We start from the raw sequence: 41,676 nt of genomic DNA, 5'->3' as shown, positions 1-41,676 counted from the left end.
CTCACCACCTGCCCTTGCCCGTACCGGGTTCCGGCCTGCGACGCGACTCACGTCCGGACCCCCACCACCCGCACACCCCTAGGAGACCTCATGCCCAGCAAGGAATCCGCCCTGGAAACCGCCTACGCCGCCGCCTCCGACCTCTACGACCAGAAGCAGGCCGCCGACCAGAACGGCGGGGACCCCGACCTCGACACCCGCTTCAAGGCCGCCGTCGGGCTCTACGTCCTCGTCGAGAACACCCCCGACCACAACCGCTGACCCCTCCCGCCCTGGTCGGCGCCCACCGCGCCGGCCATCACCCCGAGAACCAGGAGTACCCCGTGGCACTGCCGACCTGGATGACCCGCCACGCGCAGCCCGAGCCCGTACCCGCCGCGCCCACCCGCCGGACCCGCCGCACGGACACCTGGCAGGGCCAGCCCCTCCCGGACCGCACCCCCACCTCGCCCGACAACCTCCACTACCGCATCTACAACGCCGCCACCCGCGAGCTCCTGTCCTTCGGCACCAACGGCGGGCCCGGCTCCCTGAACTCCGTCGTCCAGGACGCCCTCAACGTCCTGGCCGAGCACCCCGGAATCCGCCTCTACGTCGAGCAGTTCGACGGCCCCGCTTACACCTGACCGAAAGGACCGCACCCCATGACCTACACCGAGAAGCTCCTCGCCATCCGCTACGCCGCCGACGTCGTCGCTATCACCCACGACGGCCGCGTTGCCCTCATCGAACGCGGCTGGGACCCCTTCGCGGGCCACCACGCCCTCCCCGGGGGGCACGTCGACGACGGCGAGACCAGCCGACAGGCCGCGGCCCGCGAACTTTTCGAGGAGATCGGCGTCCAGATCGACCCCGACGGGCTCCAGCAGATCGGCGTCTTCGACGACCCGAACCGTGACCCCCGCGGCCGCTACGTCGCCGTCGCCTACCTCGCCCACGTCTCCAACAACACCGTGCTCACCGCCGGCGACGACGCCCGGACCGCCGACTGGTGGCCGCTCGACAGCCTGCCGCCGCTCGCCTTCGACCACGCTGACATCATCCGCGCCGCCACCCGCCTCACCTCCTGACCCACACCCGACCGGAGGCACCCGCCATGACCAGCCCCGCCACCGCCTACACCCCCACCTCCGAAGCCGACGCCCTCTCCGCCGCCCTCCAGATCACCGGCGACTACGGCCACCACGTCCTCGACGGCGACTGGCACCAGGCACTCACCGACTTCTCCCACAACGCCACCACCCCCACGCCCACCACCCGCACCGCCGTCTCGACCGGCCGCGGACTCGAGTACCTCGAGCGCGCCCGCACCGCCATCGCCACCCTCACCCACTGAACCGCGCACCAGAAAGACCACGCACATGGAAGACCCCACCGCCCGCATCGCCGAGTACGCCGCCCTCGCCACCGAACGTCTCGACCACACCACCCCCACCACCAACGAGATCACCACCGCCGCCGTCTACGCCCAGCTCGCCACCGCAACCGCCCTCGGCGCCCACGCCGAAGCCATCGCCGAACTCGCCTACCAGCTCGGCGCGGGCAGCCTCCCCACCGGCATCACCCTCACCCCGCCCACCCGCAACAGCACCTGACCCGGAAGGACCGACCGCCATGAACAGCCTGATCGACCGCATCTTCCGGCACACCGCGCACCACCTGGAGACCCCCATGAGCACCGAGACCACAACGGCAGACACCGCACCCGCCCCCACCGCCCTCATGCGGTTCCTCACCCACGGCGGCGCCGTCGTCCAGGTCACCGAGGAGCAGCGCACCACGTTCTGGGACACGACGAACCCCACCGGCACGTGGACGGTCTATCCCGTCCACTGCCTCGGATGCCACTACGACCACGACAGCTACACCTCTCCGGAGGGCGCCCGCGACAACGCCAACGAACACGCCTCCACCTGCCGAGCCATGCCCAAGCCCACCGCCTGACCACCCCCGCACCGAAAGGACCCCGGCGACCATGACCACCATCCCGGCGCCCGGCGACCGGCCCGCCCGCCCCACTGTCATCACCGGCTGGCAGCCCCTTACGCCGGGGACCACCCCCCACGCCGTACAGGAACCCCTCACCCGCACCCAGAAGATCCTCATCAGCGTCGTCGTCTCCGCCGTCCTCGTCATCGCGACGCTCGGCTTCATCGGCTCCTACGCCGCCGTCACCCAGCTCGCCAAGGAAAAGCAGTTCGGCGCCTTCGCCCACGCATTCCCCATCGCCGTCGACGCCGGCATCATCGCCTTCCTCGCCCTCGACCTCCTCCTCACCTGGCGGCGCATCGGCTTCCCCCTCCTGCGCTACAGCGCCTGGGGACTCACCCTCGCCACCATCGCCTTCAACGCCGCCACCGCCTGGCCCGACCCCCTCGGCGTCGGCATGCACTCCGTCATCCCCGTCCTCTTCGTCATCGCCGTCGAAGCCGCCCGCCACGCCATCGGCCGCATCGCCGACATCACCGCCGACAAACACATCGAGTCCCCGCCCGTCTCCCGCTGGTTCCTCAACCCGCTCGGCACCTTCACCCTCTGGCGCCGTCAGCGCATGTGGGCTATCCGCTCCTGGGAGACCGTCCTCAAGCTCGAGCAGGAGACCCGTATCTACCGGGCCACCCTCCGCAAGACGTACGGCCGCGGCTGGAGGCGGAAGGCGTCAGCCGACCAGCTCCTCGTGCTGCGCCTCGCCAAGGACGGCATGTCCATCCAGGAAGCCATCGACCTCCCCCACGCCGAAGCCCGCAAGCTCGCCGAAGACGAAGCGAACCGCCAGGCCGAAGCACAGGCGAAGCAGGAAGCCGAAGCCGAAGCACGCCACCAGGCCGAAATCCGCGCAGCCGAAGCCGAACGCATCCGCCGAACCGAAGCCACCCGCGCCGCCCAGGCCGAAGCCGAAGCACACCTCGAACTCGAAGCAAAGCGGACCGCCGAAGCCGAAGCCGCCCGCATCCTCGCCGCGGAAACCGAAGCAAAGCTCGCCGAGATCGCCCGCCGGGAGCAGCAGGCCGAAGCCGAAGCCGAACGGAACCGGCAGGCACGCCTCGCGGAAGCCGAACGCCTCAAGTACGAAACCGCCCGGCAGGCCCGCGAAGCAGCCGCACTCGAAGCCCAGAACCGCCGGGAAGAGCAGGCCCGCACCCGCGCCCAGCGCATCACCGCCCAGGCCGCTTCGGCTTCCACTTCGGACACCGGCACCCCTGAAGCGGCCAGCACTTCGGCTTCCGGTTCCGGTTCGGCCCGCCCGATTGGCCAGCAGCGCGGCAAGCGCCAGGCCGAAGTCGAAGCCGTCCTCGCCCGCCTCGTCGAAGCAGACGACCCCAAGGCCGTCTCCCTTGCCGAAGTGATGGACGACTTCGACCTCACCCAGACCACCGCCTACGACCGACTCAAGACCGCCCAGGACCTCTACCACGACTGGAAGTCGAAGTCGGACTCCCGAACCGCCTGACCCGAACCCAAAGGAGACCCGCCATGACCCGCTCCACCACCTGGACCGCTTCCACCGCCGCCGAAGCCAAGGACGTCCTCGAAGCAGCGCTCGACCGCCTCGAGTCCTCCATGAAGGCCGCCTACCCCGGCATCAACGCGTACGACCGGACGCAGGCCTCCCGCAGCACTCACGTCCACCTCGACATCAACTTCCTCTTCACCGAACTCGAGACGACCGCCGACGACCGTTCCACGCACACCCGCCTCACCCGCGACTGACCCCCCAATAGCCCACTGACCAGCGGAAACAGAAGGAGGAAGCCATGGGCACCGACACCCGCGACCACACCGCACCTGCCCCCCGCACCACCACCCCGCCCCGCACCCGGCCGCGCGCGCCGATGCCCCGCCCCACCCCCACCGCCCCGGCGCCCGTGCTCGGGGCGCCGGCCTACCCCTCTCTGGCGCACCGGCTGCTCCCCACGCCGGTGCGCCGCACCCTCGTCCACCTCGGCATGTGGCAGGACCCCACCCCCCTCAAGCCGTCCGCCCACCTCCTCCAGGTCCACCAGGTCCTCTGCCACTACGGGTGGACCCAGTCCCTCGACTTCAGCCCGACGGGCCGCATGTGCATCCGCGGCGCCCAGTCCTTCCTCCAGACCACCGGCCACGTCACCCCCACCGACCGGGACCGGGCCATCGACTACATGCAGCAGACCCTCCACGAACACGGCGTCCACCTGCCCTTCTTCGCCTGGAACGACCTCCCCGGCCGCCCCTTCCAGGCCGTCGAACGCCTCCTCCACGACTCCGCCACCGCCGCCCGGAAGAACGGTGAATGACATGACCCCCTACGACGCCGAATTCGACAAAATCACGCAAGGAATCACCATGGAAACCCCCGACTCCAGCCCCTACAGCCCCTACGGAACCCCCACCGCACCCCCCAAAGCAGGGCTGACCGGGCGCGGGAAAATCGCCATCGGAATGAGTGCCGCAGTCCTCGCCAGCGGTGTTGTCATCGGATTCCAGGCGCACTCGGCAAACGAAGCCGCCAGCGAGGCAAAAGCGCAGGAAATCGCCCTCCAGACCCAGGCGTTGGAGCTCGCGAAACTCAAGGAAATGAACCGGGCCGCAGAAGCCAACCGCAAGGTCGCCCTCACCGCGGACCAGTCCCGGCAGGCCGCCATCGACACCTGCGTGAAGAACGGCGACGACCTGGTCCGCAAGAGCGACGGGTTCGCCCTGCAGACCGTGGTCCGCAGCTGCCAGGACCAGTACTCCAGCACCCCCTCCGTGGCCAGCGACTCCATGGCCAACGCCGCCTCCAGCAACCCGCTCAAGGGCTCCGACGAGGGCGTCAACACCGGTGCATTCGTCGGGATCGGGGTCCTCCTGCTGGGTCTCGCGGCCGCCGGAAGCCGTTTCAAGCGGAGCGACGCCACCTAGTTCCTCCTTACTGATCTCCCGGCCAGAGAACGCCCCCAACCCCCTCCCCGGGGGCCTCTGGCCGGGGGTTTCAGGGCGAAGGAGGAAGTAAGTAGGAGCTACCGAAGTGGAGAATGAGATGGCGGCCGACACCGCACCCGCAGCTGTTCCCGACCCGACCACCCCGCCCCAGGCGGCCGCCCCCACGGGGCCCGCACCGCAGGGCTGGCTGGCCTCGGTGCTCGCCCCGGTGGCCCCCGCCCGCCCCCTCACGGACCCCGCTTCCCCCCACGCTGCCGACACCGCCCCGGAGACCGGGCACACAGCCGTTCCGGGGGCCTCCAGCGCCTCCTTCCACGGCGACGACCAGACGGCCACGGAAGGCAAGACCGCCACGGCGACACGGCAGGAGCGCAGCGTGCTCCGGGCATGGCTCCTGGCCGGTGCGCAGCGCTGGGCAAAAGGTGGGGGCACCGCGAACAAGCGCCTCGATACGCAGAAAGCAAAGGCGCAGGCACGTCAGGTGAAAACGACCCGTACGGAAACCGTGAACCGGTCCGTGGGTGGACCGGCTGCCGGGAATTCAGGCGGGCGGAATGCGGGCGGCGGGGGAGTGGATAGGAAATCGGAAAAGGACAAAGGTGTTGGTGGGGGGAAAGGTCAGCAGCTTTCGAAGGGGGCGGCGGACAACCGGTCCAACGGTTCCGCGCACGGCCCTTCCGGCCGCAAGGGCGGTGCGCAGAACGGCAGCTCGGGAGGCCCCGGAGCCCGCGGAGGGGGAGGCGGGCCGGCGCCGAAGGACCGCAAGCCGTCCGCCCGGGAGACCAGTACGGGCAAGGACCGTACGGACCGCCGGCCCGCCCCGGACAAGACCGGAGGAAGGACCCCCGCCCCGGCCCCTGCAGCTGACTCGGGCAAACACGGCCGCCCGGGCGCGAAGGACAAGACGCCCAATCCCGCCCCCGCCAACCGCAAGGGCGACGCGGAGAGCGATGGGAAGAAGCCTGCTCCGACGCCGAAGCCGGAGAAGCCCGCCCCCGATCAGGCGCAGAAGCCCGCCCGCGACCAGGTGAAGAAGGACGCCCGGGACGACGTGAAGGCCAAGGCCCCCGCGCCCAAGCCCGACGCGGCCCCGAAACCGGCCGCCACCCCCAAGCCCGCCCGGGACAACCCCCCAACCGGCACCTCCGGCACCAAGACCAAGGGTGACAAGGGCCCGCGCCCCAGCACGAACACCAAGAAGCCGGACCCGGCCAAGCGCGACACCCCCAAGCCCGGCAAAGACGACAGCAGCGCACCACCCAAGCCCGCCACACCCCCCGCCAAGACCCCGCCCGCCGCGGAGAACACCCCCGCAGCACCCCCACCCGCCCGCCGTCCGCCCACCCAGAGCTCCCGCGAGGCCGGATACCGCGACGGCACCCGCGCCGCCAAGGTGATCGGCCACGTCGGCGCCTACCAAGCCGGTGTGAAGGACGGCTGGAGCGACCAGCGCCACACCGACAAGCAGCACCAGGAACACCTCGACGCCGCCCACGCCAAGCACCACCCGGCACGACAGGACAGGACACAGCAGATGGCCGGTAAGAGCAGCGCCGACTACCACGAGCCGCAGCCCTTCCCGGTGAAGTCGGTGACCGCCACCCACGTCCACCTGGGCGACGAGGCCGGCACCACCTTCACCCGTGGCGAAGTCCGCTCACTGAAGACGTACGAGCGGCGCCTCACCGAGCGGGCCACCGAGATGACGAAGCGAGCTGAACGCACCAAAGGCCTGCACGAGCACGCCAAGCAGCAGGCGGCGAGCGTCACCCGGGTGCTGGAGAAGTCCAAGTCCGTGGAGGGCGGCGACAGGCTCATTGGCTCCCTCACCAGGACGGAGGAGAAGGCCAAGGCGCAGGCCGCCAAGGCGCAGGAGAAGCACGCCCGCGCTCTGCGCGCCGCAGAGGCGTGCCGCGTGGTTCTGCACAACGTGTCCGTCCGGTACAGCGGCGTCTACAAGGCCGTCGTCGACTCCGACGTAACCGCCCCCGCCGAACTTGCCTTCTACGAAGGGAACTGACCATGGCCGCCATCACCTTCTCCGAGCTCAAGCGGGAAGTCACCCAGCTCGCGAAGAACGCCACGAAGGGCGCCGACGCGATCCGCGCCGAAGCCCAAGCGATCGACGCCGCCGCCCAGGACACCCGCCGGGTGGCGGAGCAGATCGCCAGCATGGGCGTCGACCAGGAGACCCGGTCCGAGACCCATCACCTCGCGAAGCTGATGGCTGGCGTCTCCGAGGCGGCCATCGACTACGCCAGCGCCGGAGATACCACCGCGAAGGCGGCCCAGGCCTCCCACGACCAGGCGCAGACCACGCACGGCGGCATCCAGGCGGCCTACCAGCGGTCCCCCGTCGACCTGTCAAACGTCAACCGCGAGTGGTTCCGACAGAGCTGACTCCACCCCCACATAGCCCAGACCGTCCTACGCCCCACAACAGGAGACACCGTCCATGAGCACGCCCCTCACCGTCCGGGCCGCGTCCACCGAACGCGCCATCGCGCTCGCCACCGCCGCCGCACCCGTCGCCACCGGCGTGCTCGCCCCCCTCCTCGACGGCGGCGCCGCCTTCACCGCCACCCTCGCCTACGGGGCCGGTGCCGGATTCATGGCCGCGAACTACCTCGGCCGCCTCCCCGACAGCGTCCTCGCCCACATGCCTGGCGGCGACATCGTCACCGCCCACCGCACCCCACTGTTCATCAGCGCCCTCACCACCGGCATGTCCCTCGGCGTCGGCACCCTCATGGGCCCCCAGGGCGCCGACGCCCTCCTCGCGGGCGTCCTCACCCTGCCCTCCATCCCCGGCATCGTCTCCCTCGGCTGGTGGGTCGCCGTCGGTCTGGTTCCGTTCAAGCTCCGCACCGTCCTGGGCCGCAAGCGCGCCTACCGCCCGACTGCACACGACCCTGTACCCGCCCTCACGGCCCTGCCGACCGACGCGGAGGACATCCTGCGGACGTGGGCGCAGCACATCTCCCACCCCACCCACGGCACCCATCGCGGCCAGGAGCTCACCGTCCACACGTTCAGTCCCACTCGCTGGACCGGCACCGTCACCGCCCCCCTCGGGGCCTCCGTCACCGTCACCAAGGCCAACGTGTCCTCCGTCTATCAGCGCCCCGCCTCCTGGATCTCCCTCACGCCCGGCGCCCACGAGGGGGAGAAGCACCTCACCGTGAGCCTTGTGGCACCGACCGAGCTCGACGCCTCCACCCTCGAAGGGGCCTGGCGCAAGTACGTCAGCCCCTCCGTCATGCGCGGCTCCCACCTCGAAGAGGTGCAGCACGACCCGGCCACCGGCGGTGAAGTCGCCGTCGTCGTCGCCGACGAGGACCAGGCCCGCCTCGTCACCCCCAGCCAGGACGACCTCGCCGGTGCCCTGCGCACCACCACCCTGCTCTGCTCCTACACCCCCGTCCCCGGCAACCCGCGGCGCGGCAGCATCCGCCTCATGAAGCACAACCCCCTCGAAGAGGGCACCCCGTTCCCAGGCACCCACGTCCTGAAGGCCTCCGACGGTGGCTACGTACAGATCGGACGGCACGTCAGCGGCTGGCCCGCCCGCATCCAGTTCGTCGACCCCAAGCTCGGCGCGAAGCACGTCTTCATCGCCGGCGTCACCGGCTCCGGCAAGGGCGGCCTCGTCCAGATCATCGCCCTCGCCGACCACGTCAACGGGTACGCCATCATCTACATCGACCCCAAGGGCTCCTCCAACCCCGACGTCGAGGACATGGCCGCCTACTCCGCCCTCGGCGAAGAGGGCTCCATCCAAGGGCTGCGCGTCGCCTACGCCCTGCTGCAGTGGCGCATCGCGGAGTCCGCCCGCCTCAAGATGAAGAACTTCGTCGCCACCCCCGACCGCCCCTACGTCCGCGTCATCCTCGACGAGGCCCACGTCCCGCTGTCCGAGCTGGAGGAGCACAAGAAAGAAGCCGGGATCATCCTGGAGGCCCTCGCCGCGAAGGCCCGCTCCCTCGGGATCATCCTGTGCGTCGTCAACCAGGCCGTGAACGCCGACAAGCTCGGCGGATCCACCACCCTGCGCACCAACGTCATCCAGGGCGGCTCCCTGGTCATGCTCCGCACCGACTCCGACCAGCAGCACCTCGCCACCACCGGATTCGACGGCGTCGACCCCGGCACCATCCCCGCCTCCTGGGACGTTGACCGCCCCCTCGTCTATGACGAGAAAATCCAGCTCGAGGACCCGCGCTCCACCTACGGGCTCGGCTTCACCCTGGGCCCCGGCGGCGCGGCGGAGATGATGCGCACCTTCGTCCTCGAGTCCGCCGCCCCGTACATCGACCCCGACGCCGTCCAGTACCCGGCGGACTGGCCCGACTGGGACAACCGCCACGAGATCGCCACCAGGTCAATCCTCGGCGACGGCGACGACACGGCTTCCGTGCTGGGCCTCCCCAGCCAGCCCGCAGGACCCGCGAAAGCCCCCACGGCCGAACAGAAGATCCTCGCAGTGCTGGAGGAGTCCGCCGACCCCCTCGGCCTCGAGGTCATCTACAAGCACAAGACCGACATCTACAACCTGGCCGGCCTGAAGTCCGAAGCCACCCTGAACAACACCCTGTCGGCGCTCGTGCGGGCGGGAGAGATCCACCGCCGGAACACCGGCAACGCCAGGGACGACCGCGGCTACTACGGACTCGGCCCCGCACCAGCAGACACCGACCCGGCCGACGACAACACCGCGCCCACCCCGGCCGGAACCGATGCGGAGACCGACGACCTGCTTCTCGAGGCAGCCCGCATGGTCGTGGACACCCAGTACGCCTCCCAGCAGATGCTGCACCGCAAGCTCCGCATCGGCTGGGACACCGCCGGAGAACTGCTCGGCGAACTGCAGGCGCGGGGGATCGTGGGCGGGGAGGACGACAGCCAGGAATGCGACGTGCTGGTGGCAGCGGAGGAAGCCGAAAGTCTGCCGCATCGGCTCGGAGCGGGCGGGTAAGCCAGCCCGGGGGGAAGCGCCCGGGACAAACCCAGGGCTCATGCGCCACTCTTAGAACCGCACGGCCACGAAGGGTTCTAGAGCATCTCGAGTGTCCCCGCGCCCGCATGTTGCTCCTGTGGCCGTGCACCGACTTCCGCCGCACCCCCTTCCCACGCAGGGTGGCGACCGGCGGTCCCAACCCGGCGGCATCCCCCCGCCGCCGGGCGCAAGAAGGCCCCACAGCCACCCCCCCAGGCTGTGGGGCCCTTGCACGTTCCGGCCCCGGCTACTTCACCGGCTTCCACGTCCCGCAGTCCCGCGACGTGAACTGCCCGTCGCCCGCACGAATCTTCACCGTGATCTCCTGCCCGGACGTCGCGAAGTGGTTGTCGAGGATCTCCCCGCCACGGCTGGTGCGCTCCCAGTAGCAGTCCGCCAGGTCACCCTTCACCCGGTACGTACCCGGCCCGATCTCCTGCTGCTCGTCCGAGAACTGGTCCGGCCGCTTCGGCTTCGCCTTCACCACGTACGTGGCATCGGGATACGTCCACACGTAGTCCCCGTCCAGCGCCCGCAACGCGACCTTCGACCACTTCGGGCACAGCTTCGGCATCCCCGCCCGCAAGACCGCCGGCTCATCGCCCTCCACCCGCTCCGCGAGCCACCCGCCCGGCTCCGTGCCGTGCCCATGCTGCGATGTCATCGACTCGCAGATGTCCGCCACATACGCCGACGCAGTCTCGTACAGCGAGGCGACCGCCCACCCCTTCTGATCGGCCAGCTTGTCGAAGTCGCCCTCCTTCGTGGGCGGGTAGTACGGCTCCTCCGGCTCCGCCTCGACCGCCGGGGGAGAGGTCTCCGACACCACCGGGTCCGGCGAAGCCTTCCCCTCCGCCGCAGGCTCCCCGCTCCCGCACCCCGCCACCAGCACCACCACGGCCGCCCACACCACGGCCCCCACCCCTGCACGCACTCGTCTCATGCGGCGCAGGATGGCACCCCCAGCCGCGGCCGGGGAAGCACAATCACCAGATAGGGGATCATCAGACTGGGCGCGGGGCCTGCCAGTACCTCCCATCCACCTGCGGGAGCCCCGACCGCCATGACCGCCTCCAAAGCCAAACAAGCCGAAGTCGCCACCCGCCGGGCCGCCCTGGTCCGCCTCCGCCGCGCCGGCATCCCCTTCGAGGACGAGCGCATCCTCTCCCTCGGCTACTCCTCCCGCACCAGCGCCTCCAAGGACCTCATCCGCGCCCTGGAGGAGCGCCATAAGGACCAGGCAGCCGCAGTCGCGGTGTACCGGCAGGAGGAGAACGAGCGCCTGGATGCCCTCATCCAAGCGGCCTGGCCCGTCGCTACCGCCCCGAGCCCCATCCTCGACAAGGACGGCACGGTGGTCGGCGAGGCCCTCGACCTCAAGGCCATCGACACCGTCCTCAAGGTCATGGACCGCCGCGCCAAGCTCAACGGCTACGACATGCCCGTCAAGACGGAACTGTCCGGGCCCGACGGGGGAGGCGTGCCCCTCGGGCCGGTGAACCTCGCCGAATTGCGCTCCCTGATCCAGGCCGCCGGCGACCCCGACCCCGACCCCGTGGACGACAGCACCGAGGAGGGTCATGACGACAGCGACGACACCTGACGTCGACCTCGACCTCGGCGAGGACAGTCCCGCTGTCCGCGAGGCCGAAGAACTCCTCGAGCTGGTCGCCGCCTACCGGCAGCTCAACCGCGCCCAGCGCCGCCGCATCGCCCGCCAGGCCAGCCCCGAGGTACGAACCGTCCTCGCCGGAGTCGAACGCGACCTCGCCCTGAAGCGCTCTCCGGGCTCCATGTCCGCGGTCCTCACCGACCACCGGGAGATGCAGGCTCGCCACCTGGATCTCATCGACCAGGTGTTCCGCGACATCGCCGCCGGCCACCCCCGCAAGGTCCTCATCACCATGCCCCCGCGGCACGGCAAGAGCAGGCGCGCCGCTAGGTGGGCACCCTTGTGGTACCTGTCCCGACACCCCGATCACCGAGTGATGATCGCCTCGTACTCGGCGGACCTCGCCGATGACCACGGGCGGTGGATCCGCGACGCGATCGTCGCCTACGGACCCCAGCTCGGCATCGCCCTGCACGCAGGGTCCAAGGCGGCGAACCGCTTTGACCTGGCCGACCCCGAGACGGGGGAGCGCCTGGAGGGCGGCCTGGTCACGGCCGGTGTCGGCGGTGGTCTGACCGGCAAGGGTGCCCATGTCGCCCTGGTGGACGATCCGATCAAGGACGATGCGGACGCCCAGTCCCCGACGATGCGCAAGCGCCTGTGGGACTGGTGGACGTCCGTTCTGCTGACCCGTATCGAGCCGGGCGGGTCGGTGGTGGTCATTCAGACGAGGTGGCACGAGGATGACCTGGCCGGGCGCGTCCTGGCCGGGGAGGACGCCGAGGACTGGACGATCCTGGACCTGCCCGCCCTCGCGGACTCTCCGGACGACCCGCTGGGCCGGGGGATGGGGGAGCCGCTGTGGCCCCGCCGGTACGGGCACGCCGCCCTGGCGAAGATCCGCCGTGCGGTCGGGGAACGCGTGTGGTGGTCGCTGTTCCAGCAGAAACCGCGCCCCATGTCCGGTGGGGTGTGGAAGCAGGAGTGGATCGACGACAACCGCATCAGCACCGCGGTCCTGCGCAGCATCGACCTGACGCGGATCGTCGTCGCGGTCGACCCGGCCGGCGGGGCGTCCTCGGTCAATGACGAGGTCGGCATCACCGCGATGGGCGCTGCCCTGGTGGAGTCGCTGGGCGTCCACCACGCGCACCCTGAGGAGCGGGAGGAGTACTTCCTCCTGGACGACAAGTCCGCGTCCCTGGGGGCTGATGAGTGGGGCATCACCGCGTGTCTGCTGGCCGTCGAGTGGCGGGCGGACGCGTTCGTCGTGGAGTCGAACTACGGCGGCGACATGACGGAGCAGGTCCTGGTGCAGGCGTGGCAGGAGCTCGAGCGCAAGGGTCTCACTAAGGGCATGCTCATGCCGAGGGTGATCCCGGTGAACGCCAAGCAGGGCAAACGCCTGCGGGCTGAGCCGATCGCCCAGCTGTACGCGCAGGGGCGGGCCCACCACGTCGGCCAGTTCCCCAAGATCGAGTCGCAGATGGTCACGTGGATGGCCGGCATGGACTCGCCCGACCGCATGGACTCCGCCGTGCACGGCTTCACGGAACTCGCCGAGATCGACGGCTTCGACACCGTCATGCACGTCTACGAGCGCGGCGACCCGCCCGGGCGGCGCTGACAGCAAGGGCAACCCGTACACCCCGCGCCTCTACTCTGATCCCAGGCGCGGGGCCTGATCGTGTTCCGGAAGGGGCGCCTGGTGGGCCTGTACCAAATCATCGTCGACCGGTGGAGTGCGCTGAACTACAAGCGCGCCTTCGCCGACCCGGCGGACAGCCGGCCCAGCCGTGATGCGTTCCCCGCAGCCCGGCGCACCTGGGTCCCCAGGGAAGACCAGCGGCGTCTGGCGTCCTACACCCTGTTCGCCGCCTACGGGCACAACCAGGCGTGGGAAGTGGCCGCCGTCCAGGACGCGACGGACGCCACGTCCCGGCGGGAGTTCGGCGACCCCGCCATGCTGGTTGCCGCGATCACCTCGCACATGCTGGGCCGCGAGCAGACCATCACCGTCCCCGGTGCGGAAGACGCCGAGCCCGCCGACGGCACCGCCCCCGCCCCCGGTGCCGCCTGGGCCGCCACTGTGCAGGATCAGCTCCGCGAGTGGGCCCGCCACGAGCAGCTGGCCCTGCGCATGCAGCAGAACGAACGCAAGACCGTCCGCGAGGGCGACGGTGTGTACACCCTGGCCTGGGACGGGCAGAAGAAGCGGCCGCGGCTGGCCGTCGTCGACCCCGGGTTCTACTTCCCCGACCTGCCCGACACCGCCGGCGACAGCTCCGAGTACCCCGAGCGCGTCCACCTCGCCTGGGAAATCGACGCCGACCCCCTCGTCGCAGGCGACAAGCGGAAACTGCACCGCATCACCTTCGAGCTGGGGCCTATCGGCACCGTCACCGTGTCCGACACCACCGGCCCCCGGCCCGCCCGGGTGCCCGCCTTCGACACCGACGGGCAGAGCCCCCTCATGGTCCCCGGGGACACCTACGACCCGGACCGGGGGCTCATCAGCCGCTCCTACCCGTGGAACGACGAACCCTCCACGGTGACGTGCTACCTGACCGAGGCCCAGTGGGACCTGGACGACATCAAGGCCAACCAGGACGTGCACACCCTGGACTACCGGTACGCCACGTTCATGACCCGTGAGGACGGGCAGGTCCTCGACCACCTGGACCTGCACCTCGACTTCATCCCCGTGATCCACATCCCCAACAGTGTTCCCGAGGACGGGCACTGGGGGGAGTCGTCCCTCGCAATCCTCATGCAGCTCTTCGACGAACTGCAGGGCGCGGACACCGACTCCTCGCAGGCCTCCGCCACCACCGGATCCCCGATGCTCGGTGTGGTCAACCCGGACGCCAAGGGCAGCCGCCGCGGCAGCGAACCGCGGAAGATGAAGGTGCAGCCCGGCCTGGTCATCGAGATGGGCCAGGGCGGCAACCTCCTGACCGTCGACACCAGCCCCATGCTGGCCGAGCTGCGCAACAAGACCGCCGAACTCCAGGACCGGCTCTCGGTGAACGCCCGGATGCCCGCGGTCGCCCTGGGCACCCTCGACCCCACCAAAGCGCCCTCCGGGTTCTCCATCCAGCTGTCGTACGGGCCGATGGACCCGCTCATGGACTCCATGCACCTGGCCCGCGACTTCAAGTACGCGCTGCTGCTGAAAATGGTCCAGCGCCTGTACAAGGCCGGGCAGCACCCCGACTGGACGGGGCCGGTGGTCGAGGCCCAGATGGTGTGGGGCACCTACAAGCCCACCGACAAGGCGGCCACCCTGGAGATGGTCCGCGGTGCCGTCACGGACGGGGTGATGTCCCTGGAGACCGCGGTACGGCTGCTGACTGAGGTCGGCTTCCCCATCGACGACGCCGGCCAGGAGATCGAGCGGATCCAGTCGCGGCGGTTCGAGCAGGCCCGGTTCCTGGCCGACGCGACCGGCTCCTCCGAAGCCGTCGCCGACTTCCTCGGCATCGACTTCACCCCCGACCCGCCCCCCGACCCGCCGGTCCTGAACCTCCCGCCCCGAGGCGGGAGCCCCGAGGACGACGACGCCGAGGAGGAGCAGGAACCGCCTGCACAACGCGGCCAGGGGAAGCAGCGGTGACAGGTGTGCTTACCTTGATCCCAGGCGCGGGGCCGACGACTACTCCTGTGGGAGGACTTGCCCCCATGCGCCGCCCCGCGCTGTACCGCCCCGCCCCCCAGACGGCCTGGGCCCGCCCCTACCCGGCCGGCCTGTTCTCCCCGTACTTCTACAACGGCGACCCCACCCCGGCCCCCCCGGCGGGCGAGGCGCCGGCGGCCGAGACGCCCAAGCCCAAGCCGCCCGCCAGCCCCCGCCCCGGCACCACCGAGGGCGAGCTGATCGTGAACCGGGAATGGCTGGAGAGCAAGCTCACCGTCGAGAAGGACGCGGGACGCCGCAACGGGAACCAGCGCCTGGCCGCCGACCTCGGCTTCGACGACGTCAACGGGCTCCGCAAGTTCATCGAGGACCAGAAGGCCGCCGCGAAGGCGCAACTGTCCGAGACGGAACGCCTCGCCCAGGAACTCAAGGACCGCGAGCAGCAGGTCGCCGAGCGTGAGGCCCGCGCCGTGGCCCGCGAGCACGTCGCCAACCGGCGCGCCGTCCTGGTGTCCCTCGGGGCCGTCGGTGACGACCTGGACGACGCCACCGCGCTCTTGCGGGTGGCCAACGACGCCACCGACGACGACCTGGCCGCGGCCGCCGAACAGCTCAAGGCCCGCCGCCCCGAACTCTTCGGCGCCCGCCCCGCCGAACCCGCGGCCGCACCGCCCGCACCCACCGGGCTGCCGTCCACCGGCATCCCGCGCCCGGGCGCCAGCCAGCCCAAGCCCGGAGAACGCGGCCTGGAAATGCTCCGCCGCCGGGGAAAGATCCGCACCGACGCCTGACCAGCACCACCGCACACCGTGGGACCACGCCCTCTCTCCTCGTGGACGCGCACCAGCAGGTGCCGAAACCGCAGTTCGTCACCTGCATGCATAGGAGAGGGCAGTGAACGACTTCCAGCCCCTGCGCGTGAGCGAGGAAGCCACCGCCGACAGGCCCTGGCTCGCCTCCCTCGTGGGCACCAACGACATGAACACCATCACCCTGGACCTGGCAAAGTTCGTCGCCGGAGTCCACTACGAGGCCGGTAACCTCCTCCAGCCCCGCAACGTCATCAAGTCCGGGCTCGCCCTGGGCAAGGTCACCGCCACCGGGCTGTACGCCCCGTACTCCGGACCCACCTCCGAAGTGCAGACCGTCACCGTCACCGGCACCCCCACCGGCGGCACCTACACCCTGACGTTCAGCGGGCAGACCACCGCGGCAATCCCGTACAACGCCACCGCCGCCCAGGTGAAGGCCGCACTGGAAGCCCTGTCGAACATCGCACCGGGCGACGTCACCGTCACCGGCGGCCCGCACCCCGGCACCGCCATGAGCGTCGCCTTCGCCGGCGCCTACCTCGGCGAGGACGTCGCAGCGATGACCGCCTCCGGCGCCTCCCTCACCGGCGGCTCCACCCCCGGCGTCACCATCGGCACCTCCACCGCAGGCGGGGCGGCCACCGCATCCGACGGCACCCAGATCTTCGCCGGACTGCTCGGAACGGAGTCGATGTTCGCCACCGGCTCCGCGAAGACCACCGGGGCGCTCCTGTGGTTCGGCGAGGTCTTCGCCCACAAGTGCCCCGTCCCCTTCGACCCGGACGACATCGCCGCCACCGCGCCCGGCGTCAACATCCACTACCGGTAACCCAGGAGACCGACCATGAGCACTCTCGACCGTCTCCTGCGGAACGTCACGCCGGAAGACATCAACGCCTACATCAACGGCCTGCCCGTCCCCGCCACGTACGCGCTCACCCAGAGCGTGATCCCCGAGCGGAAGATCTACGGGCCGAAGTTCCGTATCGAGTCCAACAAGCGGCGCATCAACGCCGCGAAGTTCCGCGCCTTCGACACCCCGCACGCCCTCGCCAAGCGGCAGGCCGAGCGCGTCGTCAACGAGGGCATGCTGCCCCCGGTCGGCCAGACCCTGGAAATGGGAGAGCTCTCCCTAATCCTGCACCAGGCCCGCCGCGGCGCCGATGACCAGGAATTCCTGGACGCCCTCTACGACGACCTCGAGCGCCACTTCACCTCCATCAAGATCGCCCAGGAGATCGCCGCCGGAGAACTCCTGGCCACCGGCGTCGTCCACCTGCCCGGGGTCAACCTCGAAGTCGACTGGAACGTCCCCGCCCAGAACAAGCCGGTCGCCGCCACCCCCTGGGACGACCCGGCCGCCACCCCGCTCACCGACGAGATGGCCTGGATCCGCTACCTCAAGAGCGTCGGCGCACCCAAGCCCGCCCGGGTCATCACCTCCGAGCGCGCCGCGTCCGTGCTGGCCTCGAACATCGAGTACCGCACCGCGTTCTGGAACAGCAGCAGCCCCGCCACCACCCCCTCCACCACGCTGTCGCCGCCCGACGTCAACGCGGTCCGCGCCCGCTGGAACCTGCCGCCCATCGAGATCTACGACGAGCAGGTGTGGTCCGACGACGTCTACGTCCGCACCACCCCCGAGTCGCTGTGGGCCATGGTCCCGCCCAACCCGGAGCAGTGGGCCCAGACCCAGTACGGCGTCACCGCCGAACAGGACAACCTCGAAGACGGCGAGAACCCGGGACTGGAAGCGGCGCGGGAGCCGGGCATCTACGTCTCGTACGAGAAGAAGTCCAACCCCGTGCAGTTCTCCACCACGGCCAACGCCATCGCCATGCCGGTGCTGTACGTCAACAACTTCCACATCAGCGCCACCGTGCTGTCGGGGAGCTGAGCGACATGGCCAAGCTCGCACGCGCCGTCTTTGTCCGCGACAAGGACACCAGCCGCGACGTCCTCCTGAACTCCGGCGACGAACCGCCCGCCAAATACGCGGTCCTCGTCAAGAACCCGGCGTGCTGGGAGGGCGGCAAGCTTCCCGCCGCCGTCAAGCGGCACATGGACTCCGACGCCGACACCTCCGGCGGGGACGAGACCGATAGCACGGGAAACGCCCCGAAGGACAGCCAGGGATCCGGCGACGGCTCCGACACCTCCTCCGGCTCCACCGCCCCCGGCGAGCCCACCGAGGACACCAAGACGGCCACGAAGAAGGCCACCGCTCCGGCTCGGGGCCGGAAGGCCGCCGCTGAGGGCACCGGCGGCCAGTAGGCGAAGCGCGGGCCCGCCCCGGCAGGGGCGCCAGGCGGGCCCGCGCAACGTCCCCCCTTCCCCCACCCCACCCCCTGCACCCGGAGGCGGCTCATGGACGCAGCCGTACGCGCCTGGCTACTGGACCAACTCGGCAAGGCAACAGACCAGAACGACCTCGAAGACCGCTACCAGCGGGAGGGCAACGCCCGCGCCGTCGCCCTCGGAGTCCTCCGCGACCGCCTCGCCACCCTCCTGGCCAGCCCCGGAAGCATCAACGTCTCCGGGGTCGTCTCCCTGTCCAACGCAGCCAACATCGCCGCCTACGAACGACAGATCGCCCAGCTCGAATCCGGACAGCCACCCGCACCCGACGACCCGGACCTCGACGGCGACGGCCACCCGGACACCAACACCCTCAGCTTCATGCAGCTCGTCGAACGGCCCCGGCGATGAAAACCGGGCAGCGGCGCACGCTGCGCTCCCGGCTGCTGGACCTCATCACCAGCGCGACCAGCCGCCTCACCGCCGCCTGGGCCATCCTCAGCACCGCCCAGGTACGGCTGCTGGACATGCTCGCCGCGATCCGCCCCGGCCGCACCGCCCAAGCTCGCATCCGTACCGCCGTCACCCTCTTCCAGCGCGCCGTCGCCACCTTCGACCGCGCCGCAGCCGGATGGATCGAACGGTGGGCGGCCACCGACCTGCCCGCCGCTTACCGGGCCGGCGCCCTGGCCATGCTCGACCACGCCGACCGCCCGCACCGCATATGGGAATGGACCCCCCACCACCAGGCCACCATCACCGGCCTGTGCGCCGCCTTCTACGCCGACCTCGTCGCCCGCCTCCAGGAAGCCCTGCGCCGCGCCCGCGCGTTCCTGCGGGCCGCCGTCGACGCCGCCCGCGCCCGCCACTCCCGCTTCCAGCACGCCGCCTTCGACCGGTCCGCGCTGCGCCGCGAGCACCCCCTGGACACCGTCATCTACGCGAACGACGCCCACCACCCGGTCGCCGCATGGGCGCGTGCCACCGTGTCCTGGCAGGCCGTCACCGCCGCGAACACCGGCAGCGCCCGCACCGCCCTGGAACAGCTGAGCTGCTACGTCCTCGAGGTCCGCGACGGACCTGACTGCGGATGGCGCACCCACAACGACACCGACCGCGCCGACAAGACGCTGCGGGCCATCGACGACGCCCTCGCGCACCCGGCCGCCCACCCGAACTGCCAGCGCGAGTTCCTCCCGCACTTCACCCGCCCAGGAGCCACCGCATGAGCCTGCCACCGACCATGGGCGCCGGAGTGCCCCTCTACATCCACCCCGCGACGGACTCGGCCGCCTGGGCCAACGTCGCGATCCCGGACAGCCCCGTGCACTGGGTGATCCTCAACCAGAACTCCGGCCCCGGTGAGACCGAAGACGCGGTGCTGTACGACGCGGCGCGTGCCGTCCGTGACGCTGGCACCCCCGTCCTGGGGTACATCCCTCTGGACTACGGGGAGCGCGACGACTACTTCAACAACCTGGAGGCGGAAAGCTACGTCACCCGCGGCATCACCAAGGTCTTCCTCGACGAATGCCCCTCCGATGCCGCCCACGTGCAGTCCACCGCCCTGACCATCCTGCGCCAGCGGCAGCGCGGCATGACGTACGTCGTCATCAACCCGGGGCAGATCACCGACCGCCGCTACCTGGGCATCGCCGACCAGGTCGTCACCTTCGAAGGCGACCTGGCCACCTACCGCACTGCGGTGTTCCCGGACTGGGTGCGGGAGTACCCGCCCGAGCGGTTCGCGCACATGCTGCACGGCGTAGAAACCGCCGAGCAGGCCGCCGAGGCTGTAGGTCTGGCCCGCCGCCGCAACTGTCACACCGTCTTCGTCCACTCCACCCCGTTCGTGCCCCAGACCAACACCTGGGACGGGCTGCCCTCGTACTGGCAGGCCTTCACCCGCGCGCTGGGCAACGTCCCCTCCCGGCCGGCCCCGGGGTGGCAGCGATGAGCGCCCCCACGTTCGGCAGCGAGGGCCGCCACGTTGCCATCTCGGCGGACGGGCCGATGGCACGGGTCGTGCTGGAAGGCGCGGACATCTCGGAGCAGGTCAGCGGCTACACCCTTGAGCACCGGGCCGGACAGCGGCCGATGCTCGTCCTGTACGCCGCAGCCGACGCCACCGACTTCGACGGCCTGGCGGAAGTCGTGGTCGCGGCCGGCCCCGACCCCGGGCCCGCGCTCGCCGCGTTCCTCGCCAACGTCGATCCTGTCGCGCTTCACCAGGCTGCCCTCAACCGTGACGACCTCGACGGGACCCGCCACGAACTTACCCGGGCCATGCTTGCCCAGCTCGCCGAGTGGGCGCAGGGCGGGGGCGGGTCCTGATGGCCGGCCTTGACAGCGCTCTCGCGGGGGCGGTCGCCTGGATCGTCGACAATCTCCTCATCGACACCGTCCGCATCTGGCTGCCCGCCGGGACCGAGCCCGTCTTCAACCCCGACACGGGGGAGCTCGAGTACCCGCCGGGCGCGGTGGTCTACGAGGGGCCCGGTGCGGTCCAGCCCGGCAATGCATCCATCGAGAATGCCGCCACCCCGGACGCGGTCACTGGCTGGGTGCAGGAGACCAAGTCGCGGTATGTGCTCCTCACCCCGCTTGAGGCGCCGCTGGCCCCCAAGGACGCCCTGGTCTCGGTGACCGCCGTCCACGACCCGGACCGGGCCAGGCTCATGGGACGGGTGTGGTTCTGTGCGGACGTCAGCCAGGCGGGCACCGTCGAAGTGGTCCGCCGTACGTCCCTGGACCAGAACCAGGCCGCCCGCCCGGAGGTCAGCCCGTGACCCCCGACGAGCTCGCCGACCGTCTTGAGCGGGCCGCCGACCAGCTCGGTGACGCCGTCATCCGCCGCGTCATGCACACCGCTGAGGTCGCCCGGGGCAAGATCCGGGCGAACGCGTCCGGCCGCCCGGGGCCGAACGTCATCACGGGCCGTTACCGGTCGTCCTGGCAGCTCACCGGGCACCGCATCCCCTACGGGGCGGTGTGCACCATCGGCACCCGCCAACCCCAGGGGCGGCGCCTGGAGTTCGGTTTCTGGGACATGACCGACTCTCTCGGCCGCCACTTCTTTCAGCCGCCGTACCCGCACGTGCAGCCCGCCCTGCCGTCCATCGGCATGGAGCTGCAGGAGCAGATGCGCCTCGCTGCCGCGGAGGTCTTCGAATGATCCCCGTGGGACCGGTGACGATGGCGCTCAGCGCGCTCCTCTCCTCGGCGAGCGGCAAACCGGTGGGCCGGGGCCGGCGCCCCGCGACCTTCCCGCCGCCGTACTACCTGCTGCACCTGGTTGACGTCGACACCACCGGCCCGCCCCTGGAGGACCTGAACGAGGACATCTCCCTCGTCTACCAGGTCACCTGCGTGTCCGGCCCCGACCCGAATGTGCAGGGCAGCGCGGGCAGTGACGACCAGGCGCAGTGGCTCGCCGATAAGGCCCGCACCGCGCTCCTCGGCCGGAACCCGGCCACCGGGGCCTGGCTGCACCCGCTGACCGTGTCCGGCGCCAAGGTCATGGGCCGCAGGCCCGAGACGGAGCCCGGGGGAACGAGTGATCCCGCAGATGCCATCATGAGTCATGTGCTCAGGGTCCGAGTTGATCTGACCCCCGCCTGACCCACGTTCAGGCGCTCTACCGCACCGCGGCGGCCCCCTCGCGGACGTGCCCTCAGAGGCCGAACCGACACCCGCCGTACCCCAGGGGCCAGTCATGCCGCGCTTTTCCCGCAAGGGCATCACCAAGATCCTGTTCGCGGACACCATCGCCGCGACCACCTACATCCCCACCCGCACCGAACTGACCGGTGCCACCAAGCTCACCAAGGCCATCGCCGCCGTCGACGGGTTCGCCCTGGAGAATCAGGAGATCGAGACCCCGGACATGGAGTCGACATTCGACTCCAAGATCCCCGGATCGGATGCGGCCGCGGACTCCTCCATCACGTTCTACGAGGACGACACCTCCTCCACCCTCGAGGAAGCCCTCGCCAAGGGCACCACCGGCTACATCATCATCCTGCGCAAGGGCGACGTCCCCGCCTCCAAGTCGATGGACGTCTACCCGGTGCGCGTCGCCTCCAAGAGCGCCGCGATCACCGTGGACAACGAAGCAGCCAAGTGGACCGCGAAGTTCAGCATCACGGACTCTCCGGCGCTCGACATCGCCGTGCCCGCCGCCACCTGATCCCCCTTACTCCCGGCCGGGCCCGCGCGTGGGGTTCGGGAAGGGGCGCCGTGCGCGCCCGGCCGGGTCCCTTCCCCCTTGTCTGGAGACACCACCATGCCCGCCGCCAAGAAGACCACCGCACCGCCCCCGCCGGCCGAGGCAGTGGCCCGCGACCCGCACTGGACAGCCACCCGCGAGAAGCTCCGCAACCGGCTGCGCCCCACCGCCACCCTCACCATCTGCGACGACCACCAGGCCAAGGAACGCCTGTCCGCCGCCCGGTACGTGGAGCGCCGCGCGCAGGAGCAGGTCGACGCCAACAACGGCAACGCCACCTTCGCCGCCCTCCTAGAGGACGCCCAGCGGGCCCTGGCCGACGCCCAGCAGGCATTCGACGACGCGGCGATCGTGCTGCGCTTCCAGGCCCTGGAGCGCCTGGACTTCGAGGCTCTGAAGAAGGCGCACCCGCCGACGGAGGAGCAGGCCGAGGAAGGCACCGCCGTCAACGTCGAGACGCTGGGCCCGGAGCTGATCGCCGCGTCGTCCCTGGACGGCATCACCCCCGACGAGGCACGGGAGTACCTCGAGACGTGGGCCGAAGGCGAAGCCACCGCTTTGTTCAACACACCGTGGGCGCTCCAGAGCGACAGCTCGCGGGTCGACGTGGGAAAAGGCTGACAGGCGATGAACGCCTGCGCCACGAGCTCGAACTCTGCGACCGCTGGGGCATCCCGCACTCGCAGTTCCTGGGCCTGGGGGAGGGCCGGTGGACGGCCCGCGACCGGGCCAAGGCCCTCGCCTACGCCGACTACCAGCGCACCGTGTGCACCCAGTGCGGCACCCGCCACGAGGACTGGGACCACGGCGGTACGGACGACGGCGACGACCAGTACGTGGCAGTCGCCCACCGGTGCGTCGGCTGCGAAGTCATCGCCGACAAGCAGGTCGAGCTCGAGAAGTCCGGAGCCGGACTGCACGGCCTCAAGGTCGCCCTGATCCCGTCCGCCGTGCACGCCGCGACCGAGGTCCTCAACTCCCTGAAACGAACCCCCTCCCGGCACGGCCAGCAGGACAGCGAAGACGACGACTAGAAACGAGCGGAGGGCGGGCGGGTGGCGGCCAACTGGAACCTGTCGGTGGACCTGCGCGGCAGCGGGCAGAGCCTCGCGCAGACGCTGCGCCAGAACGCCGGCCACGCCCGCACCCTGGGGCGCGCCGCCCGCGACGCCCAGCGCGATGTGACCGCCCTGGGTGCCGCCTCGCGGACCACCGCACGGCACGTGCAAGGCCTGGGCCGGACAGCCGACACGTCCCGCCGCCACGTCAGCGCCCTCGGCGCGGCCGCGCGCACCACCCGCTCCCACCTCACCCAGCTTGGTGGGAGCGCCCACACTTCCGCGGTCCGGCTTGGCCGCCTCGGTAGCCAGGCCGCCTCCGCTGCTCGCGACCTGCGCCGCCTCGCACGCGAAGCCGCCGACGCCGACGCGGAACTGCGGGCGCTCAACGGGTCGGTGACGCTCACCGCCAGTCTCGACGACCAGACCACCGGCGGCATGACCGCCGTCCAGGGGAACCTGGCCGCTCTGCAAGGCCACGGCCCGGTACGGCTCTCCGCCACCCTGAACGACGACACCGGGCCCGGTGCGGCCACGATCCGAGCTGCGGTCCGTGAACTGCAGACCCTCAGCCCGGTCCGCCTGTCGGCCACGCTGGACGACGACACCGGGCCCGGCGTGGCCGCCGTGCGGGGTGCGCTGCGCGACCTCCAGCAGCTCAGCCCCGTCCGGATCCTCACCCAGTTCGACGGGGACCCGGCACAGGCTGCGGCCACCGCCGCCGCGATCCGCGACATCCAGCAGAACGCGGCAGACGCCAGAACCACCCTCACCCAGCTGTCAGCCGGCGCTACCGCCGCGGCGGTCGCCCTGAACACCGCGCAGCGCGCCGCCAACGATCTGGCCGACGTACTGCGCGTCCTCCGCGCCCGGGCCGCCGCCGCGGCGGACGCACTCGACGACCTCGCCGTCCGGGCACTGGCCGCCGTCGGCGGACTCCAGGGACTGGGCGACGCCGCCCGAGGGGCCGACGGGCACCTCAACGCTCTGTCCGTACGCACCCGCGCTCTGGGCGGCGACCTGGACGACCTCAACGGGCGGCTCACCCGGATCACCGGCGGACTCACCGGGCTGCGCGGCAGCCTGACGACCACCGCGGGCGCAACGGACACCGCTGGCAACCGCATGTCGGCCCTCATCGTGCTGGCCGTCAGCCTGGCCACCGCGCTCCTGCCGATCGCCGCAGCTGCCGTGCCCATCGCAGCCGGCCTGGGAGCGGCCGGAGTCGCCGTCGGCGCGTTCGGTCTGGCGATCGGCGCGCAGATCAAGCACCTCACCGACGCCGCCGAAGCACAGACCGAGTACGAGGACGCGGTCGCCGAGCACGGCGCCACTTCCGCCAAGGCGGCCGAAGCCGACGCCGCCCGCCAGCGCGTCCTGGCGAAGATGCCCGAGCCGACCCGCGAAGCGGCCGCCGCGTACGGCGTGCTCACCGACGACTACAAGGCATGGTCGGATGCGTCCGCCAAGGACACCATGCCCGTCCTTACCAAGAGCATGGGCGTCATGGGGGCGCTGCTCCCGAAGCTCTCCCCGCTGGTGCGCAGCACCTCTGTCGAGCTCGACCGAATGGTCACCCTCGCGGCGGGCGGCATGGCCACCCCCGGCTTCGACGCGTTCATCGGCAAGCTCGCGAAGCTGTCCGCGAGGACCCTGCACGAGTCGGTCGACGGGGTGGTGTCCCTCTCCCGCAGTCTCAACTCCTTCGCGAAGGGCGGCGGCTTCGACGGCTTCATGACCTACGCCCGCGAGAACGGGCCCCTGGTCGCCGAGACGTTGAAGAACGTCGCCCTGGCCGTCATCAACCTGATCGAGGGACTGTCCGAGGTCGGCGTGTCCGCCCTCACCGTCGCCAATGGGTTCGCGCAGCTGGTCAACGCTTTCCCGCCCGAGTTCATCGGGATCCTCGTGCAGGGGTACGCGGCGTTCAAGCTCCTCGCCTTGGGGGCGTCCGCAGTGACCGCCGCCACCGGGGGAGCTGCGGCCGCGAGCCTGGCCGCGTTCGTGCGGAGCGCACGGTTCGGCGGGATCGCCGCCGCGACCACCGGCGTCGTCCAGGGCATGTCCGCGATGTCCAAGGGAGTGGGCATCGCCGCGGCCGCGTTCGCCGCGTTCTACGTCGGCCAGCAGATCGGCGAAGCGTTCTGGTCCAAGACCCCGCTGCAGGCCAACCAGGTCGCCGATGCGTTCACTGCACTGTCCAAGACAGGGAAGCTCGCCGGGATCGACGTCGATGAGCTGGCCGGCTCGTTCGTCCGGTTGAGCGAGGACACCGGCTGGACCGACATCGTCTACGACTACGGAACCTTCCACTCCAATACAGAGTGGAAGAAGGCGGCCGGCGACATGGACGCCTTCGACAAGCAACTCGCCACCCTCGCGGGCAACGGCAACACCGACCTCGCCGCCGAAGGATTCAAGGTCCTCTCCACGGCACTCGCCAAGCAGGGCTACAGCACCAAAGAGGTGATGGCCCTCCTTCCCGAGTACCAGAAGACGCTGTCCAACACGAAGCTGGAGAGCGAGAACGCCGCCCGGGCCGCAGGTCTCTTCGGCGCCCAGGCCGAGGCCACGGCCATCAAGCTCAACACGCAGAAGGCCAGTGCTGACGGGCTGCGCAACGCGATCGTCGCCCTGAACGATGCGAACCGGGCTGCCCTCGGCGGGATGATCGGCTTCGAGGCAGCGATCGACGCGGCGGCGAAGGCGGCAGCGGAGAACGCCGGAAGCCTCCGCATGATCAACGGTGAGCTGGACCTCAACTCGCCCAAGGCGCAGGCCGCCGCGACGGCCCTGCAAGACCTCGGTACGAAGACGGACGCCGCGGCGACCGCCGCCCGCGAGAACGGCCGTTCCTGGGAATACGTCAACGGCATCTACGACCGCGGCACCCAGGCTCTGATCACGTCGGCCATGCAAATGGGCCTCAACCGCGCCCAGGCCACCGCCCTGGCCCAAAGCATCATCCAGATCCCCGACAAGCACACCACGAACATCGAGATGCGCCGCGAGGACGCCCTGGCCGGCCTGGACTCCGTCATCGCGAAGATCAAGGCCACGCCCGGGTCGAAGTCGGTCACCGTCAGCGCGCTCACCGCAGACGCCCTCCAGATGCTCCACAACCTGGGCTACGTCACGAAGAAGCTCCCCGACGGGAAGGTGCAGGTCACCGCGCGCACCGGGGCTGCCCTGAGTGGCATCGCGGCGGTACAGGCAGCCCGCAACGCGCTGCGGGACCGCACCATCACCATCACCACCGTCGAGGTGACCTCGCGCCGCTCCGGAAAGCCGGGTTCCCAGGCCTACCGCTCCAACAAGATGGCCCAGGCGGAGGGCGGCGTCGTCGACTACTACGCCGACGGCGGGATCCAGCGCGGGGGTGTCCGCCGCTTCGCGGAGGGGGCGGAGAACCACGTCGCGCAGATCGCACCGGGCGGAACGTGGCGGGTGTGGGCGGAACCGGAAACCGAGGGCGAGGGGTACGTGCCGCTCGCCCCGTCGAAGCGGCCGCGATCACGGGCCATCACCGAGGAGATTGTGCGGCGTCTCGGCGGAGACCCCGCGGGCATCGCCTGGCACGCGGACGGGGCGGTGACCGACTGGCGCTACGACCCCACCACTGGGTCCCTGTACTCCGCGTCCGACGCCGGGCAGGCCGGGAACAAGACCCGGAAGGTCACCGTCAAGACGAGGGACAAGAAGGGCAAGGTCACCACCAGCAGCAAGGAGGTGAACTACTTCGACCTGGGCGCGGTGGAACGGCAGATCAAGTCGGCGTCGAAGGCCACCCGCGGCTGGAACAACGACCTCGCCACCGTCGCCGACCGGGTCGGCACCGACGTCGCGGACGCCCTGGCCGCGATGGGCAAGGACGGCGTCCTCCTCACGCAGAAGATGGCGCGCGGCTCGACGAAGTACATCAACGAGATGGCCTCCTCCTTGCGTGGCTTGGCGGCGACCGCCCGGGTGTCCCTGACGGACTACACCCGCCAGCTCGGCAAGGCCACCAGCGCCGACGCCACCTTCGCCCGCGACCTTGCGACCCTGGCCGGACGCGGCTACGGCGACCTCGCCAAGCAGCTCGCCGCGCAAGGCGACGCGGCGGCCGCCGGACTGGCGTCGGCAGCGGTCAAGGACTCGAAGAAGGCCGCCTCCGCGAACGGTGCGGCGCGCACCGCGAACCGAGCCCTCACCAACGATGAGGTCTCCGACCTCGTCGCGATCATCTCCGCCGTGACCGGCCCGAAGGTGGGCCTGCACGACGTCGCCGAATCCACCGGCCTCGGCGAGGACACCATCGTCGCCATCGCCACCAAGGCCGCCGCCCAGATCAAGACCGCGCTCGGCTCCCGCGCCTCCCGCTTCATGGCCGACCTCGGACGCGCCCAGAAGGGCCTGTCGTACGCCGACGGCGGCATCAGGGCGGGCATGTACGCCACCTCCGGAGGCATCGTGCGGTTCGCGGAGCCGGAGACCGGCGGCGAGGCCTACATCCCGCTGTCCCCGGCCAAGCGCAGCAGCGCCACCCGCGTCCTCGCGGACGTCGCCGGCCGCTTCGGGAAGGGCGTCACCGACATGCGGGCCACCCGGCCCGTGATCGTCACGACCGGCGGGGACACCCACGTCACCGTCACCGCCGTCCGCACCCCCGCCACGGCCACAGACATCGGCGCCCAGGTCGGACGCTCCGTCCGCCGGGCCAAAAGGGGAGGGGTGTTCGTCCGTGCCTGACACACCACTGACCGACTGGCAGTACGACCTCGGGGGAGTCCTCCTCGGCTCCGGCACCCCCGTCAACGTTATCGAGACAACTGGGCTGGGCCGCCCGCCGGTGCGCGACAACGACGCCGACCAAGCAGGCATGGACGGCCTGGTGGCCGGGCCGGACTACTGGGGCGCCCGCCAGGTCCAGATCGACGCAGCCATCAAGCTGCCCGGGAACCCGGCCGGCTGCCACGACAAGGTCGCCGAACTCCAGCAGGCGGCCGCCGCGGCGTCGGTGCGGCTGACGTCCGGGGCGGGCATGGTGCTGCGCGTGAAGCGCCCCGGGCGGCCCACGAAGCGCCTGACGGGCCGACTGCGCCGCCTGGACCCCGAGTGGGCGGACGTCGTCCACGGCTACGTCCCGATCGACCTTGAGTTCGTCGCGCACGACCCGACCTGGTACGCGGACACCGAGTCCACCACCGAGCTCCCGCTGGGCTGGCTCACCGGCGGCGGGTTCGCCGCACCGATCGTCGCCCCCCTGTTCGTGCAGTCGGGGACGGTGGCCGCCGACCGGCCCGGGTGGGCCAGCAACGCGGGCACGGCGGCCGCCTGGCCGGTCATCCGCATTACCGGGCCGTGCTCCGCTGCGTCCGTCACCCATGCCGAGTCCGGGCGGGTGCTGTCCCTGCCTTCCCTGGTCCTCGCCGCAGGCCAGTGGGTGGAGATCGACACCCGCCCCCAGCACCGCACGGTGCGCCGGGAGAACGGCGGCAACGCCTCCGCCCTGCTCTCCCCGGTCTCCCGCATCGACCTGTTCTCCCTGCCCCCGGGCCAGAACGAGTTCCGGTTCACCGCCTTCGACAACACCAACACGTCCCGCCTGCGCCTGACCTGGCGCGACGCCTACACCGCCCTCTGAGGAGAGACCCGCGATGGCACTGTTCCCGAGGCCGATCCTCACCAACGGGGCAACCCACTCCGCCCAGCAATTCCGCATGCTCGTCCGCGACCTGGCCCGCGGAGCCGAAGGCATCACCGAGGGCGACGACCTCAAGGTCTCCCAGCTCGGCACCCCCGGCGGCGGCGTCCAGGTCGGCGACGGCTCCGGAGTCGTCAAGGGCCGGGTGTCCGCCTACCAAGGCCACTACTCGGTGTGCAACATCGGCGCGACCACCGTCACGGTCGCGGCCACCGGCGGCACCCCCCGCTCCGACCTGGTCATCCTGCGCGTCGAAGACCCCGAATACGAGGGCGTGCTCAACCCGGCCACCGACCAGATCTGCTACTTCCAGATCATCTCCAACGTGTCCGCCTCCACCACCTGGATCCCCGACGGCCGCACCGGGATCCCGCTCGCCCGCATCGACATCCCCGCCTCCACGTCGGCCATCACCAACGCCATGATCAAAGACATCCGGGTGGTGGCCAACCCGAGGCGCGAGACCCAGATCCTCACCCAGTCCCCGGCCACCGCCTCCGCGAACATCGGCGGCACCTCCGGCACCATGACCTACTTCTCCACCCTGGCGGGGTGGAACGTGTGGATCCCGGACTGGGTAGCCGTCGCCCGCATCAGCCTCACCGTCGGCGGCCTCCGCGGCACCACCGGAAGCTTCTACGGGGCCCTCGGCGCGACCTTCGGCGCCAGCCTGCCCCTGCAGTCGATCCTCCTCGACGACAACGCCGGGGCCACCGTCCGCCGCTCCACCCAGATGCTCGCCGACACCCTCACCATCCCCGCGAACTACCGGGGCACCAACCAGATCCTGCGTCTCCAGGCCGCCGGGTACGTGGGCAACGCCGGCAACCTCCAGGTCGACAACGTCACCACCGTCACCGCGAACATCGAGTTCTCCGAGGCGCCCCGGTGACCAGCCCTCCCACACCGCTGCGGGTGATGACCCAGCACGCCCTGACCGGCGCCTGGCAGTCCATGGCGCTCCCGCTGGCCGACCTGGAGTACGGGCCCGACCTCAACGGGCCCGGCACCCTCACCGGCACCCTGTCCCCGCGCGTCCTGGACACCCACCCCACCCTCACCGACCCCGGCACCACCCTCATCTACGTCGAGACCGACGGCGGCCTGTGGGGCGGCCTGGTGTGGGACGTCCGCCCCCAGGGCGAGAAGTGCACTCTGGAGGCGGCGTCCTGGTCCTCCTACCTCCAGCACCGGCACGACCTCCACGGCAACCTGAACGGGCGCGGCCCGTACACGAACGCGGACCCGTGCAAGGTCATCCGGGACGTGTGGGCGTACGCGCAGTCCGTCGCCGACGGCGACCTCGGCGTCCAGGTCGACGCCACCACCTCGACCGCGAAGGTCGGCACCACCGCCGACCCGTACACCTTCCCCTGGTGGGAGTCACCGGTCCTCGGAGACAAGGTCGACGACCTCGTCTCCGGCGACGCCACCCCCGACTACACCTGCACCACCGAGTGGAACGCCAGCAAGACCGAGGTCATCAAGCGCATCCGGCTGGGCTGGCCCCGGCTCGGCGCCCGCCGCACCGACATCAGCTTCGCGTCGGGCGAGAACATCGTCGACGAGCCCGAAGTCCTCCTCGCGGGGGACGACTACGCGCAGGTCGTCATCGCCTCCGGTGCCGGAGACGGCTCCGCGAAGCGCCGCCAGATCAGCGCGGTGCGTAACGGCCGGCTGCGCCTTGAGCACGTCCTCGACCTGCCGGACGTCAAAGCCAACGACGTCCTCGCCTCCCGGGCGGAGGCCGAGCGGGTCCGACGCCAGATCCTCGGCTCCGTCGAGCAGATCACCGTCCGCAACACCCCCGCCGCCCCCTTCGGCAGCTGGGCCGTGGGCGACGACGTCTACACCCGCGTCCACAACGCCTGGACCTCGTACGTCGGGTGGTGTCGCATCACCGGCTGGACGATCCGCCCGTACGCCACCGGCGGACCTCAGGCCACCATCAATCTCGCCCCGTCCTCCGCCTACAGTCACGGAGGCGTCCAGTGACGGACATCGGCCGCACCCTCCAGGACCTCCAGAACCGGATCTCGAAACTGGAGCGGTCCTCCCGCCTTTCGTCGGCCTCCCTGGACGACACTGCGATGGTCGTGCGCGATGGCGACGGTTCGCTGCGCGCGATTGTCGGCCAGCAGGTCGACGGCACCACCGCCGTCGTCGCCGTGAACGGGCCTATCCCGCCCACCCCCACCCCGCCCGCCGTCACCCCCACCCTGAAGGGCTTGCGGATCACCTGGGACGGGTCCTTCGCCGACGCCCTGGTCGGGCCGCTGGACCTGGCGCGCGTCCAGGTCCACCTGCTGCCCGACGCCGTCACCCTCCCCGACGTCCAGAACCCCACCGCCACCATCGAGCCGGCGTCCGGGGCGTCGGTGACGATCGCGGTGCCGTCGTACGCCGGGCTGTGGGTGCGCCTGGTCGCCGTCACCACCTCCGGCACCCCCGGCACCGCCTCCACCCCGGTCCTGGCCGTCCCCTCCCAGACGGACTCCGCCGACCTCCACGACCGCGCCGTCCAGGAAGGCCACATCGCGGTCGCTGCGATCGTCACCGAGCACCTGTCCGTCGGCTCCGTCACCCCCGACCAGATCGCCGTCGGCCAGGGCAACAACCTCATCCCCGACGCGGGCTTCGAGTCCGCGGCCACCGCCAATGCCATCGCCCGTGCGGGGGCGCCGTGGACGCTGGCACCCGGCAACCGGTACGGCGTCGGTGTCCGCGCCGACTGCACCGCCACCGTCCCCACCGACTACACCCTGCCCCTGGCCACCGTCCCCGTCCTGGCCGCCGACCAGATGTACCTCGGCGTCGACGTCCTGGTGTCCGCCGACTACGCCGGGGTGTCGGTACGCCTGTTCAGCAGGTGGGAGGACTCCGCTGGCACCGTCCTCGGGTTCGGCGTCGCCGAGACGCTGGCCCCCGTCGCGGGGGAGTGGCAGCCTCTGTCCGGGCAGGCCGCCGCACCGCAGGGCACCACCCAGGCGGTGCTGTGCCTGGAAGTGCAGGACGCCACCGCCGGGTTCGTCGTCTTCGACAACGCGGAGGCACACAAGATTTTCGGCCGCGCGGTCGGCGGCGCCCGCGCCGAACTCGGACCCCAGGGCCTGCGCCTGTTCGACGACGGCGGCGACGAAGCCGTCAGCCTGGTCACCGGGCAGCCGAACTACATCACCTTCCGCGAGAACGGCATCCCCGTCGCCGCCGTCGGCTCCACCGGCGACGGCAGCTTCCAGAACCTGGCCGTGGGCGGCGCCCTCAGCCTCGCCGGGGAAGAGATCCGCCTCGAGGACCTCCGCGACACCGGACCGCGCGGCATCATCGCCCTCGACTGGCAGAGCTCCGGCGTCTCCACCCCCACCGGCGTCGAGAAGGGCTTCGTCGAGCTCGCCTTCACCGCCGAGGAAGGCCGGATGTACCGCATCCGCTACGACGGCAACGTCGAGTGCTCCGCTACCGGCGGCGTCCTCGCGCTGCGACTTCGCAACGGCTTTACCAACGCGCCCCTGGTGTCCTCCGCGTCCTTCCAGGAAGCCCGTCACCCCCTCTCCACGACGCAGCGCCAGCGTGTGTGGATCGAGAACGTCAGCGGCGTCTTCCCGACCGGGTTCGTCCGCCCCGGTCTCAACCGGCTCCTGCTCACCTACACCAGCGAAGGCGGCGCCCCCGCCGGGTCCACTGTCACCCTCACCGGCGCCACCAGCTACCTCGGGCACCTCCTTGTCGAGGACATCGGGCAGCAGATCCCCGAGACCGGCATCTACAACACCGGCGGGGCCGTCGTCGCCGTCCCCCCGGTGAAGACGACGAAGGTGTACAACGCCGCCTGGTCGGGGTCGTACGCCGCCCGCAACAAGTACAACTCGTACTACGGGAACCAGCTGGTCGGCGGGTACTACTCCGCCAACAACGGCATCCAGGCGGGCCTCGTCGGGTTCAGCTCCGCCCTGGCCACCGACCTCACCGGGGCCACCCTCCTCAAGGTCGAGGTGTACCTGTACGCCGCGCACTGGTACTACGCGGCCGGCGGCACCGCCACCATCAAGGCCCACACCCACGCCTCCCGCCCCGCCGTGTTCTCCGCCGACCAGACGGAGTGGCTCAACGTCAGCAACTGGGCGCGCGCCGCGGGCAAGTGGGTCGACATCTCCACGATTTTCGACAGCACCACGTTCCGCGGCATCGCGATCGACCCGAACACCACGAACCGCACCTACTACGGGCGCTTCGACGGCGTCGGCCACCCCCGGCCGCCGAAGCTCCGCGTCACCTACATCAAGTAAGGAGCCCCGCGTGGGCGTGTACGGCGACCTCGTCACCAACAGCAGTTTCACCGCCGGGATGACCGGCTGGTGGTCCGGCGACCCCGCCAAGGTCACCGTCGCCACCCCGGGCATCGGCATCGCCGCGACCGCCACCATCGACGCGGTCAACCCGTGGGACGCCCTCTTCGGCCAGGACAACATCACCCTGCGCAACGGCTGCCACTACACCCTCAGCTTCACCGCCCGCGCCTCCCAGCCGGGCACCGTTCTGCGCGCCCAGGCTGCCCTCACCGCTGCCCCGTACACGCCGGCCGTCGACAAGACCGTCACCCTGGGCACCGTCGACCGGCACTACGTCTTCCCCTTCACCTCCACGCTCGCCACCACCGCGGCGTCCGTGTCCTTCCAGTTCGGGCAGTCCACCCCGGTCACCGTGTACGTCACCGAAGTCCGCCTCACCTGCAGCACGGTGCGCGAGGGGTTCTATGTCGACCCGAACGGCAATGCCGCCACCTGGGCCGCCGCCAACCCGGGCGACCCTCGCACCCCGAAGATCGTCCGCAGCATCGCGCAGCGCCCCGGCGCCCGCTGGTACGGCGACTGGACAGCCAACGTGACCACCGAAGTCGCCGCGTACACCACCGCGGCCGCAGGCCTCGGCAAGGTCCCCATCCTCACCGCCTACAACATCTACAACCGCGACAACGGCGGCGAGTCCTCCGGCGGCGCCTTCACCCCCGACCTGTACGAGGACTGGATTGACGCCTTCGCCGCCGGGCTCGGCGACCGGCCCGCACTGGTCATCCTGGAGCCCGACGCCCTCGCCCAGCTCGGCAACCTGCCCCCCGCCCAGCGCACCCAGCGCCTCGCCTCCCTCAACTACGCCGTCACCTCCCTCGCCGCCCAGCCCTTGGCCCTCACGTACCTCGACGGCGGCAATGCCACCTGGATCAGGGCCGCGGAGATGGCCACCCGCCTCAAGGACGCGGGCATCGCAGGCGCCCACGGCTTCGCGGTCGGCGTCTCCAACTTCGACGCCACCGACGTGTCCTGTACCTACGGCAACGCAGTCACCACCGCCCTCACCGCCCTCGGCGTGCCCGGCAAACGCTTCGTGGTGGACACCGCCCGCAACGGCAACGGCGCCATGACCTCCGTCGGCCAGCACGTCGACTACTGCAACCCGTCCGGCCGCCGCCTCGGCGTCCCTTCCTCCATCGGCGTCGGCGGCGCCGAATACCTCCTCTGGATCAAGTACCCAGGCGACTCCGACGGCCAGTGCGGCACTGCACCGCCCGCCACCCCCGCCGGAACGTTCTCCCCGTTCCTCGCCGAGAACCTCATCGACGGCATCTGAGCACCGGGGAACCCCCACACCCCGGGCCCGTACGCTTGGATCACCGGGCGACCCTCCGCCCGCCGCACCACCCCGCGAGGGACTGGCACCAGATCGACCGTCCTGGGAAGAGACGGCTCCTGGTGGCAGCACGTCACTCAGGACCGGCCTCATGACTCCGGGCACGGTTCTGGGTGACAGCCAAGTCAGCCATCAGCTCTGGGCGCGGGGAGTGCAGGAGCACGGGCGAGTGCCCGACATCTCGGTACGCAGCTACAGGCCGCGGCCCCACCTGGGCCGCCACCTCGTGCTGGACCCACGCAGCCTCGCGTACTGCCCGGCCTTTGACGGGCTGCCCTGGCATGTCACCGCGTGGGAGCCGCGCATACCGGTCCTCGACCAGCGCCACCTCATCGGCCAGGGCATCTCCACCCGCCTGTCCTACGGCACCGACACCGACCTCGACGCCCTCGCCTCGTGCACCGGGAACGCGGCGACCGCCCTGATGTCGATCCTCCTGACGCGCACCCAGGCCAAGGCCGCAGGCATGGACCTCGCGTGCCCGTCCGCCGCCCAGCACTACGCGATCGGCCTGTACGCGGACGCCACCGAACGCGACGCCTGGCACGACGCGACCTGGCCCTCCCAGGACTGCGGCTCCTCCGGCCTCGCCGTCACCCAAGTCCTCCACCAACGCGGCCTCATCACCCACTACGAGCACGCCACCAGCGCCGAAGAGCTGTGCACGCTCCTCCAGCACGGGCCCGTCCTGATGGGCCTGCCCTGGCACTCCACGTTCAGCAGCCCCGGCCCGGACGGCTTCATCGACACCGACCCCACCTGGGCGGCATCCCCCCTCGAAGGCGGCCACGAAGTGTGCGTCACCGCCCTCGAGCGGATGACCACCACACTCTCCGGCACCCTCGACCCCGAGTACACCGTCATCCGCTTCCGGAACTCCTGGGGCCTTTCCTACGGGGACCACGGCGACGGGCGCATGTACCTCTCCACCTACCTGGCCCTCCGCGACCAGATCGACATCGTCCAGCCCCTCATCGGAGCCCGCCCATGAGCACCTTCCACGTCGCGGTCGACCACCTCGACCCCGACACCTCCGAGACCACGACCGCCTACTACGGCACCGTCGACCAGGACCACGTCGACACCGTGCGCGCCCTCGCCGCCCTCCCCGACGTGGACCGCCACGTCCTCGAGCACCCGCGCATCCCCGGCGCCCTGTGCGTCCTGCGCGTCGACGGCGACCTCGACGTGTACGTCCCCGTCGACGCCCCCGAACCCCGGGTATACCCGCCCGACCCGGAACCCAGAACCACCCCCGAAGGCCTGCCCCGTGGCGCCACCGGGCCCGCGTACATCGACGGCGTACTGCGCCTAGGCGGCCAGCGCATCGGCGGCGCCATGGACACCCCGGCCGGACCCCCGCGGATGACGTGGCACACCACCGAGTCCCCGGCCGGCGGAAGCTACCTGCGCAGCGTCGCCGCCTATCTCATGCGGGTGGGGGCAGAACCGCAGGTCATCTACGACCCGGTCACCGACGAGCTTGCCCAGTTCGGGCCGCTCACCCAGTCCGGGCGAGCCCTCCGCAACGACGGCTCCCGCCGAACGAACCGCGAGGGCAAAGTCAACGTTCAGGTAGAGGTCCTAGCGCGGGCCAAGGACCCCTGGACGCGAGGCTTCGACCCGGCGAAGAAGCCGAACTTCCGCAAGCTGCTCGCCGCCGGACGAGCCCACGGCATCCCCGACGTGTGGCCGGCGGGCAAGCCCGCCGCGACCGCATCCGCCGCCACAAAGCGCGACCGGACGGTGTGGCAGACCAAGGGTGGCCACTACGGGCACTGCAACGTTCCTGGAAATGATCACTGGGATCCGGGTGCGATCGACACGAGCATCGTGCCGGGCAAGCCGCCCACCACGACCCCGTCGAAGCCACCGGCCTCGAGCGCGTACGAGCCGTTCCCCGGCGCCAACTTCTTCCACACCGGCCGCCGCAGCCCGATCGTCACCGCGATGGGCCGTCGCCTCGTCGCCGAAGGGTGCGGGCGCTACAACTCCGGTCCCGGCCCGCAGTGGACGCTCGCCGACAAGGCGTCGTTCGCGGCCTGGCAGCGCAAGTACAGCACCACCAACAGCCTCGGCTGGTCGGCCGAGGACTGCAACGGCATCCCTGGCAAGACGTCATGGGACGCCCTGAAGGTCCCGAAGCAGCTCTGACCGGCCCATCCCATCCAAGGAGTGCACCGTGAACACCGTCAAGATCTTCGGCCGTGAGCCGGTCGCCTGGCTTACCCTTTTCGCCGTCTGCGTGAAGCTCTTCAGCGCTTTCGTCCTTGAGGTCGACCCTAACGTCCAGGCCTGGGTGAACGCCGTTGCGGCCGCCGCAATGGGCGTGGCCATCGCGCTCATTGTCGATGACGGCGCAGTGGCCGCCGTTCTCGGCCTGGTACAGGCAGCACTAGCCCTGGCCGTCGGACTCGGCGCGGACCTCACAACCGTGGAACAGGGCCTGATCCTGTCCGCCCTGTCGCTCGCGCTCGGCGGGTACGAGCGCACCCAGGTCACCGCACCGGTCCCGGCGAAGGCCGTCCGGGCCGCCCCGGTCGCCTGAGCGCCTTACCCACCGGAGCGTCGCATGTCTGATGAGCCGTCCAACGGCGAGCTGTGGCGGCTCATCGCGCGCCTGGACAACCGCTTCGGCGAGTTGAACACCCGCCTGGACAAGGTCGTTTCGTTGGACGTCTACACGGTCCAGAACGGGTACGTGGCGCAGCGACTCGAACAGCACCAGGCCGACATCCAGCGCAGCACCGATACGACGGCGGCCCTTGAGGACGCCTTTGAGGCGTACCAGAGGGACGAGGCGAAACGCCGGGATGATGAGCGGCAGCGGCGCCTGTACCAGGCGATCGTGCCCGTCCTGATGGGCTTGCTGTCGGTGGCGGTAGCGGTGTGGGCGGTGGTGGCGAGGTGAGCGAGGCCCGACACCGCCCACCGTCCCGTCTGCGCTGGCGCCTGCGGCGGCCGACCCTCCCGAAGGCGGAGTGGATGGTCGCCATGACGCTGGTCTTCGTCGTCGTCTTCCTGGGGTGGCTGGCCGTGCAGGTCGTCTCCCTCACCCACGAGCTCAGCACTGCCAACCTCGCCCGCGACGCCCTGGCCCGCCAGGTACAGGGCCTCGGGGAGAAGCCGGTGGCCGGCCCGCCCGGTTCGCGCGGAACGTCCGGGCAGAGCGTCGTCGGCCCGCAGGGACCCACCGGGCCGCCGGGCTCGGCCGGGATCCCCGGCGTACGGGGGCCCTCCTCAACTCCGGTTCCCGGTCCCTCTGGTCCCTCAGGCCCTCCGGGCCCAACAGGGCCTCCTGGCAGGGAGGGTGAGAACGGGGACGACTCCACGGTCCCCGGCCCGTCCGGGGTGCCTGGCTCTGCAGGATCCCCAGGTTCCCCCGGACAGGACGCGACGGGCGCGCCAGGCCCGGCCGGACAGGACGGGTCCGCAGGCCCGCCCGGTGCGAACGGGGCGCCTCCCGCCGGGTGGACGTACACCGACCGCGACGGCGTCCGCTACACGTGCACGCCCGTCGACGGATTCGACCCGGCAGCCCCGCGCTACACCTGCGCCCCCGAAGGCGGAGGAGAGGACCCACCACCCTCTCCGTCGCCGGGGGAGTCACCGATGGGGGCGATCACGACAGGTCTCGGCACGGACCGGAGACGCTGGTAGGCCTGCCTGTCACCCAACAATCGGAAGTAAATAACGTGATCTTGCAAAGCTGATCTGCTGCGCCTCCCGTTTGCCCATTTGTCCCCTCCTTCGCAACGGAACAGCAACAGGAGCACCGAAGGGCTCGGGGTCTTCCTACGCTGCACGCATGGGTATCGAGGGTTGGTCATTCGTTGTTGCGGTGCTCGCTCTGTTCACCGCAGGGTGGGTCGGTATCTACGCCCGGTCCCAAGCGGCTTCGGCACGGGGCCAGTTGGAGGTTGCGCAGCAGGTACGTCGCGAGCAGAACGAACCGTACGTCCTCGTCACGATCCGACCGCAGGAGAGCACTCCGGGTCTCCTTGTCCTGGTGGTGCAGAACACCGGCCCGACCATGGCCCGGGACGTCAAGATCACATGCAGTCCGGATCTCTCGTCGTCGATCGGAGATGACGTCACTGAGGCTTTGCAGTCCGCGCTGGCACGGACGATTGCCATGCTTCCCCCCGGCCAACGGCTTGAGTACCTCTTCGACACCGGCCGGAGGTTCCAGTCTGATCTGCCGATGGTCTTCGAGTTCACCGTGGAAGCTCAGGGGCCAATGGGGCCGGTGGAGCCTCTGCACTACGTCGTCGATCTTCACTCGCTGACTGAGGCGCTGATGGGCGAGCGACCGACGAAGCAGTTGGAGAAGGAATTGGAGAAGATCTCCAATCAGTTCAAGGAATTCGTGAAGTCGTACGAGACGGCGAACCAGCAGGAAATCAGCGCCACCGTTGCAAGGCGTCGCGAGGAGTGGCAGAGGCGCAACGCAGAGCGCGAACGCGGGAACGGGGCAGACGAGTAGTCACTGTTCGGCGCCGGTCAGGTGGTCTGCTTGGGCCCGAAGTGCGGCTGTCTTCTCCAGCCACATGCGCTCGTCGGCCGTGCGGGGGCCGCCCGGTCCGCCGCCGGCGATCTGCTGGACACGGTCCCAGCAGGCCTGCCACACCGCTACCCCTGCGTTCCGAGCAGCGCGAGCACTTGCGCCGGGTCTTCCAACGGCCGACCGTTTAGGGATCGCTGTCAGGCATGCTGGGTTCATGGCATCCGAGGCAGAACGCAAGCTGAACGAGGTGTACGGGTGGTCGGTGGAAGAAGTCAACTTCGGCCGAGAGGACGAACCCGATGTCGACGGCTGCGTGCTCGTCAATTACGTCGGGGACGGCGTCGCAGCCAAAGTGGCCGCTCGGCCCGGGCTGAGCAAGGAGCGGCGGGCCGGCTTTGCCGCGTGGGCGTTGCAGATCCTTGAACGTTTCATCGAGCACGGACCGGAGTTCGATGGATGGCAGAAGCGCAGTGATGAGGGGTGGCAGCTGTGGGGACGCGTTCACCAGCTTCCTTCCGCCGACTAAGTCCTCTGACGGATAGGGAGAGTTGCATGATTCGACGTGAGACGTCCTGCGTCGGCGAGGAGCGGCACCGTTGAGCCCGGAGGACGAGGCCACTGCTCACCTGCTGGTCACTGCTGCCTTCCACGATGCCGCCGCCAGTGCCGATGAGCGGGGGGATGCCAGGATCGGAGACTTCTCCCGGGCTGTCATGCGGCAGTTCGAGGAGCACCGACGTCTTGAAGGGGCGTTGTACGAGGTCGTCACGAAGTACGCGCAGGAGCATGCGACGGCCGAGGAGGAGGCAGCTTTGTGGCGTTGGATCGCAGAGGTGCGGCCGTGAGTGATCGTCTGTGCGCGGCCGGGAGGAAGGTCCGCGCTTACGATCGTTCCTGACGAAGTACCGGACCCTCCCTCCGTTTGTGTGTCGCGGGGCTCTCTCGTAGGCCTGGTTCGCGATAAGCTCACATATCGTGGATCAAGGTGAGGGAGTCCGACCATGACGCGCCACTCCGCACGGGAGCCTGGAGTCCGGGGGCTTGCGCACTGCCCTTCCCCGACCGCCGTCGTCCTCGGCGACACCCTGGCCGAGGTCTGCGCCTGTATGCACCCGGACGACGTCATGCCGCCGGTGCACTGGATGACCGACGACGGCCGGTCCATGTACTGCCGCTGCGGACCTCGGCTGCCGCTGCTGCACCGCACCAACGGGGCGGCGATGCCGACCTCCTTCACCGGAGCGACCGCCTGCTTCACGTGTTCGCAGGGGCTGCTGGGCCGTCACTTCGTCTCGCGCCGCGCCGTCACCGAGCGCTGCTGCTACTGCGGCACACCAGCGGATCCGGTCGGAGGCTGGGAGCTCAAGAGCCACCCCGCCCTCGGGGTGCCGGGAGCCCGGAAGTGACCGGCACCCCGCAGCACCTGGTGCCCGCCGAAGCCCAAAGCCCCCTGCTCCCGAGCGAGTTCAGCCCGGAACTGCGGGCCCGGCTGGCCGCCCTCGATGCCGCGTCCGACACCCACTCCGACGAGCAGCGCCCCGACAACACCACCCGCGCCTACGACTCCGACTGGAAGGCCTGGACGGCGTTCTGCGCCCAGTTCCAGATCCCACCGACCGCCGCGACCCGGGGCACGCTGCGCGCGTTCGTGGACTATCTGTGGAACCGGGAGGAGCGCGCGTACTCCACCGTCGACCGCAGGATTGCCGGGGTGACCGTGAAGCTCCGTAAGGAGTTCCACGTCGTCGTCGACCCGGAGGCAACCGCGGCAGCGCGTGAGCTGCTGAAGGACTACCGCAAGCAGTCCCAGGCGGCCGGGGAGCCGGCCCGCGGCCGGGGCAAGGCGCCCGCCCTCCGCCTGGTCACCCTGCGGGAGATCGCCGCCACCTGCGACAGCGACATCTTCGGCATCCGTGACCGGGCGATGCTGCTGCTCGGCTTTGCCATCGCCGCCCGCCGCGCGGAACTTGCCGGCCTGCGCCTGCGCAACGTCGTGCCCGACGACAACGGGCTCCTGGTCCACGTCGCCGTCTCCAAGACCGAGCCGCGGACCGTGCCCGTCCCCTACGGGGAACACGAAGGGACCTGCCCGGTGCGGGCCTGGCAGGCCTGGGTGGACGCTGCCCGGATCGCCGACCCCGACCGGCATGCGTTCCGCCGCATCCACCACACCGGCGCCGTCCAGCCCCAAGGGCTCACCCCGCAGCGCGCCGGGGACCTCATCACCGCGGCCGGACTGCGCGCGGGCTGCGAGA

General features: G+C 70.6%; 48 protein-coding genes (1 of these 48 running past the window's edge). 46 read left to right on the top strand and 2 right to left on the bottom strand.

The window, feature by feature from the left end; translation table 11 throughout:
- Positions 1 to 90: 90 nt before the first annotated feature.
- The 13 genes from ACFWVV_RS25005 (at position 91) to ACFWVV_RS24945 (ending at position 9,877) form a co-directional block, all read left to right on the top strand.
- Positions 91 to 261 (top strand): hypothetical protein, encoded by a 171-nt coding sequence (locus ACFWVV_RS25005; protein WP_384354693.1) that lies wholly within the window; start codon positions 91 to 93, stop codon positions 259 to 261.
- Positions 262 to 323: 62 nt separating this feature from the next.
- A complete protein-coding gene (locus ACFWVV_RS25000; protein WP_384354695.1) occupies positions 324 to 626 on the top strand; it encodes a hypothetical protein in 303 nt (100 codons plus the stop codon).
- 18 nt (positions 627 to 644) lie between these two features.
- Positions 645 to 1,070 carry an NUDIX domain-containing protein gene (locus tag ACFWVV_RS24995; protein ID WP_384354697.1) on the top strand — a complete coding sequence of 142 codons (426 nt, stop codon included), beginning with the start codon at positions 645 to 647 and terminating at the stop codon, positions 1,068 to 1,070.
- A 26-nt stretch (positions 1,071 to 1,096) separates the two neighbouring features.
- Positions 1,097 to 1,336, top strand: a complete 240-nt coding sequence (locus tag ACFWVV_RS24990; RefSeq protein ID WP_384354699.1) for a hypothetical protein — start codon at positions 1,097 to 1,099, stop codon at positions 1,334 to 1,336.
- Positions 1,337 to 1,361: 25 nt separating this feature from the next.
- Positions 1,362 to 1,595 carry a hypothetical protein gene (locus ACFWVV_RS24985; RefSeq protein ID WP_384354701.1) on the top strand — a complete coding sequence of 78 codons (234 nt, stop codon included), beginning with the start codon at positions 1,362 to 1,364 and terminating at the stop codon, positions 1,593 to 1,595.
- 19 nt (positions 1,596 to 1,614) lie between these two features.
- Positions 1,615 to 1,944 carry a hypothetical protein gene (locus ACFWVV_RS24980; protein WP_384354703.1) on the top strand — a complete coding sequence of 110 codons (330 nt, stop codon included), beginning with the start codon at positions 1,615 to 1,617 and terminating at the stop codon, positions 1,942 to 1,944.
- Positions 1,945 to 1,975: 31 nt separating this feature from the next.
- A complete protein-coding gene (locus ACFWVV_RS24975; RefSeq protein ID WP_384354705.1) occupies positions 1,976 to 3,451 on the top strand; it encodes a DUF2637 domain-containing protein in 1,476 nt (491 codons plus the stop codon).
- Between the two features lie 23 nt (positions 3,452 to 3,474).
- A complete protein-coding gene (locus ACFWVV_RS24970) occupies positions 3,475 to 3,711 on the top strand; it encodes a hypothetical protein (RefSeq protein WP_384354707.1) in 237 nt (78 codons plus the stop codon).
- A 44-nt stretch (positions 3,712 to 3,755) separates the two neighbouring features.
- Entirely contained in the window at positions 3,756 to 4,274 is a 519-nt protein-coding gene (locus tag ACFWVV_RS24965) for a hypothetical protein (protein ID WP_384354709.1), read from the top strand.
- Position 4,275: 1 nt separating this feature from the next.
- Positions 4,276 to 4,881, top strand: a complete 606-nt coding sequence (locus tag ACFWVV_RS24960; protein WP_384354711.1) for a hypothetical protein — start codon at positions 4,276 to 4,278, stop codon at positions 4,879 to 4,881.
- A 106-nt stretch (positions 4,882 to 4,987) separates the two neighbouring features.
- On the top strand, positions 4,988 to 6,922 hold the full coding sequence (locus tag ACFWVV_RS24955) for a hypothetical protein (protein WP_384422794.1): 1,935 nt from the start codon (positions 4,988 to 4,990) through the stop codon (positions 6,920 to 6,922).
- 2 nt (positions 6,923 to 6,924) lie between these two features.
- On the top strand, positions 6,925 to 7,302 hold the full coding sequence (locus tag ACFWVV_RS24950) for a hypothetical protein (RefSeq protein WP_384354463.1): 378 nt from the start codon (positions 6,925 to 6,927) through the stop codon (positions 7,300 to 7,302).
- A 55-nt stretch (positions 7,303 to 7,357) separates the two neighbouring features.
- Positions 7,358 to 9,877, top strand: a complete 2,520-nt coding sequence (locus tag ACFWVV_RS24945) for a DNA translocase FtsK (RefSeq protein ID WP_384354465.1) — start codon at positions 7,358 to 7,360, stop codon at positions 9,875 to 9,877.
- A gap of 268 nt (positions 9,878 to 10,145) precedes the next feature.
- Here the strand turns inward: ACFWVV_RS24945 and ACFWVV_RS24940 are convergent, their stop codons facing one another.
- Positions 10,146 to 10,841, bottom strand: coding sequence for a hypothetical protein (locus ACFWVV_RS24940; protein WP_384354467.1), 696 nt, complete (start codon positions 10,839 to 10,841; stop codon positions 10,146 to 10,148).
- A gap of 120 nt (positions 10,842 to 10,961) precedes the next feature.
- On the opposite strand from ACFWVV_RS24940, the gene ACFWVV_RS24935 reads away from it, so the two are divergent.
- The 29 genes from ACFWVV_RS24935 (at position 10,962) to ACFWVV_RS24795 (ending at position 39,400) form a co-directional block, all read left to right on the top strand.
- On the top strand, positions 10,962 to 11,501 hold the full coding sequence (locus ACFWVV_RS24935) for a hypothetical protein (RefSeq protein WP_384354469.1): 540 nt from the start codon (positions 10,962 to 10,964) through the stop codon (positions 11,499 to 11,501).
- Positions 11,479 to 13,137: a terminase large subunit domain-containing protein gene (locus ACFWVV_RS24930; protein ID WP_384354471.1), complete on the top strand. Its 1,659-nt coding sequence runs from the start codon at positions 11,479 to 11,481 to the stop codon at positions 13,135 to 13,137. The genes ACFWVV_RS24935 and ACFWVV_RS24930 overlap by 23 nt, the downstream gene beginning before the upstream one ends.
- An 81-nt stretch (positions 13,138 to 13,218) precedes the next feature.
- The gene (locus ACFWVV_RS24925; protein WP_384354472.1) at positions 13,219 to 15,126 is read left to right on the top strand and encodes a hypothetical protein; all 1,908 of its coding nucleotides are present in this window, start codon (positions 13,219 to 13,221) and stop codon (positions 15,124 to 15,126) included.
- Between the two features lie 65 nt (positions 15,127 to 15,191).
- Positions 15,192 to 15,938, top strand: coding sequence for a hypothetical protein (locus ACFWVV_RS24920; protein ID WP_384354474.1), 747 nt, complete (start codon positions 15,192 to 15,194; stop codon positions 15,936 to 15,938).
- Positions 15,939 to 16,041: 103 nt separating this feature from the next.
- Positions 16,042 to 16,788: a hypothetical protein gene (locus ACFWVV_RS24915; RefSeq protein WP_384354476.1), complete on the top strand. Its 747-nt coding sequence runs from the start codon at positions 16,042 to 16,044 to the stop codon at positions 16,786 to 16,788.
- Between the two features lie 15 nt (positions 16,789 to 16,803).
- Positions 16,804 to 17,856 carry a major capsid protein gene (locus tag ACFWVV_RS24910; RefSeq protein WP_384354478.1) on the top strand — a complete coding sequence of 351 codons (1,053 nt, stop codon included), beginning with the start codon at positions 16,804 to 16,806 and terminating at the stop codon, positions 17,854 to 17,856.
- A 5-nt stretch (positions 17,857 to 17,861) separates the two neighbouring features.
- Positions 17,862 to 18,233 carry a hypothetical protein gene (locus tag ACFWVV_RS24905; protein ID WP_384354480.1) on the top strand — a complete coding sequence of 124 codons (372 nt, stop codon included), beginning with the start codon at positions 17,862 to 17,864 and terminating at the stop codon, positions 18,231 to 18,233.
- Positions 18,234 to 18,326: 93 nt separating this feature from the next.
- Complete coding sequence (locus ACFWVV_RS24900; RefSeq protein WP_384354482.1) at positions 18,327 to 18,668, top strand: hypothetical protein; 342 nt, start codon at positions 18,327 to 18,329, stop codon at positions 18,666 to 18,668.
- Entirely contained in the window at positions 18,665 to 19,486 is an 822-nt protein-coding gene (locus tag ACFWVV_RS24895) for a hypothetical protein (protein WP_384354484.1), read from the top strand. Before ACFWVV_RS24900 ends, ACFWVV_RS24895 begins: the two co-directional genes overlap by 4 nt.
- Entirely contained in the window at positions 19,483 to 20,214 is a 732-nt protein-coding gene (locus ACFWVV_RS24890; RefSeq protein WP_384354485.1) for a spherulation-specific family 4 protein, read from the top strand. Before ACFWVV_RS24895 ends, ACFWVV_RS24890 begins: the two co-directional genes overlap by 4 nt.
- Positions 20,211 to 20,591, top strand: a complete 381-nt coding sequence (locus ACFWVV_RS24885) for a hypothetical protein (protein WP_384354487.1) — start codon at positions 20,211 to 20,213, stop codon at positions 20,589 to 20,591. The genes ACFWVV_RS24890 and ACFWVV_RS24885 overlap by 4 nt, the downstream gene beginning before the upstream one ends.
- Positions 20,591 to 21,046: a DUF6093 family protein gene (locus ACFWVV_RS24880; RefSeq protein WP_384354489.1), complete on the top strand. Its 456-nt coding sequence runs from the start codon at positions 20,591 to 20,593 to the stop codon at positions 21,044 to 21,046. The genes ACFWVV_RS24885 and ACFWVV_RS24880 overlap by 1 nt, the downstream gene beginning before the upstream one ends.
- The gene (locus ACFWVV_RS24875) at positions 21,043 to 21,432 is read left to right on the top strand and encodes an HK97 gp10 family phage protein (protein WP_384354491.1); all 390 of its coding nucleotides are present in this window, start codon (positions 21,043 to 21,045) and stop codon (positions 21,430 to 21,432) included. Before ACFWVV_RS24880 ends, ACFWVV_RS24875 begins: the two co-directional genes overlap by 4 nt.
- Positions 21,429 to 21,878: a hypothetical protein gene (locus tag ACFWVV_RS24870; protein ID WP_384354493.1), complete on the top strand. Its 450-nt coding sequence runs from the start codon at positions 21,429 to 21,431 to the stop codon at positions 21,876 to 21,878. The genes ACFWVV_RS24875 and ACFWVV_RS24870 overlap by 4 nt, the downstream gene beginning before the upstream one ends.
- 94 nt (positions 21,879 to 21,972) lie before the next feature.
- Entirely contained in the window at positions 21,973 to 22,446 is a 474-nt protein-coding gene (locus tag ACFWVV_RS24865; RefSeq protein WP_384354495.1) for a hypothetical protein, read from the top strand.
- Between the two features lie 96 nt (positions 22,447 to 22,542).
- On the top strand, positions 22,543 to 23,106 hold the full coding sequence (locus ACFWVV_RS24860; RefSeq protein ID WP_384354497.1) for a hypothetical protein: 564 nt from the start codon (positions 22,543 to 22,545) through the stop codon (positions 23,104 to 23,106).
- Positions 23,058 to 23,519 (top strand): hypothetical protein, encoded by a 462-nt coding sequence (locus tag ACFWVV_RS24855; RefSeq protein ID WP_384354499.1) that lies wholly within the window; start codon positions 23,058 to 23,060, stop codon positions 23,517 to 23,519. The genes ACFWVV_RS24860 and ACFWVV_RS24855 overlap by 49 nt, the downstream gene beginning before the upstream one ends.
- Positions 23,520 to 23,540: 21 nt before the next feature.
- Positions 23,541 to 28,274 (top strand): hypothetical protein, encoded by a 4,734-nt coding sequence (locus ACFWVV_RS24850; RefSeq protein WP_384354501.1) that lies wholly within the window; start codon positions 23,541 to 23,543, stop codon positions 28,272 to 28,274.
- Positions 28,267 to 29,169 carry a phage distal tail protein gene (locus ACFWVV_RS24845; RefSeq protein ID WP_384354503.1) on the top strand — a complete coding sequence of 301 codons (903 nt, stop codon included), beginning with the start codon at positions 28,267 to 28,269 and terminating at the stop codon, positions 29,167 to 29,169. The genes ACFWVV_RS24850 and ACFWVV_RS24845 overlap by 8 nt, the downstream gene beginning before the upstream one ends.
- A gap of 13 nt (positions 29,170 to 29,182) precedes the next feature.
- Complete coding sequence (locus ACFWVV_RS24840) at positions 29,183 to 30,121, top strand: hypothetical protein (protein ID WP_384354505.1); 939 nt, start codon at positions 29,183 to 29,185, stop codon at positions 30,119 to 30,121.
- Positions 30,118 to 31,224 carry a hypothetical protein gene (locus ACFWVV_RS24835; RefSeq protein ID WP_384354507.1) on the top strand — a complete coding sequence of 369 codons (1,107 nt, stop codon included), beginning with the start codon at positions 30,118 to 30,120 and terminating at the stop codon, positions 31,222 to 31,224. Before ACFWVV_RS24840 ends, ACFWVV_RS24835 begins: the two co-directional genes overlap by 4 nt.
- Positions 31,221 to 33,515, top strand: a complete 2,295-nt coding sequence (locus ACFWVV_RS24830) for a hypothetical protein (protein ID WP_384354509.1) — start codon at positions 31,221 to 31,223, stop codon at positions 33,513 to 33,515. The genes ACFWVV_RS24835 and ACFWVV_RS24830 overlap by 4 nt, the downstream gene beginning before the upstream one ends.
- A gap of 10 nt (positions 33,516 to 33,525) precedes the next feature.
- A complete protein-coding gene (locus ACFWVV_RS24825; protein ID WP_384354511.1) occupies positions 33,526 to 34,854 on the top strand; it encodes a glycoside hydrolase family 6 protein in 1,329 nt (442 codons plus the stop codon).
- Positions 34,855 to 35,083: 229 nt separating this feature from the next.
- Positions 35,084 to 35,905 carry a hypothetical protein gene (locus tag ACFWVV_RS24820; protein WP_384354512.1) on the top strand — a complete coding sequence of 274 codons (822 nt, stop codon included), beginning with the start codon at positions 35,084 to 35,086 and terminating at the stop codon, positions 35,903 to 35,905.
- Complete coding sequence (locus tag ACFWVV_RS24815; protein ID WP_384354514.1) at positions 35,902 to 37,068, top strand: peptidoglycan-binding protein; 1,167 nt, start codon at positions 35,902 to 35,904, stop codon at positions 37,066 to 37,068. Before ACFWVV_RS24820 ends, ACFWVV_RS24815 begins: the two co-directional genes overlap by 4 nt.
- A 28-nt stretch (positions 37,069 to 37,096) precedes the next feature.
- The gene (locus ACFWVV_RS24810) at positions 37,097 to 37,462 is read left to right on the top strand and encodes a hypothetical protein (RefSeq protein ID WP_384354516.1); all 366 of its coding nucleotides are present in this window, start codon (positions 37,097 to 37,099) and stop codon (positions 37,460 to 37,462) included.
- Between the two features lie 24 nt (positions 37,463 to 37,486).
- Positions 37,487 to 37,825 (top strand): hypothetical protein, encoded by a 339-nt coding sequence (locus tag ACFWVV_RS24805; protein WP_384354517.1) that lies wholly within the window; start codon positions 37,487 to 37,489, stop codon positions 37,823 to 37,825.
- A complete protein-coding gene (locus tag ACFWVV_RS24800; RefSeq protein ID WP_384354519.1) occupies positions 37,822 to 38,574 on the top strand; it encodes a collagen-like protein in 753 nt (250 codons plus the stop codon). Before ACFWVV_RS24805 ends, ACFWVV_RS24800 begins: the two co-directional genes overlap by 4 nt.
- A gap of 148 nt (positions 38,575 to 38,722) precedes the next feature.
- Positions 38,723 to 39,400, top strand: coding sequence for a hypothetical protein (locus ACFWVV_RS24795; protein ID WP_384354521.1), 678 nt, complete (start codon positions 38,723 to 38,725; stop codon positions 39,398 to 39,400).
- Here ACFWVV_RS24795 and ACFWVV_RS24790 read toward each other — a convergent pair whose 3' ends face one another.
- Positions 39,401 to 39,544: a hypothetical protein gene (locus ACFWVV_RS24790; protein WP_384354523.1), complete on the bottom strand. Its 144-nt coding sequence runs from the start codon at positions 39,542 to 39,544 to the stop codon at positions 39,401 to 39,403.
- Between the two features lie 91 nt (positions 39,545 to 39,635).
- Here ACFWVV_RS24790 and ACFWVV_RS24785 point away from each other — a divergent pair, with 91 nt between their 5' ends.
- The 4 genes from ACFWVV_RS24785 to ACFWVV_RS24770 all read left to right on the top strand — a co-directional run.
- Positions 39,636 to 39,947: a hypothetical protein gene (locus ACFWVV_RS24785; RefSeq protein WP_384354525.1), complete on the top strand. Its 312-nt coding sequence runs from the start codon at positions 39,636 to 39,638 to the stop codon at positions 39,945 to 39,947.
- 70 nt (positions 39,948 to 40,017) lie between these two features.
- Positions 40,018 to 40,266 carry a hypothetical protein gene (locus tag ACFWVV_RS24780; protein WP_384354527.1) on the top strand — a complete coding sequence of 83 codons (249 nt, stop codon included), beginning with the start codon at positions 40,018 to 40,020 and terminating at the stop codon, positions 40,264 to 40,266.
- A gap of 156 nt (positions 40,267 to 40,422) precedes the next feature.
- Positions 40,423 to 40,827: a hypothetical protein gene (locus ACFWVV_RS24775; RefSeq protein ID WP_384354529.1), complete on the top strand. Its 405-nt coding sequence runs from the start codon at positions 40,423 to 40,425 to the stop codon at positions 40,825 to 40,827.
- Positions 40,824 to 41,676 carry the 5' portion of a tyrosine-type recombinase/integrase gene (locus ACFWVV_RS24770; RefSeq protein WP_384354531.1) on the top strand. 185 nt of this gene lie beyond the right edge of the window, so 853 of the gene's 1,038 nt are visible here — the first part of the coding sequence; the start codon lies at positions 40,824 to 40,826; the stop codon falls past the right edge of the window. The genes ACFWVV_RS24775 and ACFWVV_RS24770 overlap by 4 nt, the downstream gene beginning before the upstream one ends.

It is taken from the genome of Streptomyces sp. NPDC058663 (genome assembly GCF_042716745.1).
Classification (GTDB): domain Bacteria; phylum Actinomycetota; class Actinomycetes; order Streptomycetales; family Streptomycetaceae; genus Streptomyces.
This window is presented reverse-complemented; position numbering and strand designations above follow the sequence as displayed.

What these genes read in the sequence shown, in the direction of transcription:
- ACFWVV_RS25005 (WP_384354693.1), top strand. Translation starts at nt 91, where the DNA reads ATGCCCAGCAAGGAATCCGCCCTGGAAACCGCCTACGCCGCCGCCTCC.
- ACFWVV_RS24995 (WP_384354697.1), top strand. Translation starts at nt 645, where the DNA reads ATGACCTACACCGAGAAGCTCCTCGCCATCCGCTACGCCGCCGACGTC.
- ACFWVV_RS24990 (WP_384354699.1), top strand. Translation starts at nt 1,097, where the DNA reads ATGACCAGCCCCGCCACCGCCTACACCCCCACCTCCGAAGCCGACGCC.
- ACFWVV_RS24985 (WP_384354701.1), top strand. Translation starts at nt 1,362, where the DNA reads ATGGAAGACCCCACCGCCCGCATCGCCGAGTACGCCGCCCTCGCCACC.
- ACFWVV_RS24980 (WP_384354703.1), top strand. Translation starts at nt 1,615, where the DNA reads ATGAACAGCCTGATCGACCGCATCTTCCGGCACACCGCGCACCACCTG.
- ACFWVV_RS24975 (WP_384354705.1), top strand. Translation starts at nt 1,976, where the DNA reads ATGACCACCATCCCGGCGCCCGGCGACCGGCCCGCCCGCCCCACTGTC.
- ACFWVV_RS24970 (WP_384354707.1), top strand. Translation starts at nt 3,475, where the DNA reads ATGACCCGCTCCACCACCTGGACCGCTTCCACCGCCGCCGAAGCCAAG.
- ACFWVV_RS24965 (WP_384354709.1), top strand. Translation starts at nt 3,756, where the DNA reads ATGGGCACCGACACCCGCGACCACACCGCACCTGCCCCCCGCACCACC.
- ACFWVV_RS24960 (WP_384354711.1), top strand. Translation starts at nt 4,276, where the DNA reads ATGACCCCCTACGACGCCGAATTCGACAAAATCACGCAAGGAATCACC.
- ACFWVV_RS24950 (WP_384354463.1), top strand. Translation starts at nt 6,925, where the DNA reads ATGGCCGCCATCACCTTCTCCGAGCTCAAGCGGGAAGTCACCCAGCTC.
- ACFWVV_RS24945 (WP_384354465.1), top strand. Translation starts at nt 7,358, where the DNA reads ATGAGCACGCCCCTCACCGTCCGGGCCGCGTCCACCGAACGCGCCATC.
- ACFWVV_RS24940 (WP_384354467.1), bottom strand. Translation starts at nt 10,841, where the DNA reads ATGAGACGAGTGCGTGCAGGGGTGGGGGCCGTGGTGTGGGCGGCCGTG.
- ACFWVV_RS24935 (WP_384354469.1), top strand. Translation starts at nt 10,962, where the DNA reads ATGACCGCCTCCAAAGCCAAACAAGCCGAAGTCGCCACCCGCCGGGCC.
- ACFWVV_RS24930 (WP_384354471.1), top strand. Translation starts at nt 11,479, where the DNA reads ATGACGACAGCGACGACACCTGACGTCGACCTCGACCTCGGCGAGGAC.
- ACFWVV_RS24920 (WP_384354474.1), top strand. Translation starts at nt 15,192, where the DNA reads ATGCGCCGCCCCGCGCTGTACCGCCCCGCCCCCCAGACGGCCTGGGCC.
- ACFWVV_RS24910 (WP_384354478.1), top strand. Translation starts at nt 16,804, where the DNA reads ATGAGCACTCTCGACCGTCTCCTGCGGAACGTCACGCCGGAAGACATC.
- ACFWVV_RS24905 (WP_384354480.1), top strand. Translation starts at nt 17,862, where the DNA reads ATGGCCAAGCTCGCACGCGCCGTCTTTGTCCGCGACAAGGACACCAGC.
- ACFWVV_RS24900 (WP_384354482.1), top strand. Translation starts at nt 18,327, where the DNA reads ATGGACGCAGCCGTACGCGCCTGGCTACTGGACCAACTCGGCAAGGCA.
- ACFWVV_RS24895 (WP_384354484.1), top strand. Translation starts at nt 18,665, where the DNA reads ATGAAAACCGGGCAGCGGCGCACGCTGCGCTCCCGGCTGCTGGACCTC.
- ACFWVV_RS24890 (WP_384354485.1), top strand. Translation starts at nt 19,483, where the DNA reads ATGAGCCTGCCACCGACCATGGGCGCCGGAGTGCCCCTCTACATCCAC.
- ACFWVV_RS24885 (WP_384354487.1), top strand. Translation starts at nt 20,211, where the DNA reads ATGAGCGCCCCCACGTTCGGCAGCGAGGGCCGCCACGTTGCCATCTCG.
- ACFWVV_RS24880 (WP_384354489.1), top strand. Translation starts at nt 20,591, where the DNA reads ATGGCCGGCCTTGACAGCGCTCTCGCGGGGGCGGTCGCCTGGATCGTC.
- ACFWVV_RS24870 (WP_384354493.1), top strand. Translation starts at nt 21,429, where the DNA reads ATGATCCCCGTGGGACCGGTGACGATGGCGCTCAGCGCGCTCCTCTCC.
- ACFWVV_RS24865 (WP_384354495.1), top strand. Translation starts at nt 21,973, where the DNA reads ATGCCGCGCTTTTCCCGCAAGGGCATCACCAAGATCCTGTTCGCGGAC.
- ACFWVV_RS24860 (WP_384354497.1), top strand. Translation starts at nt 22,543, where the DNA reads ATGCCCGCCGCCAAGAAGACCACCGCACCGCCCCCGCCGGCCGAGGCA.
- ACFWVV_RS24840 (WP_384354505.1), top strand. Translation starts at nt 29,183, where the DNA reads ATGGCACTGTTCCCGAGGCCGATCCTCACCAACGGGGCAACCCACTCC.
- ACFWVV_RS24815 (WP_384354514.1), top strand. Translation starts at nt 35,902, where the DNA reads ATGAGCACCTTCCACGTCGCGGTCGACCACCTCGACCCCGACACCTCC.
- ACFWVV_RS24805 (WP_384354517.1), top strand. Translation starts at nt 37,487, where the DNA reads ATGTCTGATGAGCCGTCCAACGGCGAGCTGTGGCGGCTCATCGCGCGC.
- ACFWVV_RS24795 (WP_384354521.1), top strand. Translation starts at nt 38,723, where the DNA reads ATGGGTATCGAGGGTTGGTCATTCGTTGTTGCGGTGCTCGCTCTGTTC.
- ACFWVV_RS24785 (WP_384354525.1), top strand. Translation starts at nt 39,636, where the DNA reads ATGGCATCCGAGGCAGAACGCAAGCTGAACGAGGTGTACGGGTGGTCG.
- ACFWVV_RS24775 (WP_384354529.1), top strand. Translation starts at nt 40,423, where the DNA reads ATGACGCGCCACTCCGCACGGGAGCCTGGAGTCCGGGGGCTTGCGCAC.